Origin of the sequence: Arthrobacter sp. NPDC058288, from assembly GCF_042880995.1 — a bacterium.
Classification (GTDB): domain Bacteria; phylum Actinomycetota; class Actinomycetes; order Actinomycetales; family Micrococcaceae; genus Arthrobacter.
This window is the reverse complement of the sequence record NZ_JBHVYH010000001.1, coordinates 1756900-1814080: the sequence shown is the minus strand read 5'-3', so window position 1 is coordinate 1814080 and position 57181 is coordinate 1756900. Positions and strand designations below refer to the sequence as shown.

The 57181-nt window shown below is 62.9% G+C and carries 48 protein-coding genes and 2 pseudogenes (2 of these 50 running past the window's edge); 27 read left to right on the top strand and 23 right to left on the bottom strand.

The window, feature by feature from the left end:
• Window positions 1–827, top strand: partial view of a ribose ABC transporter permease gene (locus ACFVWT_RS08625; RefSeq protein WP_390246971.1) — the 3' portion only. It extends 220 nt beyond the left edge of the window; only the last 827 of its 1047 coding nucleotides appear in the window; the start codon falls outside the window, past its left edge; it ends in the stop codon at window positions 825–827.
• Between the two features lie 117 nt (window positions 828–944).
• Window positions 945–2294, top strand: coding sequence for a hypothetical protein (locus ACFVWT_RS08620; RefSeq protein WP_390246969.1), 1350 nt, complete (start codon window positions 945–947; stop codon window positions 2292–2294).
• Window positions 2295–3184: 890 nt separating this feature from the next.
• Here ACFVWT_RS08620 and ACFVWT_RS08615 read toward each other — a convergent pair.
• The 3 genes from ACFVWT_RS08615 to ACFVWT_RS08605 all read right to left on the bottom strand — a co-directional run bounded on the left by ACFVWT_RS08615 (window position 3185) and on the right by ACFVWT_RS08605 (window position 5758).
• Entirely contained in the window at window positions 3185–4348 is a 1164-nt protein-coding gene (locus ACFVWT_RS08615; RefSeq protein ID WP_390246967.1) for a low temperature requirement protein A, read from the bottom strand.
• A gap of 283 nt (window positions 4349–4631) precedes the next feature.
• On the bottom strand, window positions 4632–5324 hold the full coding sequence (locus ACFVWT_RS08610) for a hypothetical protein (protein ID WP_390246965.1): 693 nt from the start codon (window positions 5322–5324) through the stop codon (window positions 4632–4634).
• A gap of 14 nt (window positions 5325–5338) precedes the next feature.
• Complete coding sequence (locus ACFVWT_RS08605) at window positions 5339–5758, bottom strand: hypothetical protein (RefSeq protein ID WP_390246963.1); 420 nt, start codon at window positions 5756–5758, stop codon at window positions 5339–5341.
• A 487-nt stretch (window positions 5759–6245) separates the two neighbouring features.
• Between ACFVWT_RS08605 and ACFVWT_RS08600 the strand changes: the two genes are divergently transcribed.
• From ACFVWT_RS08600 to ACFVWT_RS08590, 3 genes and pseudogenes are all read left to right on the top strand, one after another.
• On the top strand, window positions 6246–6545 hold the full coding sequence (locus tag ACFVWT_RS08600; RefSeq protein WP_390246961.1) for a hypothetical protein: 300 nt from the start codon (window positions 6246–6248) through the stop codon (window positions 6543–6545).
• Window positions 6532–7269: pseudogene (locus tag ACFVWT_RS08595) on the top strand (PAS domain-containing protein); the annotation flags it as partial. The gene ACFVWT_RS08600 and the pseudogene ACFVWT_RS08595, both read left to right, overlap by 14 nt.
• Before the next feature lie 24 nt (window positions 7270–7293).
• Complete coding sequence (locus ACFVWT_RS08590; protein ID WP_390247141.1) at window positions 7294–8088, top strand: EAL domain-containing protein; 795 nt, start codon at window positions 7294–7296, stop codon at window positions 8086–8088.
• Window positions 8089–8659: 571 nt separating this feature from the next.
• On the opposite strand, the gene ACFVWT_RS08585 is transcribed toward ACFVWT_RS08590, so the two are convergent.
• The 11 genes from ACFVWT_RS08585 to ACFVWT_RS08535 all read right to left on the bottom strand — a co-directional run bounded on the left by ACFVWT_RS08585 (window position 8660) and on the right by ACFVWT_RS08535 (window position 19881).
• Window positions 8660–9706, bottom strand: coding sequence for a helix-turn-helix domain-containing protein (locus tag ACFVWT_RS08585; RefSeq protein WP_390246959.1), 1047 nt, complete (start codon window positions 9704–9706; stop codon window positions 8660–8662).
• Between the two features lie 108 nt (window positions 9707–9814).
• Entirely contained in the window at window positions 9815–10759 is a 945-nt protein-coding gene (locus ACFVWT_RS08580; RefSeq protein ID WP_390246957.1) for an ROK family protein, read from the bottom strand.
• A 235-nt stretch (window positions 10760–10994) separates the two neighbouring features.
• Window positions 10995–11996 (bottom strand): sugar phosphate isomerase/epimerase family protein, encoded by a 1002-nt coding sequence (locus tag ACFVWT_RS08575; RefSeq protein ID WP_390246955.1) that lies wholly within the window; start codon window positions 11994–11996, stop codon window positions 10995–10997.
• A 26-nt stretch (window positions 11997–12022) separates the two neighbouring features.
• A complete protein-coding gene (locus ACFVWT_RS08570; RefSeq protein ID WP_245199688.1) occupies window positions 12023–12298 on the bottom strand; it encodes a putative quinol monooxygenase in 276 nt (91 codons plus the stop codon).
• 114 nt (window positions 12299–12412) lie between these two features.
• Window positions 12413–13585: a Gfo/Idh/MocA family protein gene (locus ACFVWT_RS08565; RefSeq protein ID WP_209745424.1), complete on the bottom strand. Its 1173-nt coding sequence runs from the start codon at window positions 13583–13585 to the stop codon at window positions 12413–12415.
• Window positions 13586–13660: 75 nt separating this feature from the next.
• On the bottom strand, window positions 13661–14476 hold the full coding sequence (locus tag ACFVWT_RS08560) for a sugar phosphate isomerase/epimerase family protein (RefSeq protein ID WP_390246953.1): 816 nt from the start codon (window positions 14474–14476) through the stop codon (window positions 13661–13663).
• Window positions 14473–15627, bottom strand: coding sequence for a Gfo/Idh/MocA family protein (locus tag ACFVWT_RS08555; RefSeq protein WP_390246951.1), 1155 nt, complete (start codon window positions 15625–15627; stop codon window positions 14473–14475). Before ACFVWT_RS08555 ends, ACFVWT_RS08560 begins: the two co-directional genes overlap by 4 nt.
• Window positions 15628–15632: 5 nt before the next feature.
• Entirely contained in the window at window positions 15633–16619 is a 987-nt protein-coding gene (locus ACFVWT_RS08550) for an ABC transporter permease (protein WP_011691762.1), read from the bottom strand.
• Between the two features lie 3 nt (window positions 16620–16622).
• Window positions 16623–18131, bottom strand: coding sequence for a sugar ABC transporter ATP-binding protein (locus ACFVWT_RS08545; RefSeq protein ID WP_390246949.1), 1509 nt, complete (start codon window positions 18129–18131; stop codon window positions 16623–16625).
• Window positions 18132–18184: 53 nt separating this feature from the next.
• Window positions 18185–19345: a substrate-binding domain-containing protein gene (locus ACFVWT_RS08540; RefSeq protein WP_209745418.1), complete on the bottom strand. Its 1161-nt coding sequence runs from the start codon at window positions 19343–19345 to the stop codon at window positions 18185–18187.
• Window positions 19346–19395: 50 nt separating this feature from the next.
• Window positions 19396–19881, bottom strand: a complete 486-nt coding sequence (locus ACFVWT_RS08535; RefSeq protein ID WP_390246947.1) for a hypothetical protein — start codon at window positions 19879–19881, stop codon at window positions 19396–19398.
• 209 nt (window positions 19882–20090) lie between these two features.
• On the opposite strand from ACFVWT_RS08535, the gene ACFVWT_RS08530 reads away from it, so the two are divergent.
• The 9 genes from ACFVWT_RS08530 to ACFVWT_RS08490 all read left to right on the top strand — a co-directional run bounded on the left by ACFVWT_RS08530 (window position 20091) and on the right by ACFVWT_RS08490 (window position 31640).
• Window positions 20091–21197, top strand: a complete 1107-nt coding sequence (locus ACFVWT_RS08530; protein ID WP_390246946.1) for a LacI family DNA-binding transcriptional regulator — start codon at window positions 20091–20093, stop codon at window positions 21195–21197.
• A 744-nt stretch (window positions 21198–21941) separates the two neighbouring features.
• The gene (locus ACFVWT_RS08525) at window positions 21942–23036 is read left to right on the top strand and encodes a sugar ABC transporter substrate-binding protein (RefSeq protein WP_390246944.1); all 1095 of its coding nucleotides are present in this window, start codon (window positions 21942–21944) and stop codon (window positions 23034–23036) included.
• 60 nt (window positions 23037–23096) lie between these two features.
• Entirely contained in the window at window positions 23097–24680 is a 1584-nt protein-coding gene (locus ACFVWT_RS08520; protein WP_245199180.1) for a sugar ABC transporter ATP-binding protein, read from the top strand.
• Window positions 24681–24718: 38 nt separating this feature from the next.
• Window positions 24719–25783 carry an ABC transporter permease gene (locus ACFVWT_RS08515; protein ID WP_209745405.1) on the top strand — a complete coding sequence of 355 codons (1065 nt, stop codon included), beginning with the start codon at window positions 24719–24721 and terminating at the stop codon, window positions 25781–25783.
• A gap of 44 nt (window positions 25784–25827) precedes the next feature.
• Complete coding sequence (locus ACFVWT_RS08510; protein WP_390246941.1) at window positions 25828–26778, top strand: aldo/keto reductase; 951 nt, start codon at window positions 25828–25830, stop codon at window positions 26776–26778.
• 43 nt (window positions 26779–26821) lie between these two features.
• Window positions 26822–28474, top strand: a complete 1653-nt coding sequence (locus ACFVWT_RS08505; RefSeq protein WP_209745400.1) for a GMC family oxidoreductase — start codon at window positions 26822–26824, stop codon at window positions 28472–28474.
• Between the two features lie 38 nt (window positions 28475–28512).
• Window positions 28513–29226, top strand: a complete 714-nt coding sequence (locus ACFVWT_RS08500; protein WP_011691772.1) for a gluconate 2-dehydrogenase subunit 3 family protein — start codon at window positions 28513–28515, stop codon at window positions 29224–29226.
• A 149-nt stretch (window positions 29227–29375) separates the two neighbouring features.
• The gene (locus ACFVWT_RS08495; protein ID WP_209745394.1) at window positions 29376–30368 is read left to right on the top strand and encodes a LacI family DNA-binding transcriptional regulator; all 993 of its coding nucleotides are present in this window, start codon (window positions 29376–29378) and stop codon (window positions 30366–30368) included.
• Window positions 30369–30548: 180 nt separating this feature from the next.
• On the top strand, window positions 30549–31640 hold the full coding sequence (locus ACFVWT_RS08490; protein ID WP_390246939.1) for a nitrilase-related carbon-nitrogen hydrolase: 1092 nt from the start codon (window positions 30549–30551) through the stop codon (window positions 31638–31640).
• 872 nt (window positions 31641–32512) lie between these two features.
• On the opposite strand, the gene ACFVWT_RS08485 is transcribed toward ACFVWT_RS08490, so the two are convergent.
• A complete protein-coding gene (locus tag ACFVWT_RS08485; RefSeq protein WP_390246937.1) occupies window positions 32513–33622 on the bottom strand; it encodes a hypothetical protein in 1110 nt (369 codons plus the stop codon).
• A 293-nt stretch (window positions 33623–33915) separates the two neighbouring features.
• Complete coding sequence (locus ACFVWT_RS08480; RefSeq protein ID WP_390246935.1) at window positions 33916–34785, bottom strand: PucR family transcriptional regulator; 870 nt, start codon at window positions 34783–34785, stop codon at window positions 33916–33918.
• Window positions 34786–34893: 108 nt separating this feature from the next.
• On the opposite strand from ACFVWT_RS08480, the gene ACFVWT_RS08475 reads away from it, so the two are divergent.
• Window positions 34894–35031, top strand: coding sequence for a hypothetical protein (locus tag ACFVWT_RS08475; RefSeq protein ID WP_209748704.1), 138 nt, complete (start codon window positions 34894–34896; stop codon window positions 35029–35031).
• Here the strand turns inward: ACFVWT_RS08475 and ACFVWT_RS08470 are convergent.
• Complete coding sequence (locus ACFVWT_RS08470; protein WP_209745385.1) at window positions 35028–35990, bottom strand: LysR family transcriptional regulator; 963 nt, start codon at window positions 35988–35990, stop codon at window positions 35028–35030. The two genes, ACFVWT_RS08475 and ACFVWT_RS08470, sit on opposite strands and share 4 nt — an antisense overlap.
• A gap of 217 nt (window positions 35991–36207) precedes the next feature.
• Here ACFVWT_RS08470 and ACFVWT_RS08465 point away from each other — a divergent pair, with 217 nt between their 5' ends.
• The 4 genes from ACFVWT_RS08465 (at window position 36208) to ACFVWT_RS08450 (ending at window position 42063) form a co-directional block, all read left to right on the top strand.
• Complete coding sequence (locus ACFVWT_RS08465; protein ID WP_390246933.1) at window positions 36208–36615, top strand: hypothetical protein; 408 nt, start codon at window positions 36208–36210, stop codon at window positions 36613–36615.
• An 18-nt stretch (window positions 36616–36633) separates the two neighbouring features.
• A complete protein-coding gene (locus ACFVWT_RS08460) occupies window positions 36634–37494 on the top strand; it encodes an alpha/beta fold hydrolase (protein ID WP_209745382.1) in 861 nt (286 codons plus the stop codon).
• Window positions 37495–37681: 187 nt separating this feature from the next.
• A complete protein-coding gene (locus ACFVWT_RS08455) occupies window positions 37682–39163 on the top strand; it encodes an NAD-dependent succinate-semialdehyde dehydrogenase (RefSeq protein ID WP_390246930.1) in 1482 nt (493 codons plus the stop codon).
• Between the two features lie 1409 nt (window positions 39164–40572).
• Window positions 40573–42063 (top strand): glycosyltransferase, encoded by a 1491-nt coding sequence (locus ACFVWT_RS08450; RefSeq protein WP_390246928.1) that lies wholly within the window; start codon window positions 40573–40575, stop codon window positions 42061–42063.
• 211 nt (window positions 42064–42274) lie between these two features.
• Here ACFVWT_RS08450 and ACFVWT_RS08445 read toward each other — a convergent pair whose 3' ends face one another.
• Window positions 42275–42469, bottom strand: a complete 195-nt coding sequence (locus tag ACFVWT_RS08445) for a hypothetical protein (protein WP_390247145.1) — start codon at window positions 42467–42469, stop codon at window positions 42275–42277.
• Window positions 42470–42505: 36 nt separating this feature from the next.
• Window positions 42506–42667 (bottom strand): annotated as a pseudogene (locus ACFVWT_RS08440) (Hsp20/alpha crystallin family protein); the annotation flags it as partial.
• Between the two features lie 233 nt (window positions 42668–42900).
• Here ACFVWT_RS08440 and ACFVWT_RS08435 point away from each other — a divergent pair.
• Together ACFVWT_RS08435 and ACFVWT_RS08430 are read left to right on the top strand one after the other, a co-directional pair.
• On the top strand, window positions 42901–43980 hold the full coding sequence (locus ACFVWT_RS08435) for an alpha/beta hydrolase (protein ID WP_390246926.1): 1080 nt from the start codon (window positions 42901–42903) through the stop codon (window positions 43978–43980).
• A 26-nt stretch (window positions 43981–44006) separates the two neighbouring features.
• Entirely contained in the window at window positions 44007–44951 is a 945-nt protein-coding gene (locus tag ACFVWT_RS08430) for an alpha/beta fold hydrolase (RefSeq protein WP_390246924.1), read from the top strand.
• A gap of 413 nt (window positions 44952–45364) precedes the next feature.
• Here ACFVWT_RS08430 and ACFVWT_RS08425 read toward each other — a convergent pair whose 3' ends face one another.
• Entirely contained in the window at window positions 45365–47839 is a 2475-nt protein-coding gene (locus ACFVWT_RS08425) for an EAL domain-containing protein (protein ID WP_390246922.1), read from the bottom strand.
• 650 nt (window positions 47840–48489) lie between these two features.
• Between ACFVWT_RS08425 and ACFVWT_RS08420 the strand changes: the two genes are divergently transcribed.
• Complete coding sequence (locus ACFVWT_RS08420; RefSeq protein WP_390246920.1) at window positions 48490–49095, top strand: DUF1326 domain-containing protein; 606 nt, start codon at window positions 48490–48492, stop codon at window positions 49093–49095.
• A gap of 61 nt (window positions 49096–49156) precedes the next feature.
• Window positions 49157–49621: a DUF2182 domain-containing protein gene (locus ACFVWT_RS08415; RefSeq protein WP_390246918.1), complete on the top strand. Its 465-nt coding sequence runs from the start codon at window positions 49157–49159 to the stop codon at window positions 49619–49621.
• A gap of 194 nt (window positions 49622–49815) precedes the next feature.
• Here the strand turns inward: ACFVWT_RS08415 and ACFVWT_RS08410 are convergent, their stop codons facing one another.
• Window positions 49816–50682 (bottom strand): GntR family transcriptional regulator, encoded by an 867-nt coding sequence (locus ACFVWT_RS08410; protein ID WP_390246916.1) that lies wholly within the window; start codon window positions 50680–50682, stop codon window positions 49816–49818.
• 268 nt (window positions 50683–50950) lie between these two features.
• Between ACFVWT_RS08410 and ACFVWT_RS08405 the strand changes: the two genes are divergently transcribed.
• The 4 genes from ACFVWT_RS08405 to ACFVWT_RS08390 all read left to right on the top strand — a co-directional run bounded on the left by ACFVWT_RS08405 (window position 50951) and on the right by ACFVWT_RS08390 (window position 55714).
• The gene (locus ACFVWT_RS08405; protein WP_390246914.1) at window positions 50951–52216 is read left to right on the top strand and encodes a RuBisCO large subunit C-terminal-like domain-containing protein; all 1266 of its coding nucleotides are present in this window, start codon (window positions 50951–50953) and stop codon (window positions 52214–52216) included.
• 1 nt (window position 52217) lies between these two features.
• The gene (locus tag ACFVWT_RS08400) at window positions 52218–53516 is read left to right on the top strand and encodes a four-carbon acid sugar kinase family protein (RefSeq protein WP_390246912.1); all 1299 of its coding nucleotides are present in this window, start codon (window positions 52218–52220) and stop codon (window positions 53514–53516) included.
• Window positions 53517–53568: 52 nt separating this feature from the next.
• Complete coding sequence (locus ACFVWT_RS08395; protein WP_390246910.1) at window positions 53569–54612, top strand: zinc-binding dehydrogenase; 1044 nt, start codon at window positions 53569–53571, stop codon at window positions 54610–54612.
• A gap of 73 nt (window positions 54613–54685) precedes the next feature.
• A complete protein-coding gene (locus ACFVWT_RS08390; protein ID WP_390246908.1) occupies window positions 54686–55714 on the top strand; it encodes a 2-keto-3-deoxygluconate permease in 1029 nt (342 codons plus the stop codon).
• 720 nt (window positions 55715–56434) lie between these two features.
• Here the strand turns inward: ACFVWT_RS08390 and ACFVWT_RS08385 are convergent.
• Both ACFVWT_RS08385 and ACFVWT_RS08380 read right to left on the bottom strand, forming a co-directional pair.
• Window positions 56435–56707 (bottom strand): DNA gyrase subunit A, encoded by a 273-nt coding sequence (locus ACFVWT_RS08385; RefSeq protein WP_390246906.1) that lies wholly within the window; start codon window positions 56705–56707, stop codon window positions 56435–56437.
• Window positions 56708–56797: 90 nt separating this feature from the next.
• On the bottom strand, window positions 56798–57181 hold the 3' portion of the coding sequence (locus tag ACFVWT_RS08380) for a DUF2505 family protein (protein WP_390246904.1). Its footprint extends 60 nt past the window's final position; only the last 384 of its 444 coding nucleotides appear in the window; its start codon lies beyond the right edge, outside the window; its stop codon occupies window positions 56798–56800.

Sequence of the window (57181 nt, the reverse complement as noted above, 5' to 3'; positions counted from 1 at the left end):
CCGCCGGAATGACATTCGTCATTCTCGCCGCCGGCATCGACCTCTCCGTCGGCTCCATCCTGGCCGTCGCGGGCGTCGCATCGGTCATGACCGGCATTGCCGGACTGCCTGCACCCGTCGCGATCCTGGTCGGCGTCCTCACCGGGGCAGCCGCCGGACTGATCAACGGCATGCTCAGCGCCTACCTGTCATTGGCCGCCTTCATCGTCACCCTCGGCACCATGACATTCCTGCGCGGCGCGGCATACACCATGACCGACGGGCAGCCCATCGTCTCCAACACCCTCAATTTCCGGGATGTCGGCAACGGGTACATGGCCGGGATACCGGTCCCCGTGGTGATCATGGTCATCGTCTACATCGTGGCGTGGTTCGTCCTGGAGCGCACGCGCTACGGCCGGCACGTATACGCCGTTGGCGGCAACGCCGAAGCCGCCAGACTCGCCGGCATCAACGTCAAGCGCGTCCTCACCTCCGTCTACGTCATCGCCGGGGCCTGCGCCGGGCTCGCAGGCGTCATCTTCTCCGCCCGGGTAGTCTCGGCCCAGCCCACAGCCGGCACCGGCTACGAGCTCGATGCCATTGCAGCAGTCGTCCTGGGCGGCACCAGTCTTGTCGGCGGACGAGGCCGGATCTACGGCACCCTCATCGGTTCGGTCATTCTCGGCGTCCTGAGCACCGGCCTGATCCTGATGAACGTCCAGTTCTTCACCCAGCTGCTGATCAAGGGCCTCGTCATCATCCTGGCAGTGGCCATCGACAGCCTGAAACAGCGCACCCTCCGCATGCCGTGGTCCCGGGCCATCGCCGCCCAGACACCGGCATAAACCTACTCCCCACGCGGCAGACAGCTACCCCCTGCCCAGCCCGCCACCAAACCCGGCTATTACGGGAGCAAGGTGGGGCAGGCAGCCCGCACCCCAAATCAATCGAGAGGAACGCCCGTGGCTTTGCCCACCATCGTCCTGAAGGACACCCTTCCCGGCCGCCGGACCAACGAACCCGTGACCTTCACCGTCGACTCTGAACTGCAGGAGGACCTCTGGACGGCGACCACCAACACCGGAGAAACCCTCACCTGCCAGCGACTGCGCGCCAACCCTGTGCCCGGCAAGACAAACTTCATCACGGTCGCGACCTTTGAGGGAAGCGTCGAACTCACCCTGACCGGGCCGGCAACTCAACACGTCGAGGGAATCACGGAACGGGAACCCGTCGAAACCGACGCCTTTGTCCGCCTCGACACCGGATACTTTGACCTTGAAATGTGTTCAGGGACGGCCGAGGGCACCGGCTCCTCCAAATGGGGCCTGCGCCACTTCTCAACCCTGAAGGAAGGCATTGATCTGCTGCCCTCGGGCAACAACGCCATCGGCGGCTTCTACGGGCCCTTCTTCACACCCGAGAACGGCCTCATCAACCCCCCCGAGCACACCACCGTCGACATCGAAATCATTGAACGAGGCCCGGTCCTGCACCACTACCGGATGAACGGCACCATCCCGGACGGCTTGCTCGACGAACTCAAAGGCAAGACATTTTCCATCGACTGGAAATTCACCCACGGCACCCCGTACTTCACGCGCAGCTACCGCGTGGACGACTTCCAGACCGTCATCAACGGGCGCTCAATAACCAACAAAATCACCGTCGGCGATGAATTCGAGGCCGGCCAGGGCAACGTCGTCTTCGACCGCTTCCAAGCATACGGCGGCACCCGATACCGCGCAGGGGACCCTTACGCGGCCGAACTCGCAAAAATGGTCGACGAAACCATCGCCACCTCAACCTCAAACACCGCAAAATTCGAGGAATTCCGCCGCCAACTTACCGGCAACATCGAAGCCGCCCACTGGGACCTATACTGGCGCCTCTTCAGCAGCTGGGAAGGCGCCTTGGACAACACTGAGATCCGCAAACGCCTCGCCCGGGTCCGGGCAGACTCACACGTGCTCGCCGACCTGCCCGACCGCCAGTGGGCCATCACCGAAGCGCCCGTCGACGTCTCAGCCCTGCCACACGAAACCATCTTCCCCGGACCAGCATCCAAAACCGCCGAATTCCACTCCGAACTCGACAGAGCCATGATCTGGTGGACCTCTGCGCCGTCTGGAGCCTTCCAGATTGTCCAGCGCCGCCAATCCGGCTGGGTCAACTGGGGAACCAACGGCGAGAACGAGTGCCCCGAACTCCCGGTCGACGTCCAGATCAAAACCGCTTACGGCATGTTCACGGACAGCTGGCAGCACGTGGCCGACCAACTAGAGACTGCACCCACGGCCCACCGGGCCTGAATCGTCAAGGCACGGTACCCGTTTCTCAAGACGAAATGGGCTCCTCGCCAGCGGGGGAGGCCCCCAGGACTCCTGTGCGCCCGCGGCTGTAGCGCCACCCTCGGCCCTTGGCAACCCGAATCCGGACAACTTATGGGGATGCCGGAGTGCCGCAGGCTCTGGGAGGAACAAACGGTCGCTCTCAGATATCGAACGCAGGACCGAGATTTGCGAGAGCCAGATGCCGGTGGGACGCCCGGGAAACCGTTTCGTCAACGCTTGGCAGACCTGTTGAGGACTCCACCGCTGCGCCAGGTGTTCCACGACGAACTCGCGCAGCTCGCGGTCGCCGGCCAACTTGGAGAGCCGGGTTCTCGGGCGCCTGTCGTCGGCAATCTTGTGAGCACGAAACGGATGATAGCGTCTGGTGTCCGGTCGGTTGCGGGCCAGCTCCGGGCTGATCGTTGATGGGAACGGTCCATCTCCGGGCAATGGACCGAACGCTTGATCGCGCCAACAAACGGTCCGCGATCAACATCCGCTCATCTTCGGACAGGTAATGGCTGGACCCGTTGACGACCGGAACAGGAAGCCACCGACGCGGATCCAGTGCCTGTTGACGCAACCCGGGAACGCCATTGCGGCCGTTCAACCAACGGCTCCCAGTGTTCCGGCTGATACCCCGGATCCTGCATGCCGCCAAGGTAGTGCCCATCTTTCATGCGCTGAACATATCCGGGCCGCGTGTCGACCAAGCCGACAGGCCCCATTTTCCGCAAACGACGCGCCGAACGTCGGGCTGCGAATGTTGTAACGGTGCACCCCGGGACAGTGGGGGAGGCGACTGGCAGAAGACTCCTTAAGCTGTCAAAGCCGGCCGGGGATACGTTCCCTGGCATCCAAATAGGCCGTCAGCGCGCTCCCTGTTGCGTTCGGCGGCGGCGGTTCACGGTGTCGGAAACTGCTACGCCTATGAGGGGAAGGACGGCCCCCATAGCGGCAACGAAGGCCGGGAAGAGAAAGCTCAAATTTGCCAGCACCACCAAGGCTCCGATGCCGGCGAGATCAGATGGTTGGCGTTGGCCCAGTACCTGTCGAATAAAGAAGCCCCGGCCAGCAAGGAAGAGAGCCGGCCCACCAAAAAGAAGTAGAACGGTGGCCAGATCGGGGCGGGCGGCCGGATCGCTGATCACGAGCTGATCACCAACCGCCACTAGGATCAGGCCTGCCAGCAACATGACCAAGGTGTTGCCCGCCAAAATGCCGTGCCGGAACTGATCATCGACAGAAGCAAGCTTTTCCAGAATGTCCTGTTCGAGGCCATGGAAGTAGCACCACCAGATCGCGACGCTTCCGGCCAAACCTACGGTCCCGGTCAGAAATATCAAGGGGTCCTCCAGATTGCCTGAAATCGCCAGGCCGGTTGAAAGGATCGTCTCGCCGAGCGCGATCAGGTAGAACAGCCCGAACCGCTCAAAGATCCTCTCTCCCGGGAGCGGGACACGGCTGCCTTCGGTTTTCCGGCCCGGCAACCGGTGGGCCACCATATGGCCACCGAGATCGATCGCGGCAGCGACACTCCAGAACATCAAACGCGGCCCCGGAGCGAAGAAGACGCCGGCAATCCAAAAAGGCGCGCTCATACACCCCCAGATCAGCGTGCGCACGAAGTGGTCGTGGGTGGTCCGGTCAAGTCCGGCAGTGAGCATCCACGCGCCTCGGCCCAGCTGGACCAGGAGGTAGCTCGCAGCAAAGAGCCAGCCGAAGTCACCAAACGCTGAGCCGACTGAGGCGTTCATGAACAGTGTGACAAGCATGATGACCAGCAGCATCCACTGCACCTCAAGCCGCGAAGTGTCCAGCAACGTCACCGACCAGGTCGTGTACACCCACACCTTATAGACCGCAAGAAGAAGCACAAATGTCTCACCGGCCCCCACCCATGAAGGATGCTCCAGCAAATGATGGGACAGTTGCGATAGCGCGAAGACAAATACCAGGTCGAAGAATAACTCAAGGCGCGTGACCCGGTCTCCGGAGGTTGCGTAACGCATCAGCGACCTGGCACGGAACATCAGTAGCCTCCATTGGGCCAGGAGCGGGCGGACACCCCCTCCTCTTGTCGAAAAGACTGACAACGGTCAGCGGAGAAGTCAAGGGCGCCAACTCGCGGCGATCCGCTGACTCGACGTGGACGTAGCCGCGCTTCCTGACCCGCCAGACGACTGTCTCCCGCCCCGGTACCGGTAGACGGCCGATGTTAGCGAACTAGGTTCAGCGCCGCGTTGACGATGGACGCTTCGTCGATGCCGTGGATCCGGTAGGCGTCCTGGAGATCAGAGGACTGGCCGAAGTCCTTTACTCCCAGGGAGACTGTGCGGTCGCCTCGGGCACCGGCCAAGAAGGACAAGGTGTGGGGGGTCCGTCCTGGACGGTGACGAGGGGCGCGGGGGCGTGTCGTGGAAGGAGTGCGTCGATGATGTCGGGCCCACTGCTGCCCGTGGCGGCGTTTAGTGAGTTGCGCCGCTGGAGGGATTCGAAGACCAGGTCCGGGCTGGTGAGGCAGACGACGCCGGCCATGATGCCAAGTGCCTTCAGCCGGGCGGCGGACGCTATGACTTTGGGCATCATTGCGCCGACACCGACCAGAGTGACCCTGTCCTCGACTGGGTCGTGGTCGGTCAGCCGGTAACCGCCGGCCACCGCGTGCCTGCGGCGCCGCTCCAGCAGCACCGCATCCGTCGGCATGGCCGCGTGAGCCTGGTCCAGTGGACGGGTCGTGAGCCGGAAGTAGGCCGAGCGTCCTCCGGGAATGCCTATGGGGCTCATGGTTTCGAGCATGCACCATTCCAGGTCCTGCGCGAAGGCTGGCTCCCAGGCCGTGCACTCGGGCTGTTCCAAGCCGATGGATGGAGTGGTAATGGACTGTTGCGCGCCGCCCTCCGGTGCCAGAGTCACCCCTGACGGCGTCCCAACCCGGATTGACTGGCCGCCGGCGTACATGCCGAAGGACCACGGTTCGAGGGCGCTGGCCACGAACGGGTCGTACATGGTGGCGATAGGAATCAGCGGCCGGCCCCACCGCTCCAGGTTGTTCCGAGTTCCGAGACCAGGCCCACGAGGTTGGTTTCGGCTATTCCGAGTTCGATATGCCGACCCTCCGAGTTTTCAATCCAGCGGAGGATCCGTTCGAGGTCTTCCGCGAACCAGACCCGGCGTTCACCGACGGACCACACTCCGGTTTTGTTGATCCAGCCGCCAAGGTTGGTTGAGGACACGACGTCGGGACTGCACGTGACAACACGGTGGGCCACCTCCGGCGCTGCCCGTTTCAGGTCGGACAGGAACCGTCCCAGGGCGGCTTGGGTGGAAATTCTGTCGCCGTAGCCCCATGGCAGGGAAGCCGGGATCTGGACGGACGAGGCCAGTGCGGGTTGCCGGCGCTTGAGCCGGAGGGATGTCCGGGCGCAGGCCCGTTCTTCCACGGTGCCCGGTGGAATTTGCGCCAGGGATTACCAAGGTCCATTCCGGAGGTCTCCGCGAGTGTTTCCATCTGATCTTTGGTCAGGAGCGCTGAGTGGTTGTTGGGGTGTCCTTCGGTGGCAAGGCCGCGGCCCTTGATCGTGTAGGCAAAGATGACGGTAGGCCGGGTGGATCGACCTGGTTGTATGAGAGAGCTGAGGCTCAGGGTGAGGAGACTACTGCACGAAATGAGCGGTCCGGGATCGAAGAATGCACACTTTGGAACACTTATCCGCTTCCTTGCGCGACCATCAACCGTAGGATTTTGAAAGCGGCCGGGCTGCTTTCGACCGGGCAACTCTTGGTGGAAGGTTTCGGCCGTTTGTGACGCCATGGCGCGGCGCCGCGATTCCTAGAGACCATTCCCTGCCGCCACTTGGTGGTTCCTTCCAGGGATACCGGCCGTGAAATCGAACTGCCTATGAGCACTACTAGAACAGGAACGACCCCATGATCACCGCCATCATCACGCCTACTTATCACGTCACGGCCGACCAGCCCCAGTTGATCGCCGAACGCCTTGACGCCGCGGAGAAATCGGCTCAGGAACGGGCTCTGAGGGAGGGACGTCACGGAATTCTCGTGACGCGCTATGGGCCGACCTCGTTCGCAGTAACTCTGAGCACAGACGTTCCCTACGGCATCACTCTGGAACGCGATCTCTCGCCTAGGACCGATCCAGTGCCGGCAAAAACGATGTGCGGCCAGCCCGATCCTGGGCATTCCCTGCCGCGTTATGGCGTGCGGTAGGCGGACATCTAGCGATGCTTACCTAATTCCGAATCGAGCACGGAAGAAGACTCGCATGTCACCAGACGCGATACATCAACGCGCTGCCCCACGACTGTTGCGGCAGCATAACGCGCTCTTGGAATCATCACTTTCTCGGCGCCCGCAGTTCACATCTCCGGCGTGGACTGACAACGGCCAACCTTGGATAACCCCTGACGGTCGACGGTTGCTGGCCGTTCTATCCCTCGAGTTGGTATCGGTGTTGTCATTACTCCTTCCTTTGCTATCTGGTCTTGAGCCGTGGAACGGCCTCGAGGTCCCCACCAGAGTGTCGGCCCTCGCCTCGACCCTGCTCCTTCCGGCCGTCCTTCATGCCGCTTGGCGCCTTATTCGGCAACAGCGCCGCGACCGGTTGGAGGCGTTAATTACAGCCAGCCTTATGGAAACAGTACTGAGCACGACCCGTGAATGGCTGTGGGCCGTAGGAGCAGACGGTAGGTTCACCTTCTCAAGCCGGGCGAGTCGGGAACTACTTGGTTTTGAGCCCTCCGAGTTGGTGGGACGCCCGTGCAGTCTCGTCATCGACCTCGCTGACCTCAAGACCGCGCGGAAACCAGATGCACGCGCGGGCCGGGAAGGACTTTTGCTTTCGGCCCGCCACCGCGGCGGTCGGAGCCTGAGCGTCGAGGTCTTCTGCCGGCGCCGATTCGACAGGGAGGGCCGAGGATCAGGATTTGAGGGAATCGCGCGACCGCTGGATGTCTCCATGGCAGAGAGCCCTGCAGATCTGGAAATCCAGGCGCGCCTCGATCGCCTGTTCGCCACTCGGACACTGATCACGGCGTTTCAGCCCATCTGTAATTTGGGAACCGGCGAGGTTGTCGGCGCCGAAGCGCTCACTCGCTTCGTCAGCTCTCCGTTCAGGTCGCCCGATCAGTGGTTCGTCGAAGCGGATTCAATCGGACGTGGCCGCGAACTCGAATTCCTTGCCCTGGAAACGGCGATGCAGGCCGCAGCGGATCTTCCCGGCCACATTTATGCCGCCGTCAATCTCTCCCCGTCGGCATGCCTTGACCCGAGGCTGAGCGACATCGTGAGGAATTCCGGTCTGAACCCCGGGCGGATCGTCGTAGAGTTGACCGAACGCTCAGCCGTGGCTGACTATGCACGTCTCGCAGCAGCATTGGCCCCACTCAGAAGCGCTGGCGTACGCATAGCTATCGACGACGTCGGAGCCGGGTTCTCATCCATGCGCCACATCCTTAGGCTCAGCCCGGAACTCATCAAACTTGACCGGACCATCGTTGCGGGAATCGACAGCGACCCCAACCAGAGAGCCCTGTGCATGGCTATGGTCAGCTTCGCGTCACAAATCGGGGCAAGCCTGGTCGCCGAGGGAATCCAAACCAATGCAGAACTAGCCGCCGTTGCCGAGATGGGCGTGAACATCGGGCAAGGCTACCTCTTGGGTAGACCATCCGTGCTTCCGTCGGACTGGTCCCGTTGGAGGCAGCGGAACCGGTCGTCAGCGAATGGAGATGCGGATAGCCTTGACACCTAAGGGCCAATCCGCCGGAGCCGGCTGATCTCCCCAGCAATGGCCCAGCCGGGCGCGAGTTGCGCCCTGTGCCCCTGCTCGGAGCACCGGCGCCGCGACTATGCGGGAAAGTGTCATCGTTTGCGTGCTGGCTCGAGATCAAACCGTCCGAGCTTTCGGGACGGGGCACCTGAATGACACCACCGCATACATCGTCCTTCGACGCGGCCTCGTAGCGTCCGACCTCGGACCACCAAGAGCCCTCGGGGCTCCGCGCGGATCCATCGAAGCACCTCCGCTGGGTAAGACAAGCACCCGAGGGACCCTCCGGGTCCTGCCCGGGCCCGATCGTAATTTATGGCTCGGCCATGGGGAAGACCACGGCATCGTCAAAGTTACCGGCAAGAAAAGAAGGAGCGGACCCGCGTCATACCCTCTTTGGGGCACATTTGGTCCCGGGTCCAGAAATCCATGACAGCGTCGGCACCTTCGAAGCGGACGAGTCGTGTGGGACCCATCAGATATCGAGGCAGGCGGGGAGTCCGGCGAAAGCGTGGAACGGACTATATGCCAGGCGGGATTCTGTCCGGCCGATTCACAGCCCGGTCAATTTTCTTAGTTCGGCGGCTCGAGTCCGCAGGAGTTCCGGTTTCTCCTGCGCGTCCACAAGCGAGAGCCCTGTTAGTTCCCTGACGGCACGCCGCATGGCTTGCAGGCTTGTGAACCCGCTGGCACCCGCTATGTCCGTCAGAGAGCGTTTCCACGAGGTTGCTTCGGCGAGGAGCTCAAGGGCTTCCAAGGCCCGCAGAGCGCGGATGTGTCCGCTGACCTGGAGCCCTTCGTCTTCGAAGAGGTAGTAAAGGGCACGGCGTGAAAGAAATGAGTAGGCCACGACCTCGTCAACTGTGAGGGCAGGGTTTCTGAAGTTCCTGCGCACGAATTTCTTGATCGCTGCGATGCGGGCCAGTTTTATGTCGCCGGGATCGGCCGTGGTTTCGAGCAAAGAGCTGACCAAGGCCGTCATCATCGACCGGACGACCGGTTGAAGACGCGGCATCTCCTGGGCTATGACCGACCGCTGCCAGCCGGACAAGGCTGGAAGAATCAGCCCACGCATAATGGGGTTTTCTCTGATGTCGGCCAATCCCTGCAGCCGTTTGACGGATCTGTCGTCCAAGCCGAGCAGGCTCCGGTCGAAATGGACCCGCACAGCGCTTAGGCCGGCGGGCGCATGGAAGTTTCCCGGCAAAGAAAGATCAAAGAACCTGACTGTTCCGGGAGCGACGGCCTCGGAGCGTCCCGAGAAGCTGAACTTGTCACATGAAGTCCTGAAATACACGAGCCAGTCGCTGGGATTCGTGTCCCCGTTCCAGTAGCAACTGGCGGGTTCATTCGTGACATCAACAAGACTGAAGCCCGGGCTCTCGAGGCTCAGGGCGGTTGGATTGAAGCCGGATCGCACTAGCTTGTCGGTTTTTTCCAACCGAACGGGAGCGTCAATCGCGCTGCCGTACCAGCTCCGCCAATGTTCGAATTTTTCGTCGGGGTTCAGCCCGGCCGGAACACTATAGCGTCTGATCTGATCGTGCGGTGACCTGTCCGGATCGCCGGCGACGTCGTCGTCGCGAAATACTTCATCCATGGGCTTGGGACCTTCCAGCTGAACCGAGATCCAATGAGCCCAGTGTGCAGCAGCAAGTGATCGTGTTGTATGGGTTGTCGATCGCCAGTAGATTCTACCCGCGGCCGGTCAGCTGGCGTGCCGATGACGGTCGGTCGACTTGGGCGGTGCTGGCCAATAGATCCGCTGTTCGCTGAGGTTGGGTGGAGCTGACAGCAATTGGTCCACTGGATCCACCGCCAGTCCGGCGTCCAGGGCTCGAAGTGCAATCCCGGTGGCGGGAGACCCGGTCCTTGAACTCGCCAACACCAGCTTCTCCGTCACAGCGGGGGCGCCGCTTTCGTATACTGCCTCCCTAAGGCCGGCCAGCAAAAAGTCGGCGGCACCCGGCCACCGGGTTCTGACAGTGACGAACTCAGGTCGAAGGAGGTGGATGCTCCCTAACAGGGTTTCTCCTATGTACCGACCTGCCTGTCGCAGAGCACTGACTGCAGCCGCATCGCTCCGCCGGACAGCATCGCTGATCGCGTCCGGTTCGTCTCTAAAGTCCGACGAGAGGCCCTCAATTATTGCCTCTTCCCCTGCGATACCCTGCAGGCAATTCATGATGCCGCAAGCACAGGCCCGCATCGACGTGCCCTTCACCGGCGTGTGCCCGAACGCCCCCTTGGAAGTCCTGAGAACCCCCAGCGTCCTACCGTGAACCAGCACGGCACAGTCAATGGTCTTTCCCACGTCCAGGAAGAACATGTTCTGCAGACGAGGGGTTCGCGACAGGGCCTCCGCCGTTGCCATGGCCCCCAGCGCGGAGTCGACGACGACCGGGCGGCCAGCAAAATATTCAGGCCATTCCAGATCCGGCGCACCTTCATCCAGAACAACGCCCGTTGCTACGAGCTGGACAGGAAGGTGGTCCATGGAATTCAGGAGCGAATACGCCGAAGCCAGGCAGGAATCCAAGATAGCGGCAGACCCGCCACGTACGGTTGCCACCGGCTTCGTAGCAGATAACGGCTGTCCGGAAAGGTCGAATGCCTGTACCTTTGCCTCGCTGGCACCCAGCAGGACGCTCATAACCGCTCCGCCGTTCGGCATGAGTCGATACTGAGCGGATCGCCGGCCACCCGTCGAGGGCGCCTCGTTGGCGGGACCAATGAGTCCCCGCGACGCTAAGGTTCTCATCCTGTCTGTCGTTGCGGCCCGCGAAAGGCCAGTCAGTTCTGAAAGCCGGGCACGGGTCAACGGTGACGAGCCACGAAAATGCTGGAAGACCTCTCCCGCCGAAACGCGAGGGGGAACGGTCATAACTTCAGTCCTTGCTGCTGAAGGCGGCGTCGAAGCTGGTCTGGGAGGCGGGGAAGTCGAATTTCTTCAGGGCGGCAAGGGCTTCGGGGGCGCCGTGGAGGCGGTCCATGCCGGCGTCTTCCCATTCGACGGAGATGGGGCCGTGGTAGCCGATCGCGGTGAGGGCCCGGAACGACGATTCCCAGGGCACATCGCCGCGGCCTGCGGAGACGAAGTCCCAGCCGCGGCGCGGGTCGCCCCAGGGCAGGTGGGAGCCCATGACGGTGTTCCGGCCGGTGGGGCGGAGCTTGGTGTCCTTGCAGTCCACGTGGTAGATCCGGTCCTTGAAGTCCCAGATGAAGGAGACGGGATCGATGCCCTGCCACATGAAGTGGGACGGATCCCAGTTCAGCCCGAACGCGGGCCGGTGGCCGATCGCTTCGAGGGTGCGGACGGTGGTCCAGTAGTCGTAGGCGATCTCGGAGGGGTGGACTTCGTGGGCGAAGCGGACGCCGCATTCGTCGAAGACGTCCAGGATGGGGTTCCAGCGGTCCGCGAAGTCCTGGTAGCCGGCCTCGATGACCTTTTCGGGGACGGGCGGGAACATCGCGACGTACTGCCAGATGGAGGAGCCGGTGAATCCGACGACGGTGTCCACGCCGAGGGCTTTGGCGAGCCGGGCGGTGTGTTTCATTTCTTCGGCGGCGCGGGTGCGGACGCCTTCGGGGTCGCCTTCGCCCCAGACCTTGGATCCGACGATCGCTTCGTGGCGGAAGTCGATGGGGTCATCGCAGACGGCCTGGCCCTTGAGGTGGTTGGAGATGGCCCAGACCTTCAGGTTGTACTTCTCCAGGACGGCGAGCTTGGACTCGACGTAGCCGGGTTCGTCCCAGCGCCAGGCGTCGAGGTGGTCCCCGGAGACGGCGATTTCGAGGCCGTCGTAGCCCCAGCCGGAGGCCAGGCGGGCGACTTCCTCGAAGGGGAGGTCGGCCCACTGGCCGGTGAACAGGGTGTACGGGCGGGGCATGTCAGTCCTTCAGGTGAGTTGGAATGTTAGGTGAGAGGCGTTAGCGGAGTCACGGCGAAAGGAACAGCTAACAGCGGTTCCGCTCCTGTCAAGAATTCCTTTACATGGACTTCTTCGTTGTGAGCTTCGAGATCCTCGTTACGAGCCCAGCCTTCGAAGAGGATAAAGGTGCCGGGCCGCTGCCCGTCCGAGAATACGGTGTACTCCAGGCATCCTGGGTCGTTTCGGCTTAGCGTCTGGAGAGAGTGAAGGGCGTTTCGAAGGTCTACTTCGTGCCCCGCTTTGGCGACGAAAACCGGCATTAGCCAGACTCCTGCCGTCTCTTGGCGGGCCGGGAGGGAATTAAGCATCTTTCTTCCTTAGTGATGGTCGGTGAGTTTGGGAGGGACGGTTCTTGGCCGTCCCTCCCAAGAGGATCAATCGGTGATCAGTGGAACCGCGACCCATGACTCTTTTTGAGCGGATTCGACGATGGCGTCGTCAATGAGCGCGGTCTGGTAGCCGTCGGCGAAATTGGGGCTTACTGATCCGCCTTCTGCGATGGCCTTGAAGAAGTCGTACGCTTCGATGATCTTCGTTTCCCCATAGCCGATGCCTAGAGCTGGAATGGGCCAGAGGCCTTCTCCGTATGGGTGAGCCGGCCCCGTGTACACGGTCCGGAATCCCCGCCGGTCGGCCTGGTCCGAAGCGAAGCACACCTGCAGCTCGTCGCGTCGTTCGTAGTTGAAGACGATGCTGCCTTCCGTTCCATGGATTTCGAAGGTGATGTAGTTGTTCCTCCCATGCGCGTTACGTGTCGCCTCGACGGATCCCACGGCTCCATTTGCGAAGCGGATCATCGTCATGACTTCGTCGTCGACGTCAACCTGGCCACGCGGGCCTTCACCGCCGCGAACGGTGCCAAGTGCATCGGCACCGCCCGTTTGGAGGGGGCGCTCCGGGATCCACGTCGACAGGACGGCATTGACGGCGCTGAACTCTCCGACAAGATACCTGGCCATGTCAATGACGTGTGTTGCGATGTCGCCAAGGGCGCCGGAACCGGCGACCGACTTCTGGAAACGCCAGGACAAGGGGGAGTTGGGGTCGGCGCTCCAGTCCTGCAGGTAGGTTCCGCGGAAGCTGAGGATGCGGCCTATGGATCCTTCCTCAATGTATTTCTTCGCCAGCGCGACTGCGGGGGTCCGCCGGTAGTTGAATGCGACCATGTGGACGATATTGGCGTCTTTGACCGCATCGTACATAGCCTTGGCTTCTTCGCCTGTGCGTGCAAGCGGCTTTTCGCAGATGATGTGCTTGCCTGCTTCGGCGGCGGCTATGGCGATTTCGGCGTGGAGGTGGTTGGGCGTGGCGATGTCTACGACGTCGATGTCCGGATCGTCGATGATGCTGCGCCAGTCCGAAGTGGAGTTCTCGAAGCCGAAGCGGCGGGCCGCTTCAGCAGCCAGTTCCGTGTTGGCTTCAGCGATGACTTTGCGGACCGGGAGCGCCGGTGCTGGCCAAAAGAACATGGGCATGGCGGCGTAAGCGAGGGAGTGGGCCTTGCCCATGAAGCCGCCTCCGATGAGGCCGACGTTGAGGTTTTGCATCTGGATCTTGTTCCTTCCGGAAGAAAGCGGGAGGTGCCGATTGTGGCTTTCCCTTGCGGTCAAAGTGGTGGATGGTTAGAGGAGCTTCTCGAGGTACTTCATACTCAGTTCGGCAGCTTCCCGGGGGTCCCCGTCGTAGTTGTCGAGTTCGACCATGAGCCAGCTGTCGTATCCGCTCTCTCGGATTGCGGCGAGGATGTCCGGGAAGTCGAGTTCTCCCTGGCCCAGGGGGAGGAAAGTAAACGGGTCTTGCCGGAAGTCCTTGAGGTGGACATGTCGGATTCTGTCGGGGTACTTCCGGATGACCGCGGCCGGGTCCGCTCCGCCGGCCGCGAGGTGGGCGGTGTCCGGGCAGAAGCCGATTCGGGTCAGCGGCATCAGCTTGTCCAGCTCGTCCGGGCTTTCGACGATCGTGGTCAGGTGCGGGTGGTAGCTTGCTGACAGCCCGAAACTTTCCGCGATGTCCGTCACGCTGTCCAGCGCCCGGCCGAGGCGGTGGTAGTCCTCGTCTGTGGTACCTGCTGCGCGCCGTGCTCCACCTCCGACTACCAGTCGGTCAGCTCCGAAGTTCGCTGCTAGTTCGGCAGAGCGGTGGATTCTGTGCAGTTCATCGGGAAGGATGTCGGCATAGATGAAATTGGCGCCGGTATACACGCTAGTCAGGGAGACCCCGGAGCTGTTCAGGAGCTCTGTAAGCACCTCGGGCTTGTCTGCGTATTCCGCAAGGTTGCCGTCGAACATCTCGACGCCTTCGTATCCGACAGATGCGATGTCGTGGATGGCGTCCTTCATGGATCCGTGGGTTAGGTAGAAGAGGTCTTTGACGCTTGTCACGCCTCCGGGATGGCCGACAACGCCGCCCCAAGTGATGGAACAGTAACCAAGTTTCATTGCTTTTGCCTTTCAACTTCCGAAGGAAGGTTGGAAATATTAGAGGGGGATGTAGGTCCGGGGACGTTGACCCACACCTGCCGGGCGGCGGAGGTAACCAGTGCCTCAGTGAGGCGGGCTGCCCGGAGTCCGTCCCGAAAGGTGGGCAGCCCTTCGGGTTCTTGACCCTGGACGGCTGCGTATGCGTCCGCGACAAAGGCATTGAAGCTGTCCTGGTATCCCTGCGGATGACCCGGGGGGAGCCTGTTGTAGCGGCGTCCGCCAGAGGTGGTGAGGGTTTGCGGTCCGACGGCGATTTGGGCACTGGAGTCCGTGCGGCCGATGTGAAGTGTGTCCGGCCGCTCCTGGTTGAAGCTGAATGAAGCTTCGGTCCCGTCGAAGGAGAACCACAGGCGGTTTTTTCGGCCCGGGCTCACCTGGCTGACTACCAGGGAGCCTGTGGCTCCGTGGTCGGTCTCGAATAGGAGCGCGGCCCCGTCCTCGGTAGCCACGGAGGACAACTGTCCTCCGGTTTCGCGTTGGTCGTAAGCCCGGCTGGTCTTGGCCACTAGTCTGGTGATTCTGTGCCCTGTGGTGAATTCCATCAGGTCGCACCAGTGCACGCCGATGTCACCGAATGCCCTGGAGGCTCCTCCGAGCGTCGAATCGACCCGCCAGTTTGTGGCGTCTGCGCCGGCCAGCCAATCCTGAAGGTACGAGCCGTGGAGCAGCCAAAGCTGGCCGGCGTCACCGCGGAGGATACGATCGCGTGCTTCGCGAACGGCCGGATAGAACCGGTAGACGAAGGGCACAGCCGTGACGACGCCTGCCCTGTCCGCGAGGTCGGTCAGTTCGAGGGCGTCCTCAACACTGGTCGCGAGGGGCTTCTCACAAACCACGGCTTTCCCGGCTGCGATGGCCTTGCGTGCGAGGTCGGCGTGAGTGGTGTTGGGGGTGCAGATGTGTACGACATCCACGTCGTCTCTTGCGATCAGCGCCTCGGGGGACTCTGCCGCGGTTCGGGCGCCGAGTCCGGCTGCGGCTGCCTCAGCGGCAGCCGGACTGCGCCCGGCGACTGCACTGACTTCGCCCCCCGCTGCGCGCACTGCGTGCGCGTGGACGGAGCCCATGAATCCTGTACCGATAATTCCGGCTCGTAGTTTTAAGGTCACGGGTGCTATTTCTTCCGGGCGAGGGCGACGGCCAGGATGATGATGGCGCCGCGGACCACCTGCTGCTGGCTGCTGTCGAGGCCGGCCAGGATCAGTCCGTTGTTGATCAAGCCAATCAGGAGGGCGCCGAAGAGCGTTCCCATGATGGAGCCAAATCCGCCGAACAGGCTTGTCCCGCCGAGGATGACGGCGGCGATGGCGGAGAGCTCATCGCCCGATCCCCACTGGAAGCGGCCGGACTGGAGGCGGCCGGCGTACAGCATGCCGGCAACGCTCGCGACCATGCCGGAGATGAGGAGCACCTGGAATTTGATTCGTTTGGTGTTGATGCCCGTGAATTCCGCGGCGTTGCGGTTACCGCCGGTAGCTAGGACCTGTCGGCCGAACTTGGTGCGGTTCAATACGACGGCGCCGATGGCAACGAAGATAGCGCTCCAGACAACCAGGCCCGGTACGGGGCCGAAGTCACCGGATCCGAACAGCATGTTGAAGGTGTCATTCAGGATCGGCTGGGGGGCTGAGGCCGTGATCCACTGGGCGACTCCGACGGCGATACCCAGCATGCCGAGCGTCACCAGGAAGGAGGGGATGCCAAGGAGACTGACCAGTGCGCCATTTATTGACCCGACCACGAGGCCGACGGCAAGGCCGGCGAGGATTCCGGGGATCAGGCCCCACTGGGACAACGCCATGGCCGTGCAGACGCTGGACAACCCGGCCACCGATCCGACGCTTAGGTCGATTTCTGCACAAGAGATGACGTATGTCATACCTACGGCGATGACGGTGATTGTGGCAGTTTGCCGGAAAATGTTCAGCAGGTTGTTCGGCGACAGGAAGCCCTGATCGCGGAGCAGAATGGCGAAGAAGAGGAAGACGACGACAAAGCCGATGTAGATGACGTAACGTCGCCAGTCGAGTTCTTTCAGGATGGTGCCGAAATTGCGTGGTGCCGCGGTGTCCCGGGGCGCGATGGTGTTTGCCTTGCTCACTGTTCAGACTCCCTGGACTGCAAGTTGGAGATATTCCTCGTCAGCGATCTCGCTGCGGGGGATGTCGCGGATAATGGAGCCGTCCTTAAGGACGAGGACGCGGTCGCTGACCGCGAGTAGTTCGGGGTACTCGGAAGAGATGACGATGACGGCTTTGCCGGCGCTTGCCAACTCGCGGATCATGTCCAAAATTTCGCTTTTGGTGCCGATGTCAACGCCGGCCGTTGGCTCGTCCAGAATCAGGATGTCCGGATCAGTGCCCAGCCACTTGGCGATGACCACTTTCTGCTGGTTGCCGCCCGAGAGCAGCCGCACCGGTCGGTGGGGGTGAGCGACTTTTACTGCGAACCTCTTGATCAGCGAAGAGGACAACTCCTTGCCCCTGGCACCGTCAAGAAAGGGTCCTCGCTGGATCTGGCCAAGCAGCGGCAGCAGCAGGTTGTCTTGGACTGAGTGCTCCAAGACGAGACCTTGGGCCCTGCGGTCCTCCGGGATGAGGGCGACACCCGCAGTGATGGCCTGCTGCGGCGAGGTCAGATTGATTCGCTCCCCCCGGATGAAGATCTCACCGCTGTCCCGCCGGTCGATGCCGAAGAGTGCGCGGGCCAGTTCTGTGCGACCGCTACCCATAAGACCGGCCAGGCCCAGAATCTCACCGGGTCGAAGCGAGAAGGAGATGTCCCTTACCCGCGGCCCGGCGTTCAGCCCCTGGACCTCCAGCAGCGGGGCGCTGTCATGAGCCACCTGGTCCCGCTCGCGGTAGGCAAGTTGGCCCTCGATCTTCTTGCCGACGATACCTTCCACGATCTGTTCGGGTGTCACGCCGGTCAGCGGCTCGGTGAGGAGTCGACGACCGTCGCGCAGGATGGTGATCCGGTCGGCCAGACGGTATACCTCGTCCATGCGGTGGGAGATGTAGATGATGGAGATGCCGCGCTGCTTGAGACGGTCTATCAGTTCGAAGAGCGCTTCGGACTCGTGCCGGGCAAGGCTGGCGGTGGGTTCGTCCATGATGAGCACCTGGGCGTTTTGCGAGAGTGCCTTGGCGATCTCGGTCAGCTGCCAGTAGGCCGTGCCGAGCCGGGAGACTTCGGCACGGGGGTCGACCTTTACCTCCATCTCGGCGAAGATCTCCTTGGCCCGCCGCTCCGAGGCGCGGTCGTCGATGAGTCCGCCCGCCCCGAGCGGCTCAGCAGCAAGGAAGATGTTCTGAGCGACAGTCAGGCTCGGTACGAGGCTGAATTCCTGGAAAACCATCCCGATGCCGGCGGACTTCGCGTCCTGGATCGAGTTGATGGCGACCGGTTTGCCTCCAATGAGGATCTCGCCGGCGTCTGCTTGATAGACGCCTTGGAGGATTTTCATAAGGGTGGACTTCCCGGCCCCGTTGCCTCCTGCGAGGGCGTGGACCTCGCCCTTCCGGACGTCGAAGCTGACATCCTTCAGGACTGAAACCCCGTTGAAGCCCTTGGAAATCGAGCGCATCTCGACGACATTGTCTGCGGTGTTCATTGTTGCCCTTTCGGGACAGTGGGGGAGGGTGGGTGCCCCGCCCTCGGGTCTGGCTACTTTTTGTAGGACTCTTGAATGTCCTTGGGAGCGTCCTCGTGGTAAACCTGCTTCCAGGCTTCGAGGACGTTGGAATGGTCAACGGGGAGTGCACTCAGCGCCACATATGCCGGCGCTTTTTTCCCGATGAGCGCTCCTGCGGCCAGCCGGGCCTCCGTAACGCCTTGGTCGAACGGAACCTGGGCCCCGAGGCCGACGATGAGTTGGTCTTTGGCCAAGGCGATGGCGACGTTCTTGCCAAGGTCCTCAGTGGCGATCTTCAAATCCTGTCGGCCTGCAGCACGGGCTGCGGCCATGACACCTTCTGCGGGGACGTCCCAGACCGCCCAGATGCCCGACAGGTCGGCGTATTTGCTCAGCATGGCGTTCGCAGCGGCCTGGGCGTCTCCTGCGAAGTCCGGCCCGGCGATGCCCTTTTCCTCGACGATCTTGATGTCGGGGTACTCCTTGGTGATCGTTTCCTTGAATCCCTGATAGCGCTGCTTGGTCACGAAGAAGTCGGCTTGGTGGAAGACGAGTCCGATCTTTCCCTTGCCACCGATGGCCTTGGCCATTTGGTGGGCGGAAACGACGCCGTTGCCGTAATTGTCGGCGGAGACGACAGAGACGTAGTCCTTGCCGGCAGTCAGCCCCTGGGGAATGTTGTCCATGAAGACGAGCTTGGTTCCGGCGGCCGCGACTTTCTTGTAGGCGGAGGCCGTTGCCACGGGGTCCGTGGGGATGGAGACGATGACGTCCGGGTTCTGCGTCATGACAGTCTCGATGTCCGAAACCTGCTTATCCGGCTTGAAGTTCGCATCGGTTGTGGCGATTACCTTGATACCGAGCTTTTCGAATTCGCTCTTAAGCCCGTTGGTTTGGGCGGTTGCCCAGTCGTTGCCGCCGTAGTGCATCACGATTGCGGCCTTGGCGTTGAGTGCCTTGACCTTCTCGATCTCGTCGGGCGTCAGATCCGCAACGGATGACGGGGAGGGCGTCTCGCCGTTGGGGCCCTTGCTCAGGACCTGTCCCTTGATCTTGTCAAGGGCCTGCTGGGCTTTCTCGGACACCCCTGCATCGGGAGCGTTTGAGGTGCCCGTTGTCGAACTGCTGCAGGAAGCGACGGAAAGGGACAGGGCTGCGGCCAAGGCCACAATGGGAAGCCTGCGGATCATCATTGTTCTCCAGTGCTTGTGGGTGGATGGATAGGTGGGATGGTGGTGTTGGGTCAGGCCAGGGCTATGGCGAGGGCCGGGGGAACCGGCGAGAGGACGAGCCCGCCGGCGGCGGCGGCCGTGCGGATAGCAGCGGCCTTGTCTGACGACGTCAGGACCGCCTCTGCCCGCACTTTGTCGACGAAGAGGCCTAGGGAACACGGTCCGTGATGGGATTGAACCCACCGGACCGCCTCGCCTGCCGCTTTGGTCATTTCAGCGCCGGCTGTCTCGGTGACCGAGCCGTCAATGGTTGACAGTGACGTCGGCGCGCCTGATTGGTCGACGGAGACCACCAGGCTCGCCCAAAGGCGATTGTCATCGAAGACGCCGACGACGGCCGAGGAGCCTGCGGAGACGAAGGTGCGGACAGCGGCTGCGAGATCATCACGTGCTGCGTCCGTCAGGAGCATTTCCAAATTGGCCCACTGGGCGGGGTCAATATTTCGAATGCCAACGCCGGGATCGAGTAAAAGTGCATCGACGATGGTGTTGCTCATACCGTTCCCTCTTCGTTGAAGTCTGTCTCCGTCAACGTTTACGGACGTACCGTGAACGTTTACGCTCCATATCGTAAACGTTTACGGAGATTTGTGTCAAGCATCACGTCGCTGGCTGATATGAGGTTCCGGAGGCGCGCGGCGACGTAAGCTTAAGAAGCACGGAATGACCGCGGACTCGGCCCGGCCAGTGCAGGACAGGAGAGCACGTGAGAGGCACAGCGATCCCCCGCGAGGCGAATGAGCGGCTTCCGGACACTTCCTTGCGGCGGAAGCCGACTATCAACGATGTGGCGCAAATCGCCGGTGTCTCATTTGGGACTGTTTCGCGAGTCCTCAACAACGCGCCGGACGTCAGTGCTTCAACTCGCGAGCGAGTTCTGCAGATCGTTAAAGATATCGGGTACCGGCGGAATCGGGCCGCGACCGCGCTGGTCACCAGCCGGTCAACTTCCATCGGCATACTCTCGGACGGCTCGCCACGATTCGGCCCTGTCGGGACGCTCATGGCCCTTGAGAACATTGCGCGTAAGAAGGGCTACGCCACAACCGTCATCAGTGTTGAAAAACCCTATGAAGAGTCTGTGCAAGCTGCCCTCGACACCCTGGACGATACCGGTGTCGGGGGGATCATAGTCATCGCACCTCTCGTCGACATGGCTGCAGCTGTTTGGAACGCCTCATGCCGTGTACCAGTGGAGATGATTGCCGCCGGAGCATCATCAACTCCAAACGTCTTCACATACTCAGAAAATCAGGAGCTCGGAGCGAGGCTGGCCACCCAGCACCTCATAGACCTGGGCCACACCGACATCGCCCACTTCGCCGGCTCCATGGACTGGTTCGACGGACGCGTACGCAAGCGCGGCTGGGAGGCCGCGCTTCGTGATGCCGGACTTGCACCAGGACTGTGCATCGAGGGCGACTGGAGCCCCAAATGGGCTTACGAGACCGGCCTCCGGCTCGTCCGGGAGGGAAGGATCCCTCAGGCGATCTTCGCAGCCAGCGACCATACCGCCCTTGGGCTTATTCGCGCTTTCGCCGAAAATGGCGTCCGTGTCCCGGACGATGTCAGTGTCGTCGGATTTGACGACATCGAAGGGTCGGACTATTTCCTGCCGCCCCTGACCACTGTGCGCCAGGACTTTACCGCGCTGGCACTTATGAGCACGGAGGTGCTTCTCGGTGCCATGGAGGGCCGGGACGTCGACCGTACGCCAATCACGCCGACGCTTGTAGTGCGCAACAGCGCCACTCGTGCCACCCCCAAAGCACCTCACCAAAACACACCTGAAACGCCTCCAAACAAAACGTGAGCGGCAGCATGCATCCGGTTAGTCCCGTCTGACGACCGTTCGCGTTGTCGGAGTATGTGCTGCGTCCTTCGGTCGTATGGTTGATGAAATGCCTCGCACAGCAAGAGAACGCATTGATGGCGGCCGGAATTCTTCCACCGTATACGGTTCGCTTCTGGACAAGATATCTGCGCTGGCGGGGGTGTGAGCTGTAGGAGAACGTGTCGTCGTTCCACGCAGTCCACGGGCGTGCGTTTCTTGGTATCCATCCCCGTCGTGGTGCGATTCTGGTCAGCACTGTCCTGACTAGGGAACTCGAATAGGCGCGGATTCACAGAGCCGAGCCTGCGTCGGCCTACTGGTGGCACAATGAATTCACCCTGAAGGACCCGTCACGGATCGACGCCTAACGGCTTGCCTGGATCCGCGAAAGATACGCCCACACCGCCTGAGGCGGCCACGTTCCCCATGTCGCTCGGGTTGCTGCCGGAGCGAGCCTCGCCTCCCGTATCCGGGCGCAACCCCTCCTTCCGGCAGCTCCCCTGGAGGGCTTGAATTAGCGGTAACTCAACAATGCTACGGCTAAATTGAGTACCAGACAATGAGTAAAATCCCTTTGCTTGCGCTTATCTTGATCCCTAGCCAGCGAGATTCGAAGTCCTTAACATATTTCTTGAAAGCTCTTGATAGTGCGCTAACTCACGGTGTAACTTAGCTCACGAAGCCCCAAACTGGGGCACTCACGAACACAAGGAAGTGTTGTTCATGCAAAGAACCAAAACTGGAACCCGTCGGAGCAGTAGGCTGGCCGCGGCGGCCCTTTGCGCTTCAATCCTGACTGTCGCAACGCTCGGACTCGCTGGCTGCAAGAGTGGGACGGCCGCCGCCGCCGATGAGGAGGCGAAGGCAACAGGCAAGGGACTGGTCATCGGCTGGAGCCAGCGAGGCATCAGCGGCAGTGACTGGTGGAAGACCCTTGTCGAGGGCGGTCAGGCCGAGGCAAGCAAGGTCGGGGCGCGACTCGAGTTGCTTGATGCTAATGGTGACACCGTCCGGCAGAACGCTGACGTGCAGACCCTCATCACCAAGGGCGTGGACGTCGTCGTCATGAACCCGAACGACCCGATCGGCGTCGGCCCCTCAGTTCAAGCGCTTAAGGATGCAGGCATACCTGTCGTCACCGTCAACTCAAGTCTGGATAAGTCGCTGGTCCCAGACATGTTCTGCTACGTTGCGGAGGACCAGGAACATACCGGTTCACTCGCCGGGGAAGTCGCTGCCCAGAAGGCGCTCGAGAAGTACGGCGACAACGGCCAGATCAAGCTTGTCGGTATCGGAGGCTTCCCGGGTGACGTGCTGAGCGACCTGCGGTTTAACGGCTTTATGGCTGGCTGGAACCGCGTGATGGAAAAGCACCCGGGCGTCACCACGGTGAAGCTCGAAACGAAGTACGGGGAGTGGAAGCCGGACAAGGCGCTCGCCCCGATCCGGGACGTTGCCACCGCCAACCCGGACCTCAAGGTCATTTACAGCATGAGCGACGTCATGCACGGCGGCATTGTCCAGGGGCTTCAGCAGGCCGGGCTCTGGGGCGACGGGATCATCATGGCCAGCTACGACGGCGGCATGGGAGCCATTAAGGAAATGGTGGACGACCCCAAGGGTCCGTTGCAGGCCGACGCGTCCAACCAGCCGTGGGACCAGGGAGTTGCCGCCGTACGGATGGCACTTGCCGCCTTCAATGGCGACCAGTCCCAGTGCCCGGACAAGACGAACTACATCGACACGACGGTGATCACGCCCGTCGAGGCGCCAGAGTACTACGTCCCCTCGGACACCTACGTCCGCGCAAAAAACTGAGCTCCCTGACCGGCGCCGCCCCGCGGCCGGCCGATCCATCCAGAGCCCTATATAAGGAGCATGATGCTCGCCCATAACCCGGTCTCGCCTTCCACCGCAGCGGCGGAGACGGCACGAGACACCCACGACGGCGCTTCGGAGCTGCGGCTCGATGGCGTCACCAAGTCCTATCCTGGCGTCCAGGCGCTGAAGGGAGTCAGCTTCAGCGTCGCCCGTGGATCCATTCATGCACTTGCCGGGCAGAACGGCGCAGGCAAGTCGACACTCGTCAAGATTCTCTCCGGAGCGGAGTCCCCGGACAGCGGAAGCATACGCCTTGGCGGCGAGTTTCAGCGCTTCCGTGATCCGATGGACGCCCAGCGCGCCGGGATCCACACCATTTACCAGGAACTCTCGCTCGTGCCGTCCCTTTCGGTGGCGGAGAATATCTTCCTTGGCCAGCTGCCTCGACGGGCGGGGGCCTCCGTCGACTGGCAGCGCATGCAGGCCGAAGCCCGGACCGCGCTGGACCGCGTAGGTTTCCATCTCGATGTCCGCCGCCCCGTGGGAAGTTACTCCACAGCGGAACAACAGGCCGTGGAGTTGGCCAAGGCCCTGCACAAGGACGCCCGGGTCCTGCTCCTGGATGAACCCACCTCCACCTTGCCCTTGCCCGATGTCGAGCGGCTGTTCACCGTCCTCCGCTCCCTTTCGGAACAAGGCGTGACGCTGCTATACATTTCGCACCGCATGGATGAGCTGTTTTCGCTCTGTGACGCCGTCACCGTGCTGCGCGATGGCGTGAACGCCGCCGACCTGATAACGGCAAGTTCCAAGCCCGCCGACGTCGTCACGGCAATGGTCGGAAAGAGCCTTGAAGGCTCCATTGCCGATGCGGCCCTCCGCGGGGAACGCTCGCCCAGCCTGGGGGCCGGTCCCCGGGAGAATGTCATTCTCTCTGCCCGCGACCTCTCCGAGCAGGGGCATGTGGACAGGGTGTCGTTCGAGCTGCGTGAAGGCGAAGTGCTCGGCATCTCCGGGCTCATCGGCAGCGGCCAGTCAGAACTGGCCGGCCTCATCGCCGGTGCGAGAAGGCGGACCTCCGGCGAGATCCGTGTCGATGGGAAAGCGGTGGACTTCCGTGCCCCCCGCGACGCGATCCGCCGGGGGATCGGACTGCTGCCGCAGGACCGCAAGGCAGCGGGCTTCATCCCGGACATGGGTGTTGCAGGCAACATCACGCTCGCCAGCCTGCCGCAATTCAGCAGGCTGAGCGTGATCCAGTCCCGGCGGGAGCGCAGTGTGGCCGGGGAGATGGTGGCCCGGCTCGGCATGAAGGTATCCGGGGTGCACCAACCGCTCAAAACGCTGAGCGGGGGAACTCAGCAGAAGGCCATCCTGGCCCGCTGGCTTGTCCGCCAGTCGCGCATCCTCGTGTGCGACGAACCAACCCGCGGCGTGGACGTCGGGGCGAAGGAGGACATGTACGAGCTCATCCGCGAGTTCGCCCAGGCGGGAGGAACCGTCGTGGTGGCGAGCTCGGAGATTACGGAGGCGATGATGTGCGATCGCGTCCTCGTGATGGCGCGCGGCAAAGTCGTCGCCGAACTCGATCACGACGACATCGACCCCTCCGGCAACGCCATTCTCGAGCGCTTCGCCTGACGGCCCCCCTCAATCAGTTTCTATTCAGGAGTACAACCATGTCCCGGACCTTGTCGTCCCTGCCGCCAAAGAGCGGCGCGCCCTCCCCATCGCCCTCAGCAAGTATCAGCTCCCGACTGCGGGGCAGCGCCCTCCGCGCCCTGCCAAAGAGCTACCTTATCCTCGTGCTTCTCGCGATCATCGCGGTGGGCTACTACGTCTCCGACGACTTCTTGACGTTCCGCAATGCCGAGAACGTGATCACGGCCGCCTCGATCGTCGTCGTGCTGGCGATCGGCCAATATTTTGTCATCCTGACGGGCGGAATTGACCTCTCCGTAGGCTCGATCCTCGCCATGTCCACGGTAATCACGGCACTGACCTTGCAGGCCGGGATGCCCGCCGGCGCGTCCGTTGTGTTCGTGCTTGCCTGCTGCGCTGCAGCCGGACTGATCAACGGCATCCTCGTCGTTTGGTTGAACATCCCCCCGTTCATCGCCACGCTCGCCATGATGAGCGCCGTCAAGGGCTTCAGCTACATCATCCAGTCAACAAGCCTGATCGAGATCCGCGACCAGTGGATCATTGAGACCTTCTCCCGCGGCAGCTTCCTCGGGATCCGCCACCCCGTCCTGATCTTCATTATCGTGGCCGTGGCCGCGGCGCTCGTGGCCAAATACACTACGTTCGGCCGCTCGCTCTACGCTATTGGCGGCAACCCTGAAGCCTCGCGGCTTTCGGGCCTGCCGGTCGCACGGAACCTGATCATCACCTACACCATCTCCGGGGTGCTCGCCGGCCTGGCAGGCCTCATCGCCGCCTCCCAGCTGAGGCAGGGAAGCTCGCTCATCGGTGTAGGTTACGAGCTCGACGCCATCGCAGCCGTCGTCGTGGGCGGCGCCTCCCTCATGGGCGGAAAGGGTGATCCCCTGAATGCGGTGATCGGGGTGTTCATCCTGACCACCATCATCAACATCATGAACCTCGTCGGGATCTCCTCCGAGCCGCAGCTGGTCATCAAGGGCGCAGTCATCATCCTCGCCGTCTTCCTCTCCAGCGCAGGCGGCGTCCAGAGGATCTCCGGATTCTTCTCGAAACATTTCCCGCGCACCCGCGCCGTCTGACCGCCTACCCCCGTCTTCCCATTCAGCTCCAGAAAGCAGGAACCATGTCCATTCGCCCCTTTGGCCGCACCAGCCTGACCGTCTCCGATATATGTGTCGGTACCAGTGCGCTCGGCAGCTTTCCCGCCCAATACGGTTACGAGGTCGATGAAGACACCGCCGTCGCTACTATTCAGCGTGTCTTCGACGGGCCCTTTACCTTCATTGATACGTCGAATGAGTACGGCGGGGGTGCAAGTGAAGAGCGGATTGGCCGGGCCATCGCCGAGCGCGGCGGCATCCCCGAGGGTTACGTCGTCGCCACGAAGGTCGACCCGCTTCCCGGCAGCGCCGACTTCTCCGGGGACCGTGTCCGCCGTTCAATCGAGGAGAGCCTCGAGCGCCTCGGCCTCGATAAACTCCAGCTCGTCTACCTGCACGACCCCGAGAAGATCTCCTTCGAGGAGGGGGTGGCCAAGGGCGGACCGCTGGAAGCCCTCATCGATCTCCGGGACCAGGGTGTTATCCAGTACCTGGGCGTAGCCGGGGGCCCGATCGACCTGGAGCTGCAGTACCTGGCCACGGACGCATTCGACGCCGTCATCAGTCACAACCGCTACACCCTCGTTGAACAGACCGCCGAGCCGCTCCTGGAAGACGCGGCCCGCCGCGGAGTCGCCTTCGTCAACGCCGCCCCGTTCGGCGGCGGGATGCTCGTCAAGGGACCGAGGGCCGTCCCGCGGTACTGCTACGCGCCCGTGGACCAGGCGACGATCGACAGGGTCCTGCGCATGGAAGAACTGTGCGGGCAGCACGGCGTCCCGCTGGCAGCAGCTGCCCTGCAATTCTCGGTCCGTGATGAGCGCGTGGCGTCGACCATCGTCGGAATGTCCCAGCCGGGCCGGGTCGAGGAGACCCTCGGCCTGCTCAACCACGACATCCCCCAGGAACTCTGGGACCAGCTCCTGCCCCTTGCACGCGAGGGACGCAACGGCATCGAAGCCGTGACGGTCTAACTACCGGGGCGGGTAGCAGGAATTTACGAAAGGAAACGAAGCAATGACCAGGAAGAAGCAGCCTGAGCCGGTAGATGTCGTCATCGTCGGTGCGGGCGCCGGCGGGGCAACCGCGGCAAAGGTGCTGTCGGAGGCCGGCCTGAAGGTGGTAGGCCTCGAGCGTGGGCCCTGGCTAAAGCCCGAGCACGCCTCGGGGGACGAACTCAAGTTCCTCAACCGGAATTTCATCTGGCAGGACCCGAAGATCAAACCGCGGACCTACCGCCCAAACGACAAGGTAGAGGCGGAAATCACCAACTTTTCCGCCACGCCGCAGGTCGTCGGCGGCGGCACCACCCACTGGGGTGGCATGGTTCCGCGTATGGCGGAGAGCGATTTCAAGCTGCGCAGCCTGCACGGCGATGTTCCGGGCGCAAGCCTGGTTGACTGGCCCATCTCCTATGACGAACTGGAGCCGTACTACACACGCGTTGAGTGGGAGTTCGGCACGTCGGGCCTTGCCGGAGCGAACAAGTGGGAAGCGTGGCGCAGCCGCGGCTACCCCACCAAGCCATCACCGCTGAGCCAGATTGGACGGACCTTCGCCACCGCGATGTCAAAGCTCGGGCATGGCACGTTCCCCATGCCGCAGGGCATGGTCACCGAACCCTATCGGGGACGTCAGCCATTCAGTGAGAACGGCTTCTGGCAGCAGTACCCGGACCCGGGAACAGGCAAGTCATCCACGCTGATCAGCTTCATTCCGGACGCGGTTGCGACCGGGCGCTATGACCTCCGCTCCGATTCCTACGTGAGCGAGATACTCGTAGGCAAGGACGGCCGCGCCACCGGTGTCCGTTACCAGGACGAGGACGGCGACGAGTTCGTCCAGCACGCGAAAGCCGTGATCGTCTGTGGCGGCGGCATCGAAACCCCACGCCTGCTGCTCATGTCGAAGTCAGGGCTCTTCCCGGACGGACTCGGCAACGGCAGCGGCATGGTGGGTAAGAACGCCACCTTCCATCAGTACTCATTCTCGGTCGGCTTGTTCGACCGCGAGGTCAGCGACCCGCTTTACGGGTGGGCGGGCCACTACATGAGCCTGTGTTCGTTCGACTTCTACGAGACGGACGAGAGCCGGGGCCACATCCTGGGATCACTGATTTTCCCGTCAATGATCGGCCACCCGGTGAACTGGAGCTTCCCCGGCCGGCCTACGTGGGGCCAGGCGGCCAAGGACGCCGACCGCGATTTTTTCAACCACAGCATGAAAATCGGTGTCCTCCTGCACGACCTGCCGGTGGAGGACAACCGTGTCGACCTTGACCCGAACGTCAAAGACGCATGGGGTCTTCCGGTGGCCCGTATTACCCACACGCCCCACTCCAACGACTTTGCCCAGGAACGCTGGCAGGTTGCCAAGAACGGGGAAATCCTCGAGGCTGCCGGGGCGAAGAAGGTCATTCCGGTCAATATGGAACGGATCACGGGCAACACCTCGCATGAACTGGGCACCGCCCGGATGGGCAATGATCCGGCGACGTCCGTCGTGGACCGCTGGTGCCGCTCGCATGAAGTACCAAACCTCTACGTTTTCGACGCGAGTTTCTTCCCGACGGCGACCGGCATCAACCCGGCCCTGACGATCATGGCCAACGCCTGGAGGTGCTCTGACCATATCCTCCAGGTGGACCGCCACGGCTGGTCCGACAACTGATTCGCACTTCATACAGGACACGAAAGGACAGATGCCATATGGGACAGGCGGAATGGGCTACGGTACCCATCTCAACACGGGACGTGGACGGGCCGGTCTTCTTTACCGAGCACGAGTGGAACACGATCGAAGCGGCGTCGGCCCGGATTATCCCCGCCGACCACCACCCGGGTGCGCGCGAGGCCAGGGTGGTCCGCTTCATTGACCGGATGCTCGCAGGAACGCAGTTCATCTTTCCGGCAGCGGACGGCAACGGGTTCCTCCGGATGGAGGGCCTCGAGGAGGCCGCATGGCAGGAGCGAATCAAGCAGCGCCGGGAGTTTTACCGCGAGGGCGTTGTGGAGTTGGACCGGCTGGCGAAAGAGCGTGCAGACGCCGAGTTCATCGAACTGACGGAAGCGGACCAAGACGCGGTGCTCGAGACGCTGTCGGGCTTGGCCAAGCCCAACGCTTTTTCACTGGAGCACTCCGAGGTTGGCCTTGGGGGCGCGCCGGCAGGAAACCAACCGGTCAACGAGGACTTTCTGGAGTTCTTCCCGCTTCTGGTGCTTAACACCCGTCAGGGGTTTTACGGCGACCCGGTGTACGGAGGGAACGAGAACCGCGTCGGTTGGGGTGTCATCGGCTTCGATGGACCTCCGTCGCTGGCCTCAACCATGGACGGCACCTACACCACCCGCAAGTACATGGTGGAGGGAGCCGAGTGGCCATACGACCAGCATCCTGAGGTCCTGCGGTACCGGCGCCCGTGACAGTTGGCGCGCCGACCGGAGCCACGTTCCGTGGCTGCCCGGGGGTATCCGGGGATAATGTAGATGTGTCCACGACCCCCGCTCCCTCAAACGCCCGAAACTCCAATGGGCGCGGGGAGCGGCTGGCCTCCAGGTCAAAGGCTCCCCGGATGTCCGACGTTGCCCGGCTCGCCGGGGTGTCCCAGCAGACGGTGTCGCGGGTTGTCAGGGGAGCGACCAATGTCGATCCGGACATCCGTGAACGCGTCGAACACGCAATCGCCCAACTGCGGTACCGTCGAAATCCCGCGGCCGCGGCTCTCGCCAGCAACCGGACCATGACGATCGGTGTTGTCAGCTTCGAACTGTCTGTCCTGGGACCCACGGTAGCCCTGTACGGTATCTCCGAGGAAGCCCGGAAACATGGCTACGCGACGCGTTTAGTCACTCTGGCCAGTCTCGAACGCCGTGATATCCGGGCTGCCTTCGAATCCATCAATTCGGACACGGTTGACGGCGTGATCGTGCTCGCGCCCCTGCTGGATGCGATCACTGTGCTCGAGGACCTCGACATCGGTGTCCCCGTGGTGACGTTCCAGCAAGGATCGCACCCGAGCCCGACAAGCGTTTCCGTTGACGAAGTACGTGGTGCCCGGATGGTGGTGCGCCACTTGCTGGACCTCGGGCACGAAACAGTGTGGCACGTCCAAGGCCCGCCCGGATGGATGGCAACATCCGCCCGGGTCCAGGGATGGGCAGCGGAACTGGGGGCGTCTGGACGTTTCGTTCCGACGCCGATCGCAACGACCGACTGGTCAGCCGCCGAGGGATATCGCGTCGGCCGTGAGCTCGCCGCAAGGGAGGACGTCACAGCAGTCTTCGCCGCCAATGATCCCTTCGCGCTGGGAGTGATCAAGGCACTGGACGAGGCCGGGCGCGACGTCCCGGGAGATGTCAGCGTCGTGGGATTTGACGACGTCAAAGAAGCGCCCTTCTTTCGTCCGGCACTAACGACCGTAAGGCTTGATTTCGAAGCCATCGGCCACATTGCTGTGGGTCGCATTTTGGCCATGATAAAAGACGAGGCTGAGGGAGATATCCCTCTTTTGGAACCGCGTTTGGTACTCCGCGACACCACAGCGCCACCCCCAAGTCAGCGCTAAACCACTCCGCTGACTACCTACAGTCCTACTCGGGGCTGAACTCCTTGGCTGGGAACTGAAGAGGGCCCTAGCCGCTTCTTGAAAGCTATGAACCCAAAGGTCTTGCAATTTCCCACCTAATCGGAATATCGTGAGTTAGCGCTAACTCAGGTACTCAAAGAAGAGAAAAGAGAGAAAACAATGGTCGATCCATTTGTCGTCGTTGCGGTTTCGCCGCGGACAATCAATGTGAAGAATCCCGGCGACGGCGTCGCCAACGTCAAGCGCATCAACGAATTCATCGACACGGCGGTCATGGTCGGCGCCTGGGAAGGTTCACCGGTCAAGCTGGTAGTCCTGCCCGAGATGGCGATCCAGGGCATGATGGCCAACACGCCTGGGAACCGCGAGAAGGAGGCCCACTTTGCCGTGACGATCCCTGGTCCGGAGACGGACGAGCTGGCGAAGAAGGCCGTGGAACTCAACACCTACATTGCTGCCGAGCTGTACATGGTCAAGGACGAGGACTTCCCGGACCGCCACTTCAATGTCGCCTTCATCATCGATCCGCAGGGCGAGATCATACACAAGCGCTACAAGGCCACCAGTGATGCCTACGAAGGCGGCATGCTCGGCAACATGAACCCACACGACGTGTGGGACGAGTGGATTGAAAAGAAGGGAAACGGCAACGCAATGGACGCCATCTTCCCTGTGGCTAAGACCGAGATCGGCAACATCGGGTACGCCATCTGCCACGAGGGTGTCTACCCCGAGGTGCCGCGTGGGCTCGCGATGAACGGCGCCGAGATCATTATCCGGGGCACCCTAATCGAGCCGGCCGTCCAAAACGGCATGTGGGAACTGCAGAACCGGGCACACGCGATGTTCAACTCGGCGTACGTCGTCGCTCCGAACCTGGGGCCCGAAGTCCGCGACGACGGGAGCATGCAGGACCTGTTCGGCGGCCAGTCCATGATCGTCGGTCCGCGCGGGCAGATCCTCACCAAGCAGCAGGGCTGGACCTCGGGCGACTCGTTCGTCTGCACCACAATCGACATCGAAGCGCTCCGCCGGGCCCGGGTCGCCAACGGCCTGTACAACCAGTTCAAGGACCTGCGCACCGAGCAGTACCGGGTCATCTACGACAACCCGATTTACCCGAAGAACCAGTACCTCGACGCACCCCCGAGCGAGGGCTGGCTCGCCCGGGAAGACTCAACGCGGGCCGCCAATATCGAGAAACTCATCGAGCGCGGCGTGCTCACACCGCCCTCGGGCTACAGGGCATAAGTAGGGAAGTTGGCCGGGGAGCGCGTTTCGCGCACCCCGGCCAACTCTTGTGGCTCGGCTGTTTCTGGGCTGAACGATTCACAATATGATAAGCAGACTTAGTTACCGGTCGGTTGTGGTCGTTGTCGGCCGCGGCCGCCTGGCGAGACAAGAAGAAGACAATGGATTATTCCCAGCTGGCCTACCCGCTCCTCGGCGCTATCAATACCGAAGCCCTCAGTGCGTTGCCCGGGGCCCCCGTAATCGAACCCGGAGGCGCCATGAGAAACCGTAGACGAGTCAGCCGCCTCCGTGGCCGACTCTCGAATGTGTTACATCGGGCGGCCTGGGCCTTGGAACCGGACGTGGAACGGGGGGATCCCTGCCCGGGCGCCGGGTAGTAGAAAAGACCTATCCCTTCGGGATTGCCCGGGCCCCATATTAGGCCGGTCCCGTGGTTGTGGAGTCCACTGGTCAATGGCACGGACTTGGCAGCTGATCGTGACCAATGCCTCGGAAGGAAGGCAGATCGGTGGCCTCTCGGGAGAGATCTGGCGCGCCGACCCTTACAGGCTGCGGGATAGGGGCGTGGATCAGGCAGCCATGACGGCTGGACCGCCGGGGGAGTATCCGAGCCTGGAATGGCCTGTGCAATAGTGTGAGCGAAGCGGTAGGAGCCGGTACGGTTTTCGATGATGGTGCCCTTACGGGTCAACCGGTCAACCGGTCAATGGTCGCGGCGCACGGGCGAGTGGCTGTGACAGGTTTGGATGGCCCCGGTAGGACGGTTATTTCTGGCCCCACTTAGTGACTCTTCGGGACGAATCGAGCGTAGCTGCCTCCGGGCATCCGGGCGACGATTTTGCCCCGCACGTGCCTCCGGCAAGGCCGGATTAATCGCCTGCGTCCATCGACTGGCGGCGATGACGTTCCCGTTGGCCGTAGGCCGCCCGTAGAATGTCGTCCTTTGACTCGAATCCCGAGCCCAACGCACCACCGATGAGCGCCGCCGATGTCGTCATCCATGCGACTTCCACAAAGTCCCAAAAAGTCACGGGATGTTTCAGGGTCAGCGCCAATAAGACATCGTCGATTGTGAACGCCGCGGCCAGCAGCACAGCCACGAACAGCAGGACGTAGCTGATCACGACGCCGATCACCAACGACCACACTGTAGAGATGTTATATAGGGAAGCCTTGTATCGTTCGAGGGAATCGTCGCGCCGGGGGCTTTCCCACAGATCGTGTTGGGTGATGATCCAGAACACCATCGAACCAATCGAAAGGACCATCAGCAACGTTAACCTCGGTGCCCCCAGCAGGTCTGCGAGCTGCCATATTGTGTCCGTGACAAGCGCGAAGGCGCCCGTGGCGATTGCGGCAGCCATTGCGCTTCTCAATCCGAAGACCAGCCGCCAAGGACGGTTCGCCCGCAGCATGCCCGCCAGCAACCGCCCGCGGCCGAGGCGGGTCGCTGAGACATAGCGGAATCCAATCGGCCCGTCGTCAAGAACAGCGGTCTCGATATGCCGCGATTGGTGCAGGGAGGGCGGACCGAATTCCCCGGCGTCATCCTCGGGATCGAAATGGCGGTGCATCGCCCAGCCGAGGTCGGCGACGGCAGTGCGGACCCGGCGGTCGATGTTGACGGCGCCGAGCGCGGGCAACGACACCAGGGAGATCGGCTCCCCAAGCGCAACTTCCGCGACCACCGTCCGGCCCTCGAAACGTATCGGAAGATCGGTCAGGCACACCATGACATCCCATGCACGGAGGATCCGGTGCTTCGCCATGGACTCCAGCATCGGCGCCAACCCATTGCCAGCCGTAAAATCCTGGTACTCGATCACCACAGACCAGTCGTGGCGCTCATCGGCAAGGTTGAGAAGAAGGCCCACTTCGCGGCCGTTACGCTCGGCAAACTCCGCGGTGACCTCCGGCTCGGCGAGAACGCCCAGCGTACGGGCAATGGTGGGGTTCACGTCGCCCGAACTTTCCGGCACACCCTGACTCCTATGATTCAGTGTCCATGACCAGCGACTTGGAGGTCGCCGTCGCAGTGGACACGGGTTTCCGATGTCTCATTCCGTGGGGTCTGTTCGGGGCCGCCGCGGTCCGTGGCCCTACAGGCTTCCCCCGCCCACTCGGTCGGGGGCTGACGGCCGCGGCCTCACCCAGGAGTTCCTCTGGCGCCATGGAAGTGGCATAGCCCCGCCCGTCCAGAACTGCCGATATTCGAATCCGGCAGGTCAGCCGGCACCGCCTTCACCGCGGCTGTTCGGCCTGTTGATGCCTGCTATGGGACGTGAAACGGGGCGCCGTGCGGACGAAGGCGCCATGCACGCGTTGCGACGTGCAGGTTTAGTCGGGTCTCGGGATCGGCAAGATCGAAGCCGCTGATCTGCCGGATCGACTTCAGGCGGTAACGCAGAGTGCTTCGATGGATGCTCAGGCTCTCGGCCGTACTGTCATAGTTGCCGCCGTGGTCCAGGTACTGGGCCAGGGTTTGCACCAGGTCAGACCCCCGGCTGGCGTCGGCGCGTTGAAGGTTACCGAGCCACTCGTCGACATAGCCCGCCAGATCCGGTTCGCCTCCAGCTGTCTCCAAAATGCGGTAGATCCCCAGTTGATCAAAGCGGGTGACACCGTAGCGATCGATTGAACCGGCCCGAATGTGCAGCGCTTGCAGGGCTTCCGAGAAGGAGCGCGGAATCTGGGCGACATCCAGGCTTGGACCGCCGATGCCCATGGCCCCGGTGGCAGTTCGTAGGGTCCTGGCGACAACGGAAAAGACCTCGGCACCCAACGGATCTCCACGAACCACGGCAACAGCCATGTCCGCGCGCCGTGAAACGAGCGCGGATGAACGAAGTTCCAACAACGTCCTGCGCAGTGCGACCACGACAGTATCGTCGGTTCTTGGCGGCTGCCACTCCGCCACGATGACGTGCTGCGGACCACTAATGTCATATCCCAATGCCTCGGTACGAACGCGTGCGGTCGCGCCATCCATTCCGGACACGAGTTCGTCCACCAGGTCGCGCCCCGGCCTCAGTTCCAGCCGGGCCAGGCTGCGGCGGTGCGACAACTCGACCTCCAAGAGCCGTGTTGCGTACTTCAAAGCGAAGACGTTGGCGGCTGTTACCGGCCTGTCGGTTTCCAGCATACAAATAGCTCCCAACACCTCGCCGTGTGAAACGGCAAGCGCAACGAGCCTTCGCGGTTCGCGGACCGGTGCGGGCGGTTTCCCGCCATCGTCCCTTATGGGCCGCGCGTGTCCCCGTTCCAGACGCTCAAGTCCCTCCGCGAGGACGTCAATCCCGGCGGTGCCCTGCTGATCGAGGACGGCAAGGTCGCCCAGACGATCGTTGGCGGCATTTCTTGGCTGCACTGCGATCGTCAGTGGCGCTAATTGGACTGGAGCGAAGAGGACAGCGAGGCAGGCAGAGGGGAGTCGACGAGGTTTGGTACGCCCCCGAAGGAGGCCAGGGTCCGGGCCGTCTCCACGAACTCGCGCGCCAGCCCGTCATTGACGTCAGTGCGCCATGCAATCGACAGCGGAGAGGGCGGGACGTCTCTGACCGGGATGAAAGACAGCCCGGGACGGTCATAGAAGCGTTGGGTCGAGGCCTGAGTGAACGCAATGCCCCGCTCACCCATGATGGCTTCGAAACATTCGTCGACGGTGGCTACCTGAGTGCCCATACGGACCGGCTGCCCGCCGCGGGCCTGGGTTGCGAGCCAGAAATCCCTCCACTTATCCGGAGCCTTGCGGGCGACGAAGGACTCATCAACGACCTGTTCGACCGAGACTTCAGACAGCCCGGCAAAGCGGGAACTGCTGGCAACTACGAGGACCCGCGGCTCAATGAACAGTGTCTCCATGGCGAGCCAGTCAGCCGCCGGCAGGGGCGGCCGCACAAATGCCACGTCAGCGCTTCCATCGGCCAACCCCGCTGTGGGGTCAGCGAAATCGAAGGACCTCATCTGCACGTGGATTTCCGGGTGGTTGTTCTTGAACGCTGCGAGGATTCGCGGGGTCAGTTCAGCAGCCGCGTTGGCCTGGAAGCCGACTATCAAGGTGCCCCGCACGCCGCTCGCGACCTCACGCGTCAACGAAACGGCGCGCTCCGCGGCGGATAAAAGGCGCTTAGCTTCACCCAGCAGGACGTCCCCTGCGCTGGTCAGGGAGACGCTGCGGCTGGTCCGGATCAGCAGGGGAGTGCCGAGCGAGTGTTCAAGCTTCCGTATTTGGACGCTGAGGGATGGCTGCGCGATATGAAGTCGGGCAGCGGCTCGACCAAAATGCAGCTCTTCTGCGACGGCGACGAAGTACTGCAGAACGCGCAGGTCTAGCTGTGGCTGCTGCATCGTTCAACTGTAAGCTCCGCCGCAATCGGGGTCCAATAGTTTCAGGCTATCGGTGGATAGTGGACAGGTATTGGACCGTTCGGGGTCACGGCGACTGCAATGGAAACAGCGAAGGGTTGCCAACGGAGATAGTCGCAAAGGCGCTCCAGAAACCCCGCTTTCGAGGCTCGGACAGAGAAGTCCGACCCTCCGCGAGTTCAACGAGAGGAACAACGAAATGACGGTCGCAACACGTGCCCCTTCTGTAGAATCCTGGGTTCAGAGCTTCACCGAGGCCAACAACCAGGACCCGGAAATTCAGGCCCACGGAGAGTACTTCACCTGCTCCTACCTGCTGGACATGGAGGCGCACACCTTTGTTGTCCGGGTGGTGTCCGGCACCATCGCCCAGATTTTCGTGGACCCGGGACCCATCGAGGTGCCCTACCAGTTCGCCATCCGGGCCAGCGCCCACACCTGGGGTGAATTCGGCAAGCCCGTCCCGGCTCCCATGTACCACGGCATCTGGGCCGCCACTTTCCAGCGCGACATGAAGCTGGAGGGCGACGTCCTGGTCCTGATGCAGAACCTGCGCTGCCTCACCCGCCAGATCGAACTGCTGCGCTCAACCGGCGCACCCGTCTAGACCATAGGAGTTCCTGACATGAGCAAAATTTCCCCCGTCACCGGCCACTACGTCACCGTCGACGTGGACGGCCTCGAATACAAGGTTTTCTACCTCGAAAACGGCCAGGGGCAGCCCTTGGTCTGCCAGCACACCGCCGGAGCCCACAACCACCAGTGGCGCGGCCTGCTGGAGGACCCGGAGATCACCGCCAACTACCGCGTCATCGCCTACGACCTCCCCCGCCATGGCAAATCAGACCCCCCTGAAAACACCCAGTGGTGGACCGAGGAGTACCAGCTCAGCGCGGACCACTTCGCCAACTTCATTGTCGCCCTCGTCGATGCACTGGAACTGGTCGACCCCATCTTCATGGGATCCTCCTTCGGTGGCAACGTAGCGCTGCAGCTCGCCCACCGCTTCCCGGAGAGGTTCGACGCCGTCATCCCCGTAGAGGGGGCGGACTACTCGCCGGGGTTCTACCTCGACTGGTGGCAGCACCCACACGCCAACGCCGCGCAGGTGTGCGGCAGCGGCACCTGGGACCTCATGGCACCGCAATCGCCGGAGGCGGACCGCTGGAAAACGTGGTTCTACTACACGCAGGGTTCCGAGGCGTTCAAGGGTGACCTGTACTTCTACTCGGTGGACCACGATCTGCGCGGCAAACTGGGCGAAATCCAGACGAATAAATGTGCGGTGGTCCTGATGACCGGCGAGTACGACTACCTCACCACCCCTGAAGACGGAGCCCGCACCGCCGGCCAGATCCCGGGTGCCGAGTTCATCGAGATGAAGGCTATCGGGCACTTCCCGATGAGCGAGAACTACCCGGTCTTCAAGGGATACCTCGTTCAGGCTCTGGACCTGATCCGCACCAAGACGAGCGTCCGAGCCTAGCCGGCTCACACCAAGGCGTCGGTGCCGACCCCAGAGGGCCGGCACCGACCCTGCCACCTCAATGGTGAAAGACACACAGAAGATTTAGCTTCCTCATGCCCTGCCTCTGGCAGCGGACCGCCCCAAACTGCTGAAGGTCGGGCTGCACGCCGCTACGACTTCCTTCAAACCCCTTGGAGATAGAACGATGTCAACAAACGCCCAGCGTGAAGCCGCGCTGCTGGCCTCCGTGCCGACTGGCCTGCTGATCAACGGCGAATGGCGCCCGGCGGCGTCCGGGAAGACGTTCGACGTCGAGGACCCGGCCACGGGCAAGGTGCTGCTCAGCATCGCTGACGCCGGCCCCGAGGACGGCGCAGCCGCTTTGGACGCGGCCGCTGCCGCCCAGGATTCCTGGGCCAAGGTTCCGGCCCGTGAGCGCGGGGAAATCCTGCGCCGCGCCTTCGAGATGGTCACGGCCCGGGCGGATGACTTCGCGCTGCTGATGACCCTGGAGATGGGCAAGCCCCTGGCCGAGGCCCGCGGCGAGGTCACCTACGGTGCCGAATTCCTGCGCTGGTTCTCCGAGGAAGCCGTCCGCGCGTTCGGCCGCTACTCCGTCTCCCCGGACGGCAAGTCCCGCCTGCTGGTCACCAAGAAGCCCGTGGGCCCGTGCCTGCTGATCACCCCGTGGAACTTCCCGCTCGCGATGGCCACCCGCAAGATCGCCCCCGCCGTCGCTGCCGGCTGCACCATGGTGCTGAAGTCCGCCAACCTGACGCCGCTGACCTCCCAGCTGTTCGCGGCCGTGATGCAGGAAGCCGGCCTGCCCGCCGGGGTCCTGAACGTCATCCCGACCTCCACAGCCGGTGCCACCACGGGGCCGCTGATCAAGGACACCCGGCTGCGGAAGCTCTCCTTCACCGGCTCCACCGAAGTGGGCCGCCGCCTGCTCTCGGACGCCTCCGAAACGGTCCTGCGGACCTCGATGGAACTCGGCGGCAACGCCCCGTTCGTGGTGTTCGAGGACGCCGACGTCGACGCCGCCGTGGCCGGGGCCATGCTGGCGAAGCTGCGGAACATGGGCGAGGCCTGCACGGCCGCGAACCGGTTCATCGTGCACGAGTCCGTCGCGGACGAGTTCGCGGAGAAGTTCGCCGCGAAAATGGGCGAGATGACCACGGCGCGCGGCACCGAGCCGGAGTCCAAGGTGGGCCCGCTGATCGATGCGAAGAGCCGGGACAAGGTCCACGAGCTCGTCACCGACGCCGTGGCCTCCGGTGCGGTGGCTGTCGCCGGCGGCGGCCCGGTGGACGGGCCGGGCTACTTCTACCAGCCCACCATCCTCAAGGGCGTCACCGAGGGCACCCGCATCCTGTCCGAGGAAATCTTCGGACCGGTGGCCCCGATCATCACCTTCGACAGCGAGGACGAGGCAGTCCGCCTCGCCAACAACACCGAGTACGGACTGGTGGCCTACGTCTTCACGCGCGACCTGAACCGCGGCATCCGGATGGGCGAACGCCTCGAGACCGGCATGCTCGGCCTGAACGCCGGCGTCGTGTCCAACGCAGCAGCACCGTTCGGCGGCGTCAAGCAGTCCGGCCTGGGACGTGAGGGCGGCCTCGAAGGCATCGAGGAATACCTCTACACCCAGTACATCGGCATCGCCGACCCCTACGCCAGCTAACCACGGCTGCCAAAGTACACCCAACGGGGGGTCTTCCACCCTCGCAACATGGGAAGCCCTCTGTTGCGTGCACGGTTCTGGACATCGAGTACAGGCACAAATAGCCGTCAAGCAGTAGAAGGTCGCGCATTAATCAGAGTCTTCGACTCAACGAGCCGCGCGCCCACCACCTTCTATGGATATGCGTTTGGCCGATCCTGAGTGCGTCCGGAGCGGCGTACAGCAAGCAGGTCCGTAACTTCCACGATGAAGCCCGATCAGCCTCAACGACTGATCTCGGAGCACCGATAACCGATCTTTCGTCACAACGGGGAAGCCCCTCATGACGCACGCTTTTTGGAGCTGGAATATGGCAAGAAGAGAGTGTGGACAATGTCCACACTCTTAGGTTCGGACTCGGCCGTACATCGGCCGGACTGGCTCGGATTCCGCATGATTCCGGGAGTTCCCAGTGTTCACAAGGGCTGGAATGTAATTCGAGTCCCACCTCGGGCACAGCATAACCCCTCGTCAGAGGGGTTTTTGCTTCAATGTGCGGACATTGTCCTCTGCGGAATTCGGATGCCGTCCCCGTCGCGTGCCCTCATTGGCATAATCCCGACCTGCTCGGCTGCCAGTGGCATGCTGGCGAACAACTCATCTAACAGCGGTCTCTGCCACCAATGTTCAATTTGAGGTATTCGATACGCCCTGAGACCTCAATCGGCCGCAAACTTCTGCTCACCGGCATCGGGCCGCGGCCTTTGAGAGTCGAACCTTGGGGGAGAGGAGCAGTCCACCGTCGGAGGATGATGCTGTGCCCGGAACATACAGCTGCTCAGCGGCTGGTATCGAGCCGGTCGGACCATGCGGCAGCAAGCCGGCGGCGAGTAGCGAGCCGATGTGGAGACGCTGCCGGCGTGCTGCGTGCAAGCATCCGAGCGTGGCAGGCAATGGCAGGCAATGGCAGGCCCTGGGACGCAATGTCATCGCCGGCGCGGCAGCCGGCTGTCCCGCGCTCTGGGCATCCGCGCGTACCGGTCAGACCGCTTTGGCGGGCCCTGGGCCCGCTTATGAGGCGGCAGGAGCAACCGGTCTTCATACGCAATGGAGCCGCAGGCCCGGCGTCTCGCGAACAACTCCTTGGTGCGGTGAGATTCGGCCGTCGGATCCACGCAGTGGTCGGGTCTCGGAAACTGCGTCCCGGAACTCGCACTCGCAGCAGCGTAAACAGATGGGTTTGCGGACAACCGATCCATGGTCATGCGCACCGCACGGTCACGGACTTCGGGCGGGAACTGCTCGGGGATAATCACTATCTTTCGCACAGAAGGTAGCGGCATCAAACCCGGGACGGTTCAACAAGTCCCATGCTGATCGAGCACAAGTTGGGGTCAGGCGGTGGTGATACGGCCCGCTAGACTCTCTTCATGCGCAGAACGTCGGCACGAGGCCCCTGCGCCGCTGGGAGGGAGCGCGTGCTTATCCTGTCAGCAGGGGTAGGAGCGGGGCACAACAGCGCCGCGGCGGCGGTGCAGCAGGCGTGTGCCGCGCGCGCCGACATCGACGAGGTGCAGGTGCTGGACGTGCTGCAGGTGAGCAGCGTGCTCTACCGCACGCTGCTGGGCAAGGGTTACTTCGTCCTGGTTGAGGACTTGCCCTGGCTGGTCGAGTGGGGCTACAACATCAACGACCGTCCGTTCCGGCGCCGGGGCCCAGTAGACCCCTGGACACGGGTGAACGCTCTTCCGGTGATCGATGCGATCAAGCAATTCCGGCCGACCGCAATCGTGTGCACGCACTTCCTGCCAGCCCAACTGCTGGCGTCGCTGCTCCTTCGCGGCGTGATTGACGCGAGGACCGCCGTCGTCACAACGGACTACGACTTCCAGGGCCTATGGCTAACGGGCGCGTTCCACGCCCTCTTCCTGGCCAGGGAGGAGGGGAGGGTGGAACTGATGGCGCTGGGTTTGCCCCCCGACCGCGTCGCGGCCACGGGCATCCCGATCGCCACCCCGCTGAACCCAGCGCCTGCGCGCGATGCAAACGGGCCCCCGATGCTGCTGATCTCGGCGGGAGCGACCGGCGGCGACTATGCCGCCGCGATCGTGCGGCAGACGCTGCACATGCGCTCGTCATTTACGGCCACGGTCCTGTGTGGACGCAACAATGCGCTTCGGCAGCGCATCGAGCAGCTGGTGGCGCCCGCTGGCGACCGCTACCGGGTGCTCGGCCTCACGGCGGAGATGCCGCAGTTGCTGCGCCGCGCCGACCTGTTTGTGGGCAAGCCGGGCGGGTTGTCTGCGTCGGAGTGCATGGCTGCAGGGCTGCCCATGGTGCTAGTGAACCCCATCCCGGGGCAGGAGGTCCGCAATGGCGACTACCTGATGGAACAGGGGGCGGCGGTCCGCTGCAACACTCCCGCCACGATCGGCTGGAAGATCGACGAGGTACTGCGCGATCCAGGCCGCCTGCAGCGGATGCAGGCGGCCGCGCGCAGAACGGGCCGCCCTGACGCTGCGGCGGACGTGCTGACCGGACTGCTGGACGGGCCGTCCCGTCCCTTGGTCGTGACACGCGCGGCCCAGAAGACAATCCTCGCCGAGAGCGAGCAGCGCGTCGTTGCGACCGATCTGACGGGACCCTCCTCGCTGGTCCGCCTGGTCGACCTGGCTGCGGGCAGCACGGTCGCGCTGCTGCAGGCCGAGGAGCTGGGAGATCTGCAGAAGCGGTACGCCACCCCGGACGGGGGCCTGGTACTGCGGGGCGGCCACGCGCACGTGTCGCTTAGGTGGGAGGAGCGGCGGCTGCTCCGCGCCATTCTTCGGGGGGACGACGAGCTGCCCGTCCGCGTCGAGATGCCCCCGCCGACCCCTCGCATCCTTCCCGCGGGACCGGCCGGACACGACCTTAAGGACTGAATTGCTGCAGTCACCGGAGGAGTTATGAAGGACAGGACGCCCGTCAGGCCGTGCAGGCAGCTATCTGCCAGGTGGCCCCCGACGTCGAGCTTGAAAACCTCGCCGGCCATACCTGCTGTGCTCGACAGTGTCGTTGGGTGCCCACTGTTGTGTGCTTACCAGGTCTTCAACAGCACATTTGCGTGGCGACCGCTGCTAAGGCCGTTCTAATTCAGCTTTCAAAGAGCCGTTCGGTGTCATGGACGGCGAAGGCGCTTTGGGCCCCGTTCCGCGTGAACAGCATGTCGTCCGCGGCGAGCCGGACCTGGCAGCGTGAATCCCGGGGACAGGAGCTGGCCAGCTGCCTTGGCAGCACGGCGGTGATGGTGGGGGCGCGGCGGCTGCGCCGGTATGGTCCATGAACCAATGCCGGCGTCTTCGGGGCCGCCGGCTGCGCTGCTTGGTCTGAAAGGTTAGCAGGGACTTCCAATACCCCGTCGGAGTAGGTGGCCTTAATATCTCCTTCCTTAACATCGTCGGGAAGCGGGACGCTGCGGCTGAAGGGTCCGCACCGGAATCCGGACCGGAAGCGCTGGGAATCAAACAGTCTGTCCAGGGAGTGCATCAGCCCCGACGGATGCATAAGCGTGTTGAATAGCAAGGTCCAACGGGTCGTCGCGAAAGGACACCATTTCAGCAGGTCAGACATGACAGCTTCTCCAGACCCTGGGCAAGGAAGAGCCTTCAGCGGACCGGTGTCCCTCCAATAGATACTGCGGGCGAAAAATGCAACAAAGACGAAAGGCCCCTGGGGCCGCCGAGGTTCGGCATTTCTGGTCTTCCGGCTAGCATTATTGGATGACCACTGCGGTCCACCATTCCGAAAATGCCTTCTCGCTGGCACGCCGGGCGCGAGGAGTGGTGCGCCGCGTCCCGGTCTGGACATGGCGGCTCCTCATGCGCTCAGCGAGCTCACGTGAGCGGACGAGGTTTAACAACGAACCCATCACGGAAGTGGACTACGTCCACGACATAAATTACCTGGGCGACAATGTGCGGGCGCACCACCTGGACGTGCTCACCCCCCCTGCTCCGGCTGTGGACAGCCCTGAGGGGAGAGCCGGGAACCAAAAGTCCTTTCCTGTCTACGTCTATTTCCACGGCGGAGGCTGGACGTCCGGGGACAAGTCAGCGCTGACCAAATACTGCGCAAACCAGGCGCTCGGCGGGATGGTTGTGGTCAACGTCAACTACCGCCAGCCTCCCCGTTTCCACATGGGCCATGTTCTGAGGGATGCAAATGCAGCCTTGGCGTGGGTAAGTGCGAACATAGGCCAATACGGCGGGGATCCGGAATGCGTGATCTTAGGGGGTGACTCCGCCGGCGGTCAGATCGCAGCTTTGCTCACCGCTACCATCTTCAGGCCTGAGCTCGCCGCGCATTACTCCTTGAAGCCAGCTGTCCCCGGGAAGCACCTGAAGGGACTGGTTCAGCACTGCAGCGTGGTTGATTTCTCCGTGTTTTTCAAGAGCGGCTTTGTCCTCAGCCTGAACTTCGTCCGAATGTTGCTGCCATCGGCCGGCAAGGCCAGGGGCTGGATGCAAAGTGCCTTCTCCACTGGCCCGGGCATGGAACGGTTAAGGGCCGCGGCCAGCTTCGTGTCTCCCATTGAGTGGCTCGACGGCCGCTTCCCACCGGTGTTCGTCACAACGTCCGAGCGCGACTTCTTTTACGAGGCGAACGTGAACTTCATTAAACGGCTTCAACAGGACGCCGTGCCAGTAGACATGTTGATCTACTCCTGGGCGAATGCCAACACTGAACACACATGGCAGCAGGACTACCGCTATCCGGAATCCCAGGAAGTATACCGGCGCCTGCGCGCTTTCGTCCGGAATATCTCACAGCAGCCTATTGACCATGACCCCGCACCCTAGGCAGCCGTCCGGGCTATGTTTGGACCATGGCAGCGCAGACGCAGGGTCAGGAACCGTCCGGGGTCGATCCAGAGGCGAATGGCTCCACGAGGGTTGATACGGCTGCCCTGCGGGATGCCCAACTGGGGGACGCAGACTGGACCATCCCGCCTGCTGGCTCCGTGACCCTGCGCATCCCCGTACCCAGCGGTCAACTTGCGGCCCTGGCAATGGGTGACCCCGACGATCCATGGATCGTACTGGTTCCGGGCGCCACTGGCTCGAAAGAGGACTTCTCGCTCATGATGCCGGACCTGGCCAGCGAGGGCTTTTTTGTACTGAGCTATGACCTGGCCGGCCAATATGAGTCAGCAGCAGCGGGGCCGGAGACGCTGGTTCCACCAAAGCGGCGTTACGACTACGAACTCTTTGCCGGGGATTTCCTTGCAGTCATCGAGGCCGCCGGCAAACCCGTGCACATAGTGGCTTACTCCTTCGCCGCCATCGTTGCCCAAATCGCCTTTTCGAAGAGACCGGACCTGTTCAAGAGCCTCACCCTGTTGAGCTGCCCGCCGGAGACCGGGCAAAGCTTCCGTGGCGTCAGCCGGATCGGCCGTTTCAGCAGCTGGGCCAATGACCGGATCGGGGCAGCCCTGCTGATTTGGGGCATTCGCAGGGGCTTTGTCCCGGTTCTCAAGGGGCGCCGGCAGTTCGTCAACTACCGCTTCCGTTTTACCCGCCGGGCCGCTGTCCGGGACATCTATGGACTGATGAAGAATGCACCGGATCTGAGGAAACTCCTGGCCGACGCCGCACTCCCGAAGTTCGTTGCGGTCGGTGAGCATGACTTATGGCCTTTGCACCTGCACCGGCGTTTCGCGCACGCGATCGGAGCCCGGATCGCCGTCTACCGCGGCGGCCACAGTCCCTGTGAAACATCGCCACACCAGTTCAGCCGTGACCTGCTGGGCCTTTACGGGAAGGATAGCTGAACGGCGTCGGAACACGCGTCATCGGCGGTCCCCCCATGCTTACCCTTCCCGGACCGGCCGACCGGATTGCCATTGTGGGGTCATCACCGGTGGATGCTGTGATGGCGAGGTTTTTTCTGAGCGGCAAAGCGTTGGCCTGCCCGGCGCGGTTTTTTACCTCGGCTGACAAAGCCGTCGCCTGGCTCACGGAAGTGCCTCAATGAGGCAATCTCCCGGGACTGTCCGCTGTGTTTAAGTCCGACGCAGTGCTCGATCGTGTGGGCCCATCCCTGGGGGCCGTCCACTGTTTGTTATCGAAAAGGTACTGGCACTCGAGCTGCGCCGGTGCATTCCGGCTGCCCGTTTAAGCGCGGACGATATAAGACGGTGGTCAGCAGAAATGTACAGCTGAAGAAATGCACCGTCCGGAGCGGCTAGGGCGCGTGTTGTGCCGGTTCCCGGCCTGGCACTTCGGTGGCGAGGGCCGTCAGCCATGCCGGAACGGATTCCGGCGGGAGGGGTTTGCTCCATAGAAAGCCTTGGGCGAGGCGCACGCCAAGCCGGCGGAGTTCCGAGAGCTGGTCGCTGGTTTCGACGCCCTCGGCGACCACATCGAGGTTCAGGCTGCCGGCCATGCCGAGTACAAGTTCGATGATTGTCGCGCCATGGGGGTTTCTTCCCAGTTCGTCCACGAAGGTGCGGTCGATTTTCAAGGTCCGGGCTGAGAGCCATCGGAGGTAGCTCAGGGATGAATACCCCGTGCCGAAGTCATCGATCGAGAGCCCGATGCCGAGGTTGTGGAGCCGTTGCAGGGTTTCCTTAGGCAAGTCCGGTTGTTTCATGAGCACTGTTTCGGTGACTTCGAGGTCGACGGCGGCAGGGTCGATGCCCGAAGACAGGATGGCTTCTTCCACGACATCGGGGAAGTCTTTGGCGAGGAGCTGGCGTCCGGAAATGTTCACGGCAGCGGAGAAGTTTCCTGCGCCTGGCGCGTTCCTGCGCCATTGCTGTACTTGGCGGAGGGCTTCTTGGAGCACCCAGGTGCCGATCGGAAGGATTAGCCCGGTTTCCTCGGCGATGGGAATGAAAGTATCGGGCATGATCAGTCCGTGCTCGTGATGGTGCCACCGCAACAAGGCCTCGAAGCCGACGGGTAGGGCTGTGGAGAGGTCCATGATGGGCTGGTAGTTGAGGGAAAGCTCGCCGCGGCCCAGGGCCAGTCTTAGGTCGGATTCAAGGTCAAGTCGCCCTGCTGCCCGTCCGGTCATCCGCACGTCATAGAACGCGGAGGAGTCTCCGCCGGCTGATTTGGCTCTGTACATGGCTGAGTCAGCCCCCTGGAGCATTAGTTCGGCCGTATCGTCGTCGTCCGCAAGTGCGATGCCGACGCTGACGTTGAGGTAGATCTGCCGACCGTCGACGTTGAAAGGGCGGCGGGTGGATTCCCGGATCCGTTCGGCCAGCACCCCGGCGCCGCGCATCATGAGGTTTTCGCAGACAATGACGAATTCATCGCCACCGAACCGGGCAACGGTGTCGCCGGTTCTCACCGCAGCCTTCAGCCGTTCTCCGAGATGAATCAGGATCGTATCGCCGGCTCCGTGGCCGATGCCGTCGTTGATCAGTTTGAACCGGTCGACGTCGACGAACATCACCACGGGCCGGGAGGAGCGTTCAAGGCAGCCTTGGAGTACTTCCGTGATCATGTATCTGTTCGGCAGACCCGTCAGGGCGTCATGGCGGGCACGCCACTCCAGGATCTGTTCTGCGTCCTTGCGATCGGTGATGTCCAGGACGGTGTCGAGAAACCGGACGGGGTTCCCGTCCGGGCCCTTCACGCTCCGGATTCGTGAATGCAGCCACCGTTTCTCGCCGTCTGCCCTGATGATCCGGTATTCGAAATCGGCGGTGTCAGCACCGTTGTCCAGGCTCTTCCAGATTTCGCGAACCAGATCCCGGTCCTGCGGATGGGTCAGCTCGAGCATGGCTTCCCGGGAGTCCAAGGCGTCCTCCTGCCGTCCGATGATCCGTGAGAACTCCTTGGAGTGCCAGGTTTCTCCGGTCTCGACGGTGTATTCGATGCTTCCGACGTGGGCCATTTCCTGCGCGGCCAAGAGCCGCTCGCGCTCGGCTGCGGCTGCTGCCTTCAGCCGGTGGATCTCGGTGATGTCTCTGGCGATGGCGGAGGCGCCAACCTGGGCGCCGTCCGGGTCGTACACAGGAGAGACCGTCAACTCCACGTCGATCATTGATCCGTCCTTGCAGCGCCAACGCGCTTCGACGCCTGTGACGAATGTTCCGCTGCCGATTCGTGCCGCGACTGCGGTGTCGAAAAGGACATCGTCCAGGGTGGTCAGCAGGCGATAATTCTGTCCGATGGCGTCCCGCGAGCTCCAACCGAACATGCGGGTGGCCCCTGCGTTCCAGCTGGTAATGGTGCCAGCCAGGTCAGCGCCGATGATCGCATCCCCTGAAGACTCCACCATCGCTGAGAGCCGGCGAAGGATCGCCTCACTGTGCTTGCGGTCCGTGATGTCCTTCGAGATCGCCACGACCGCCACGGGGACCGTGTGCCGGCCGCGGATCGGGCTGACCGTGGCATGGACCGGGAAGTCCCGGCCTGTCCTGTGCCGCGTCCATAGCTCACCGGCCCAGTCCCGGCCGCGGGCTACGCTGTCCGCTATCTCCCGAGTGGTGGCGCCCGGGCCCGGCGATTCGCTACCGCCGACGATGGCAAGATCGGTGATCCTTGCTCCCAGGGCCTCCTCTTGGCTGAAGCCGTAGAGCCGCTCCGACGCGCGGTTCCAGTACGTGATCCTGAACTGCGCGTCCATGCCGATGACCGATTGCCCGATTTCATCGAGCAGCAGCGATTGCATGATCAGATCGTCATGTTGCTCCTCAGCCATTGGTCCCCCCGTGGGCAGCATCCGTTAGCAGGCAGTTCTACCTTCACAACAGTTGGTTCGGGCCGAAGTGCCATTCTGAGTCTGTAGCCTATCCGGGACCCACCAAAGGGCCTATAGAACATGGGCGGTTTTCTCGCCATCGATCGTGTGAGTGCTGCCCGGTGATCATCACGGCTCTGCCGGCTGGCGGACGGCCCGGGCAAGCCAAATGCCGAAGGACCCAAGGGGCCAGGCCGGGCGCTTATGCCTGCAGGAGGGCGGACCGAGTCACCTTGGCCGCGTTAGAAAAGCGCATGGCTCCGGTTCCGGCGGCCGTCGCCCGAAAATCGATACGCCTTCAAACGCAGAGTCGGCGCCCCGGGGTCTTCCCCGGCCTATGGCCCGCCACGGTCGATAGGGGTGGCCGCCATCATTGCCATGGAATTCTTGTCGTTCGGCGACTACCTGGATGAATCAGGCAGTTATGCATACCGAGCCCGGACTGGTTCTGCGCGCAACGCTTTGTGATGACAATGGGGATCGGATCACGCGACGACCGTGCCTTCAGAGGGAGTCGGCTTCCGCTCGAAGCGCGGTCCCATACTACCGTTGACACTCCTCAGGGCCGCGAGGAGACTTTTTAGGGGGAGCCTTTTCGAAAGGAGCCCTAAATGCCGTGGCATGTCGAGGGCACGTATTTTGAGAATTGCAACTGCGACATGGCCTGCCCGTGTTCCACTTCAGGGCTGACCGCGCCGGCGGATAACGAACGCTGCAACGTGGCATTGGCCTTCCATGTCGAAACCGGCGAAGTCAACGGTGTCGACGTCGGCGGTCTGACAGTCTGCGTCGTAGCCGATACTCCGGCCTTGATGAGTGACGGGGGCTGGAAAGTCGGGGTTCTGCTGGACGCCGCCGCCTCAGCTGAGCAGGCAGAAGCGCTGGGTGCAGTCTTCGGTGGCCAACTCGGCGGACCGATGGAGGGCCTTGCCCCCTTGATCGGTGAAATGGCGGGCATGGAGTCACTCAACATGGCCTACGCCGACGACGGGCGTGTCCACCAGGTCCGGATTGGCAGTGCCGTCGACATGGTGGTTGAAGACTTCGTGTCTCCCCTGGACCCCACGGGACTAGGGGTGAAAATCAGCGGAGTCGGATTCCCGGCCGACACACTGGCAGCCGGCACGTCCAGCACCGCCCGCGTCGACGTGTTCGGAATGACCTGGGATAACGCCGGGAAGAACTCCTTCTCGGCGCCATTCGCCTGGTCCGCCTAAGTGCCGGGCAGGAGTGGTCTGACCGTCAGCCACCATGCCGCGGAGTTGGCATTGATCGGGTGTGCCGCACTGGCGTGGTATTTCATTTTCTCAGGCCTCGCCGGCATGTCTGCGGGCGCGGGAACCATGGGACTGGGCTCTGGGGTTTCTTGGGCGTGGGGACGCTGATGATGGCGGCCATGATGTTGCCGGCTCTGGCGCCTCCCACTTCCACGTACCTCAGGACCATTCGTGCCGTCCGCAGCCGCGGAGTCCGGGCCGTCCGGACAACTGCCCCGTATTGGCGGTGGCGGCCGGCGTCTACCAGCTGACGCCGCTGAAGGATTTCTGCCTCAGGCACTGTCGGTCGCCTGTGGCATTCCTGTTGCACTTATCCGGGTACAAGGGCCGACTGCGGGATGTCCGCGTCGGCATGTATGTACCACGGAGTGTGTATTGCGTGTGCTGCTGTTGGGGGCTCATGGTGGTGCTGATTGCTGTTGGCATGATGAACCTGGCATGGATGGCGGTGCTCACAGTAGTGTGAACGCGCTGGGGTGTGGGTGCGTCGTGGTTATCTTGTGCGGGGTCTGCTGCTAAATGGCGGCATCTTGTGATCGCGTCATGTCGCACTCGGGGCTTCGAGTTCTTGCAGGGCATGGGATTAGAAACATTTGAGTTGCCAGACTCTGCACCACAACTTAGACCTGATCCAGACCACTTTTTGTGCCCGGGCTATTCTTAGCGTTCGCCTCGTTCAAGGTTGGCTAGTTCTGATTCAAGTTGCTGGGTCAGGTTGCGCAGGCGGCGGATGTGCTCTTGGGAGACGCGCCCCGGCTGGCTGGTGACTTGTGCGTCGACGTCGAAGACTGTGTTGGGGCTGTGCCAGACGTTGAACCATTCGAGACCATGGCCGAGAGCGTCACGGGTCACGCCTTGGAGCAGGAGCAGTGGTTCCCGCGTGTTGATGTTGAGTTTCCGCGCCAGGTCAGGATCTGAGGACACTGCCTGGACCTGACGGGGGCCCCCGGCAGGGTGGTAACCGTGGTCGCGCATCAGGCTCAGGAGGGACGCGTCTTCGAGCAGCTCTACGGTGAAGTGCGGGAAGAAGTCGCGCGGGACCCAAGTGCGCATGAAGGCAACGGGAAGATCGTCGAGGTAGCGGACCCGCTCAATTTTCCAGGTGTTGGTGGTGTTCAGGGCCTCGATGCCTGCCTGGGGCGGCTCGGATGGTTCCACGCTGAGGACATGGGTGCGCAGGCGCTGGCCGTGCGCGGCGGCCTGTTCGTCCAGGCCGCCCGCGCGCTGAACGTGCCGTCGAAGGACGGGCGTTGCGGCCACTACGCTTCCGCGGCCGCGCTGGCGTCGGATCAGGCCGAGATCGGCAAGGCCTGACAGTGCCTGACGCACGACGCTGCGGGAAACCCCGAACTGCCTTTGCAGCTCCTCTTCGGTGGGCAGAGAGGAGCCCGGGGAGAGTGCAAGGTCCACGATCTGCCGGTGCAGGATGTCCCGGATTTGCGCATGGAGCGGGCCGCCGGCTTCCCGGTTTAGACCACCGTTGCGTCCGGCCGGCTCCGACGCTGTTTCTGCTGGTTCCAAACTCACAACTCCTTTGCCACTGTGCAAATCTTAGCTCTCCCGCTGCCTCCCGGCGGGCTGCAGTGTTATCAGTCGGGCTTGACGTGATCCTCACCACCTATTATTGTACGTATCAAAGGTACGTACAACTCCGGCATTGGTTATCACTGAAGATGCCATGGAAACGGAGTGCGAGTCGCCTGCTTGAGCCCGCGTCGGCGAGTGAGCTACGTGAAAGTACCTGCAGGTGACAGTCGGATACGTGAGTTTCAAACCCCCTCGAATTGGAGAATCCATGCGCGACCCGCGCTCGGTGCGTTGCACCTACTACCTAGAATCCGAGATTGACCCCGGGAAGGCCGCCGCCATCATGGCCGGCGAGCAGTCCAGCGGCACCTTCCTACCGGTCCCGGGCGAATCTGCCCGGATCCGGGAACGGCACGCCGCCCGGATATCGGATGTGCAGGAGCTTGGTTTTTGCCGGCCTTCCTTGCCGTCACGGACCAACCCGGAAAAAGTCCGCGCTGCATTGGTAACCGTCGACTTCCCGATGGAGAACGTCGGAACCGACCTGGCGACCTTGCAGACTGCCATCGCAGGCAATCTCTTCGAGCTGGGCGATCTGTTTGCCTGCCGGCTCCAAAACATTGAACTGCCAGAGGACTTCGTGGCAGCCCACCCGGGCCCGGCCTTCGGCATCGAGGGGACGCGCGAACTGATCAGTGACGTTCAGGGCGTGATGGTCGGCACCATAGTTAAGCCCAATGTCGGGCTCTCGGAAGAAGAGTTCCGTCTGGTGGTCCGGGATCTGGCGATGGCGTCCATTGACCTGATCAAGGACGACGAGCTGATGACTGATCCGGCGTACCTGCCCTTGGAACGCCGGGTCGCGGTCGCCACCGAGGAAATCCGCGCCGCCGAGCAGGTTACCGGCCACTCCACCATGTATGCCTTCAACATCACCGGTGACCTCGCCGGGCTGCAGAAGCGCCACGACCTGGTTGTTGCAGCCGGCGGCACTTGCGTGATGCTGAACATCCCCGTGATGGGAATGCCCGCCCTGGCTTTGCTCCGCAGCTTCGCAGAGGTCCCCATTCACGGCCACCGCGCCGGCCTCGCCGCCTCCATGCGGTCCAAGGCCCTGGGCATGGATTACCGGGTCTGGCAGCAAATGGCCCGCCTTGCCGGCGCCGATCACCTGCATGCCAGCGGGCTGGGCAGTAAGTTTTACGAGCTGGACGAAGAGGTCGCTGCCAACATCCGCAGCCTGCTCGAACCCCTCGGGCAGACCATTGCACCGCTGCCTGTGTTGTCCTCAGGGCAGAATGTCACCACACCCGGCCCCACATTCGACGCGGTGGGGTCCACCGATCTGATGATGCTCGCCGGCGGCGGCGTCGCCGCCCACCCCGACGGTCCCGGCGCAGGAGTGCGGAGCCTGCGCCAGTCGTGGGAAGCAGCCGTGGACAGAGTGCCGCTGCAGTCGGCGGCCGACAAACTCGCGCAAACCGGGGACGATGCTCTCCTGCATGCAGTTCAGACTTTCGGGAAAGGTGCCTGACATGCCAGCCTTCGGTTTCGTCGCGGACGACCTCACCGGAGCCGCCGACGTCCTTGCCCAGTCCCACCGCTACGGCCTTGAAGCTGCGCTGGTGATCGGGGACGCGCCGCTGCCCACGGACACCGACGTCGTCGGGTTCGCAGGACCGGCCCGATCCCTGTCCGGAACAGCGTTCGACACCCTGGTCACCCGGGACCTCGCCGGGATCGCGGCCCTGCATCCGGACGTGCTGCTCTACAAGGTCTGCTCCACGTTCGACAGCTCCGTCACTGTCGGGAGCATCGGCCGCGGGATCCAGCTGCTCCATCAGCAATTCCCCCAGCACGGCCCCATTCCCGTGGTGCCGGCCCAGCCCGGCTTCGGCCGCTACACCGCCTTCAGCAATCACTACGCCACCTACGCCGGCAAAATCTATCGGCTGGACCGCCACCCGGTCATGTCCCGCCACCCGTCCACCCCCATGTCCGAATCGGACCTGCGCCAGGTCCTGGCCGAACAGCTCGGCGGCACCCCGATGCCCGGGGCGATCCACCTGCCCGACTATGAGGACGGCACCTTCAAGGACTCCTGGGCGGAACGGCGCCGGGAGCCCGGGGCACAGGCCTTCGTCGTCGACGCCGTGGATGAGCGCCAGATGGACGACATCGCAGAAGCACTCACGCGGGAAAAACACGGCCACGGCCCCTCGATCGTCGTGGGATCCGGCGGCATCATGGCAGCACTGGCACGGTCCATCTCAGACCAGCCACCGCGCACACCTGGACCGCACCGCCCTTCCGGACCGGTTCTCGCCGTCAGCGCTTCAGCCTCTAGCACCACAGCCGACCAGATCAACGACGCCATCTCAAATGGCTGGGAGGACGTTCCCGTACCCGCCGGACTGCTGCAACGCGATGACACCGCCCTCGCGGCCGCCCTCGATGAACGCGTTTCCGCTGCCCTCCGGGCAGGAAGGAACGTCGTCGTCCACACCACCCGCGGATCGGCGGACCCCCGCTATGAAGCCGGCAAACCTGTGGACGCCGGCTACGTCGGCACACTCATCGGCGGCATCGCCGCCAGGATGGCCGATGCCGGACTCACCCGCGACATCGCCGTCTGCGGCGGTGACACCTCCAGCCACGCACTCATTGCCATGGGTGTACGCCAGCTGCGCGTTTCCGACCAGTTCGTCACAGCCGGACCAATCCTGCAGGCCGACGGCGCCTCCGCTGTCGGAGAGTGCAGGCTCCTGCTCAAAGGCGGACAGGTCGGCCCGACCGACATCCTTCGCCGCTTCGCCGGCCAGCTCCCCAGCTGATACCCCAGCACAATCCTCCACGCATCACCAGAACCAAGGAAAGGCGGCCCCCATGCGGGCAGTAGCTAAGAACGCAGCAGAGCGAGGCGTCACCTACGTCACCGACGCCGGCGACCCTAAGGCAACAGAAGGCACAGTCGTCATCGAAGTAGGAGCCGCGTCCCTGTGCGGCACCGACCGCGAACTCTACGAATGGACCCCGTCGGCCCAGGCGTTCAACCTCAACCTTCCGGTCATCCTCGGGCACGAAGGCGCAGGAACCATCGTCGAGGTCGGTCCCGGAGTCACCGGACTGCAGGTTGGTGACCAGGTTGCCCTCGAAAGCCACCTGACCTGCGGACAGTGCTTCCCCTGCCGCACGGGAGACGCGCACACCTGTGAACGCACCGGGATCCTAGGCATGCACATCGACGGCGTGTTCGCCGAGTACGCCGCCGTGCCGCAGGACATCTGCGTCAAGCTGCCCACGGGACTGTCACTCGAATCCGGAGCCTTGCTCGAGGCAGCCGGCGTGGCCGTGCATGCCATCCAGCGCGCCAACTACTCCGTCGCTGGCCGGGCCGTGCTCGTCAGCGGCGCAGGCCCGGTCGGCCTCGTCGTCGTGAACCTGGCACTGCTCATGGGCGCCAGCCATGTCATCGCCGTCGACCCCAACCCCTACCGGCGCGCCCAAGCCGAAAAGCTCGGCGCGACAGCCCTGCACCCCAACGACGGCATCATCGAACGCTGCCGCGAACTGACCGGCCGCCGCGGCGGCTTCGACGTCGCCTTCGAATGCTCAGGAGCGCCCGGCACCCTGACAACACTTTTCGAAGCCGTCCGCCGCGAAGCCACCGTCATCACCGTCGGCCACCCCAGCCGCCCCGCCGAAGTCGACATCGCCGCCTACATCAACAAAAAAGGCATCACCCTTCGCGGCATCTTCGGACGCCGGCTCTGGGAAACCTGGGAACAAAGCCTGCTGCTGCTGGACTCCGGGAAGCTGGACCTCGACTGGCTCATCACCCACCGCAAAAAACTCAGCGAAATCGACGAAGCGGTCGAGCTGCTTACCGGAGACGCCTGCAAAGTACTGCTCATCCCAGGCCTCGGCTAACCCAACCCAACAACGGAACTGACGGTCCGACCCGTGCAGCTCGCAACCACTCAGCTATTCACAGGAGAAATCAATGTCGATTCCCATCAAGAAAGCCCTGGAAAAAGTCCCCGGCGGCATGATGCTGGTGCCCCTTTTCATCGGCGCCATCATCCACACCCTGGCCCCGGACGCCGGTAAGTTTTTCGGTTCCTTCACCGGAGCCTTCTTCACCGGCCTTCCGCCCCTCCTGGCCGTGTTCTTCGTTTGCCTCGGCGCAACACTCGAAGTCAAGTCAACCCCCTACATCCTCAAAAAGGGCGGGGTGCTCCTCGGCTCCAAAATCCTCTTCGCCATCCTCATCGGCGTCATCGCCGGACGCTTCCTCGGCGAAGCGCCCATCGAAACCGGAATCCTTGCCGGCCTCTCAACCCTCGCACTCGTCGCCGCCCTGAACGACACCAACGGCGGCCTATACATCTCCCTGATGGGACAGTTCGGCCGCAAACGCGACGCCGGAGCCTACTCCATCCTCTCGCTCGAATCCGGCCCCTTCCTGACCATGGTCACCCTCGGCATCGCCGGCCTCGCTGCCTTCCCCTGGCAGGCACTCGTCGGCGCGATCCTCCCGCTGGCACTGGGCATGCTCCTTGGAAACCTGGACAAGAACATGCGGCATCTTCTAGCCCCGCTGGTACCGGCAATGATTCCGTTCCTGGGCCTGGCCCTCGGCCTGACCATCAACCTCAACGCCGTCGTCGAAGCAGGACTGCTCGGCATCGCCCTCGGACTGTTCGTGGTCTTCATCGGCGGCGCAGTGCTGCTACTCGCCGACAAACTCACCGGCGGCGACGGCGTAGCAGGCCTCGCCGCAGCAACCACAGCCGGCAACGCGGCCCTCGTCCCCGCCATCATCGCCACAGCCAACCCCGTTTATGCGCCCGCCGCGGAACACGCCACAGTGCTCGTGGCAGCCTCGGTCGTCGTCTCCGCAGTGCTCTGCCCGATCGTGACCTCAGCATGGGCCCGCCGGGTGCAGAAGAAACTGGTCGCAGCAGAAATGAATAAGAGCCCGGCCGAGGTGGCAGCCGTACGCGAGCACGCGGTGGAACCTCAAAACTGACCCACGTAGTACCAAACGCAACCGGGCGGGGCATGCACACAATGCATGCCCCGCCCGCTCTCTTTACAGAAGCTTGATAAAGCCGGGAAGGAGCAACATGAACGCGGACCCTCAGATGCCAAACGTCCTGACCCCTGGGGCAAAAGGCCGCCCCCTCAGCTATCACAACTGGGTCCACCTAAACCCAGGCGATCGAGTCTCCGTCAAACGGAGCGGGCTCGCGCAAGAGCAGGGCACCGTGGACGACGTAGGCGAGGACGCAACATACTTTTAGGTCTGGATCGACAAGCAAAGCCGAACCCTAATCTTCCACGGTGACGGGTCAATTATTCACTAAATCCTCCGTTAGCCACCCACCGCGAGAGGTCCGCTCAGCTACGACCTAATAGGTGTCTCGCAACCCTTGGAATACGAGACGTCACACCATCTGACCGAGAAACCCCGTGCCGTTTTTTACCGGCAAGCGCCGATAGCGCCAACACGACATGCCGGCCGCTATCCAGGGCGGCCATGCGACCTGCGAGATCGGGCGATGAGTCAGGTATCCCGGAGGCCGGAACGAGTTCCCAAGTCAAGGCGCTCCTTGTGCGCTGTGTGTCTCGTGAGCCCCGGTCCCGCCGTGCGGGTTCCTACCCTTTCATTGTTGCCAGGAACTGGTCGCGCAGAGCGATAGCGACCTTTACCGGGCATCTGACCTGTCGTCGATCGCACGCGACCAGTTCAGTGCCCATCGGGCAACTTTGATCTAAGTTCTTCTGCACGGGCAGCGATGGCCTGACGCTGGTCTCGGGTGAATCTTCTAGCCTGCAGGTCGAGGACAAACCGGCTGCCCAGCTCTCCAACACCCAACAGATGATCCACCCGACGCCTTGCTTCGTCCACGTCCTCTGAATCCTCAATCACCTCGAAGACTTCGTCCCGCCGATCCATCGCCTGCACCAGAGCCTCGACGATCATCAACTCTTGCCTCGTCTGCCGCGCATCCTCATCCATGCCGCGATTCTTGCACGACAGGCAGTCTTTGGGGCATTTCCGTCCAGTTTGGGGATCCCTCACCGGGTCGCCGCATGTGGCTTCGCGGCATCAGGCGGCGGTCTTGGCCTCCAGCCGTGTTTTGAGCTCGGCGAGCATCGCCTCCACGTAGGGCTCGTGTTCCTTCACCATCATTTTCTCGATGGGCTTGCCTACGACCGGGACCTTCACGTCCCACTCGGCCTCTGCGGTCACCCTGGTGCCGCCGTCGGCGGGTTCGAACGTGAACCTCCAGGTCGGCTTCTCCGCAAAGAAGTGGACTTGCGCGACGATCCGCTGATCGGGGACGACTTCGGTGTACTCGACACCGCCCGCCAGGCGGAAGCCCAGCAGATGCGTGTTCAGGCGGGCCGAAGTGCCGACACCTTCAGGCTTGATGTCGACATCCGTCAACTCGACGTCCTTCATCTTCCACAATTGGCTGATGTCCAACGC

Excerpts from the sequence above, each read along its gene's own strand:
- ACFVWT_RS08535 (WP_390246947.1), bottom strand. The coding sequence starts at position 19,881 with ATGAGCAACACCATCGTCGATGCACTTTTACTCGATCCCGGCGTTGGC.
- ACFVWT_RS08435 (WP_390246926.1), top strand. The coding sequence starts at position 42,901 with ATGACCACTGCGGTCCACCATTCCGAAAATGCCTTCTCGCTGGCACGC.
- ACFVWT_RS08570 (WP_245199688.1), bottom strand. The coding sequence starts at position 12,298 with ATGCCGGTTTTCGTCGCCAAAGCGGGGCACGAAGTAGACCTTCGAAAC.
- ACFVWT_RS08425 (WP_390246922.1), bottom strand. The coding sequence starts at position 47,839 with ATGGCTGAGGAGCAACATGACGATCTGATCATGCAATCGCTGCTGCTC.
- ACFVWT_RS08385 (WP_390246906.1), bottom strand. The coding sequence starts at position 56,707 with ATGGATGAGGATGCGCGGCAGACGAGGCAAGAGTTGATGATCGTCGAG.
- ACFVWT_RS08575 (WP_390246955.1), bottom strand. The coding sequence starts at position 11,996 with ATGCCCCGCCCGTACACCCTGTTCACCGGCCAGTGGGCCGACCTCCCC.
- ACFVWT_RS08565 (WP_209745424.1), bottom strand. The coding sequence starts at position 13,585 with ATGCAAAACCTCAACGTCGGCCTCATCGGAGGCGGCTTCATGGGCAAG.
- ACFVWT_RS08505 (WP_209745400.1), top strand. The coding sequence starts at position 26,822 with ATGACCAGGAAGAAGCAGCCTGAGCCGGTAGATGTCGTCATCGTCGGT.
- ACFVWT_RS08420 (WP_390246920.1), top strand. The coding sequence starts at position 48,490 with ATGCCGTGGCATGTCGAGGGCACGTATTTTGAGAATTGCAACTGCGAC.
- ACFVWT_RS08480 (WP_390246935.1), bottom strand. The coding sequence starts at position 34,785 with ATGCTGGAAACCGACAGGCCGGTAACAGCCGCCAACGTCTTCGCTTTG.
- ACFVWT_RS08500 (WP_011691772.1), top strand. The coding sequence starts at position 28,513 with ATGGGACAGGCGGAATGGGCTACGGTACCCATCTCAACACGGGACGTG.
- ACFVWT_RS08525 (WP_390246944.1), top strand. The coding sequence starts at position 21,942 with ATGCAAAGAACCAAAACTGGAACCCGTCGGAGCAGTAGGCTGGCCGCG.
- ACFVWT_RS08545 (WP_390246949.1), bottom strand. The coding sequence starts at position 18,131 with ATGAACACCGCAGACAATGTCGTCGAGATGCGCTCGATTTCCAAGGGC.
- ACFVWT_RS08395 (WP_390246910.1), top strand. The coding sequence starts at position 53,569 with ATGCGGGCAGTAGCTAAGAACGCAGCAGAGCGAGGCGTCACCTACGTC.
- ACFVWT_RS08600 (WP_390246961.1), top strand. The coding sequence starts at position 6,246 with ATGATCACCGCCATCATCACGCCTACTTATCACGTCACGGCCGACCAG.
- ACFVWT_RS08515 (WP_209745405.1), top strand. The coding sequence starts at position 24,719 with ATGTCCCGGACCTTGTCGTCCCTGCCGCCAAAGAGCGGCGCGCCCTCC.
- ACFVWT_RS08490 (WP_390246939.1), top strand. The coding sequence starts at position 30,549 with ATGGTCGATCCATTTGTCGTCGTTGCGGTTTCGCCGCGGACAATCAAT.
- ACFVWT_RS08610 (WP_390246965.1), bottom strand. The coding sequence starts at position 5,324 with ATGTACGACCCGTTCGTGGCCAGCGCCCTCGAACCGTGGTCCTTCGGC.
- ACFVWT_RS08455 (WP_390246930.1), top strand. The coding sequence starts at position 37,682 with ATGTCAACAAACGCCCAGCGTGAAGCCGCGCTGCTGGCCTCCGTGCCG.
- ACFVWT_RS08390 (WP_390246908.1), top strand. The coding sequence starts at position 54,686 with ATGTCGATTCCCATCAAGAAAGCCCTGGAAAAAGTCCCCGGCGGCATG.
- ACFVWT_RS08460 (WP_209745382.1), top strand. The coding sequence starts at position 36,634 with ATGAGCAAAATTTCCCCCGTCACCGGCCACTACGTCACCGTCGACGTG.
- ACFVWT_RS08405 (WP_390246914.1), top strand. The coding sequence starts at position 50,951 with ATGCGCGACCCGCGCTCGGTGCGTTGCACCTACTACCTAGAATCCGAG.
- ACFVWT_RS08450 (WP_390246928.1), top strand. The coding sequence starts at position 40,573 with ATGCGCAGAACGTCGGCACGAGGCCCCTGCGCCGCTGGGAGGGAGCGC.
- ACFVWT_RS08430 (WP_390246924.1), top strand. The coding sequence starts at position 44,007 with ATGGCAGCGCAGACGCAGGGTCAGGAACCGTCCGGGGTCGATCCAGAG.
- ACFVWT_RS08495 (WP_209745394.1), top strand. The coding sequence starts at position 29,376 with ATGTCCGACGTTGCCCGGCTCGCCGGGGTGTCCCAGCAGACGGTGTCG.
- ACFVWT_RS08560 (WP_390246953.1), bottom strand. The coding sequence starts at position 14,476 with ATGAAACTTGGTTACTGTTCCATCACTTGGGGCGGCGTTGTCGGCCAT.
- ACFVWT_RS08510 (WP_390246941.1), top strand. The coding sequence starts at position 25,828 with ATGTCCATTCGCCCCTTTGGCCGCACCAGCCTGACCGTCTCCGATATA.
- ACFVWT_RS08465 (WP_390246933.1), top strand. The coding sequence starts at position 36,208 with ATGACGGTCGCAACACGTGCCCCTTCTGTAGAATCCTGGGTTCAGAGC.
- ACFVWT_RS08400 (WP_390246912.1), top strand. The coding sequence starts at position 52,218 with ATGCCAGCCTTCGGTTTCGTCGCGGACGACCTCACCGGAGCCGCCGAC.
- ACFVWT_RS08520 (WP_245199180.1), top strand. The coding sequence starts at position 23,097 with ATGATGCTCGCCCATAACCCGGTCTCGCCTTCCACCGCAGCGGCGGAG.
- ACFVWT_RS08540 (WP_209745418.1), bottom strand. The coding sequence starts at position 19,345 with ATGATGATCCGCAGGCTTCCCATTGTGGCCTTGGCCGCAGCCCTGTCC.
- ACFVWT_RS08615 (WP_390246967.1), bottom strand. The coding sequence starts at position 4,348 with ATGTTCCGTGCCAGGTCGCTGATGCGTTACGCAACCTCCGGAGACCGG.
- ACFVWT_RS08580 (WP_390246957.1), bottom strand. The coding sequence starts at position 10,759 with ATGAGCGTCCTGCTGGGTGCCAGCGAGGCAAAGGTACAGGCATTCGAC.
- ACFVWT_RS08585 (WP_390246959.1), bottom strand. The coding sequence starts at position 9,706 with ATGGATGAAGTATTTCGCGACGACGACGTCGCCGGCGATCCGGACAGG.
- ACFVWT_RS08590 (WP_390247141.1), top strand. The coding sequence starts at position 7,294 with ATGGCAGAGAGCCCTGCAGATCTGGAAATCCAGGCGCGCCTCGATCGC.
- ACFVWT_RS08470 (WP_209745385.1), bottom strand. The coding sequence starts at position 35,990 with ATGCAGCAGCCACAGCTAGACCTGCGCGTTCTGCAGTACTTCGTCGCC.